This is a genomic window from Clostridium thermopalmarium DSM 5974, assembly GCF_002995795.1.
Lineage (GTDB): Bacteria > Bacillota > Clostridia > Clostridiales > Clostridiaceae > Clostridium_H > Clostridium_H thermopalmarium.
The window spans coordinates 57,672-115,342 of sequence record NZ_PVXN01000065.1; the positions used below are offsets into that span (position 1 = coordinate 57,672).

Genomic DNA, 57,671 nt, shown 5'->3' on the forward strand with positions numbered 1-57,671 from the left:
ATTGCTGCAAAATCTAGTTCTAATTTCCTGCTTTTACGGCGAATTCTGTTTTTCCTGTCTTACTTAGTGCTTTTGCTAGAGCAAATGAAATTATTCCATCTACCAAGTGATGAAGTACTGTTCCAATTCCAACTACAACTAATACCTTGTACATGTTAAACCCAAATGGAATTACTGCTATTGCTTCTAAAATCCCGTGTATAGGTGCTGTAATTAGGATTACAATTTTAAAATCAACTCCCTTTTTAAGTAAATGAGCACCCACAAATCCTACAAATACATGCATAAATGCTCTTGCTGCAACAACTAATGGTGTTGTAATTAAAAATCCTAAAGTTGAACCTATTCCTACAGCTACAGCTGCTGCTGGTCCAAAGAACATAGCTAAAAATACTGGAACGTGAGAAGCTAAAGTTGCTGTAAATGGTCCTGCTTGTACCTTTAGAAATCCAAAATAAAGTGGAATTATAATTGCGAGACCTGTTAATAATCCTGCATAAGTCATTTTCTTTACATTATCTTTCATCTTTACACCCTCCGTATACTAATGTATATACATCAGTATATACTATATTTCCTCCTCTGTAAATACTTTAAAAACAATTTTTAATTATTGTCTGCTATCTACCATATTTTAATTAAAAAATAAAAAAATCGCTAATCACTACTTATGTTTTTAATGATTAGCGATTAAGAACTTTCTTATCCCTCAGTAGGATATCTAAGCCCCCACTGCCTCCTAAGTTCATCCATAACCTTAATAATAGAAAGAGATTCGTCTAATGGCATTATCTCACTCTCTATTTTACCATTTCTTAAACAATTTATTACTTCTTCAGCCTCATAATTATATCCATTGCCTTTTATAGGTATTTCTACAGTCATAGGCTCTTTACCTACAATTGATAAAGTTGCCTTTTTGGCCATATTAAATTCTGGTATATGAATAAATCCTTTATTTCCTATAATCGTAGCTTCTTTAGGTATTGGAGTATTAATTGCACAGGATAAGACCGCCATTTCCCCTTTATCATATCCTAAAAGCATAGAGGATTGTTCATCAACTCCTGTATCCAAAAAACTAGTAATTCCAGTAATATTTTTAGGTGACTTCTTTAGTACCATAGATGCAAAAGATATAGGATATACTCCTACATCTAATAAAGCTCCCCCTCCTCTGCTAGGGCTAACTTTTCTCTCTTCTGGCGGACCTTCTCTTCTAAAACCAAAATCTGCTTTAACCATGCGGATTTCTCCTAAAACGCCTTCATTAATCCACCTGCGAACTTTATCCATAATAGGAGAAAATCTAGACCACATAGCCTCCATTAAAAAAAGTTTTTTCTCTCGTGCAGTCTTTATTATTTCTTCTGCCTCTATTGCATTAATTGTTAGAGGCTTTTCACATAACACAGCTTTATTATTATTTAAGCAAAGAAGAATATGTTCTTTATGCAAGGTATTTGGTGTAGCAATATAAATCACATCTATATCTTTATCCTGAACTAAATTTTCATAACTGTCGTATATTTTTGTAGAATTATATTTTTTTCCAAATTGTTCAGCCTTCTCCTTACTTCGAGAGGCTACAGCATAAAGTTCTCCATCTAATACATTACTCCATCCTTCAGCAAAACTATGAGCAATGGTTCCAGTGCCCATAATTCCCCATCTTATCTTTTTTCTCATTAATCGCTCCATCCTTCATAGTGAACAATCTATAAGCACAATGATTTTATTCTCATTCTTGTTCCAATTTATACATCTTCTTTGCAATATCCATATAAAGAACTCCATCTAAGTGATCTGTTTCATGACATATAGCTCTAGCCATAAGACCTGAAGCATCATATTGAACAATTTTTCCTTTTTCATTCATTCCTGTTACTATAACTCTTCTTGGGCGCACTACTATACCCTCATAACCTGGGTAGCTTAAACATCCTTCTGAATCTTCATATTGTCCTATTTTCTTGACTATCTTAGGATTTAGCAAAATAATAGGTTCTTCTCCATTTCTTAAATCTATTATAAAAGCTCTTTTTAAAACACCTATTTGAGGAGCAGCAAGTCCAATCCCATCTGCATTGTATAAAGTATCCTTTAAATCCTGAATTAATTCTAAAACCTCATCATCTATATTTAAAATTCTTCTGCTCTTTCTTCTTAAAAGCTGGTTATCTGCCTTAATTATTTCTCTAACGGCCACTATAACTCCTCCCTTCTTTTAATTGTGCATTTAATACTATTATATATGGTAATAAGAATGTTTTCCAGCATTAAATTAGCAATCCATGAGCAAGGAAGATTTATAAAAAAAGACAAAGTCTAAAAATAGCTTTTGCTTATTCCTAGACTTTGTCTTTATTTCGCACTAATTGTTAGTAACTATCTATTAGTTAATAAAAATGCTTTGCGTTTTTATTATACTGATCCTGCTGCTACTGAGTTAGAATCATTTTCTTTCTCAAGCATACTCTTAACCTTCATAAGTCTTGTTAGAGCTCCTCTTTCATTTTCCTCTAGCTTCATTTGAATATATCTTATAGTTTCTTCAAGTTGAGGAATTGTCATGTATTCAAGAGCATTAACTCTTCTTCTCGTTTTTTCAATTTCATCAGCCATTAGCTGACAAGACTTTTCAACTTCTGCAAGCTCTAATAATTTTGGAAGAATGCCATAAAGTTTTTCTATAGCTCCATCCAATTCTGAAGAAGTACTAGCATATCCATAAGGATATATACTTCCTTCATCATCATCTAGCTGCCTTTTAAACTCCATTTCTGGAACATTGACGCTCATTATATTTTTAGTCTTAACATCTACAGTTATGTGCTCTTTTGGAAAAGCTATGGCCTCTTCTAGCAGCTCAGAGGACATTAGAGCTCTTGCCATAACAAAATCTTTAAAGGAGCCACTTAGCTGCTCTTCTACGCTTTTTCTAAGTTTATTATTATATTTAACAAGATCTATAAACCTCCTCATAAGCTCGTCTTGCTTATCCTTCAAAAGTTTATGACCTCTTGTAGCAGTAGTAAGCCTTTTTTTAAGTCTTGTAAGTTCCATTCTAGTTGGATTTACATTTAATCTAGGCATGGTTATTCACCTTCTTTTGCATCTAAATATTTCTCCAAGTATTCGTCTCTTATTCTCTTAAGTTCTGTTCTTGGAAGAATCTTAAGAAGTTTCCATCCTAAATCTAAGGTCTCTTCTATACTTCTATTAGTTGTAAATCCTTGTGATACGTATTCTTTTTCAAAGGCATCAGCAAACTTTGCATAAGCTTTATCTGTATCAGATAATGCTGATTCTCCAAGTATAACAGCAAGTTCTTTTGCCTGTTTACCTTGTGCATAGGCTGCAAATAGCTGGTTCATAGTATCAGCATGATCTTCTCTTGTCTTACCTTTACCTATACCCTTATCTTTAAGTCTTGATAGTGATGGTAATACATCTATTGGAGGCATTACGCCTTTTTTGTATAATTCTCTTGATAAAATTATCTGTCCCTCTGTTATATATCCTGTAAGGTCAGGAATTGGGTGAGTTTTATCATCTTCAGGCATTGTAAGTATTGGTATTTGTGTTATTGAACCAGGTTTTCCTTTTACTCTTCCTGCTCTTTCATATAATGTTGAAAGGTCAGTATAAAGATATCCTGGATATCCACGTCTACCTGGAACTTCTTTTCTAGCTGCTGAAACTTCACGCAAAGCTTCACAGTAATTTGTCATATCTGTCATTATTACAAGTACATGCATTCCCTTTTCATAAGCTAAATATTCTGCAGTTGTTAGAGCTATTCTTGGAGTTGCTATTCTTTCTACCGCTGGATCATTAGCAAGGTTCATGAATAATACTGCTCTATCTATAGCTCCAGTTTTTGTAAAGTCCTGTATAAAGAATTGTGCTTCTTCAAAGGTTATACCCATAGCTGCAAATACAACAGCAAATTTAGCATCAGACTTTAAAACTCTTGCCTGTCTTGCTATTTGAGCCGCAAGTTCAGCATGAGGAAGACCAGATCCTGAGAATACAGGCAGCTTTTGTCCTCTAACTAAAGTATTAAGCCCATCAATAGCGGATATTCCTGTTTGAATAAATTCTGAAGGATAGTCTCTTGAAAAAGGATTCAATGGTTCTCCATTAATATCTCTTTTTTCATCTGGAATTATCTTTGGTCCTCCATCTTTTGGTCTTCCAAGTCCATCAAAGACTCTTCCAAGCATATCCTCTGAGAGTCCAACTTCGAGAGGTCTTCCAAGAAATCTAATTTTTGTTTCTTTAAGATTTATTCCAGTAGAACCTTCGAACAACTGTATTAAAGCTTTATCTTGATTTATTTCAAGTACTCTCCCCTGCCTTATTTCACCAGTTTGAAGTTCTATTTCAACAAGTTCATCATAAGTTGCTTTTTCAACCCCATCCACTAACATTAAAGGCCCAACAACTTCTCTTACTGTTTTATATTCCTTAAGCATTTATAATAACACCTTCTTCCGCTATTAACTTATCTATAGCCTTCCTTAATTCCTCTCCTATAGCATCAATCTTATCTAAATCTGTTTCAGGGATATATTTAGCTCTTGCTATTTTATCTCTTATTTCTCCCATACTTATTATCTTATTTAGATAAACCCCTGATTTTAATGCGCGTTCTGCTTCATCTTGGAATGAAAGAACAAGCTTTAACATTCTGTACTGTTTATCTAAAGACGAGTAAGTATCAACATCGTGGAAAGCATTTTGCATTAAATAATCTTCTCTTATAGATTTTGCAACTTCAAGTTTTAATCTGTCACCTTCAGATAATGCATCTATACCAACCAATCTAACTATTTCTTCAAGATTTGCTTCTTCTTGAAGAAGTGCCATAGCTCTTGTTCTTAGCTCCACCCATTCTTCAGATACATTTTGATTCATCCATTCCCCTATGCTTTCCAAGTATAGAGAATATGAATTTAGCCAGTTTATAGCCGGAAAATGCCTTTTATAAGCAAGCTGGGAATCTAGTCCCCAGAAAACTTTAACTATTCTAAGTGTTGATTGTGTTACTGGCTCTGAAAGGTCTCCTCCTGGAGGTGATACAGCACCTATAGCTGTAAGTGCTCCTTGTCTTCCATCATTTCCAAGAGCTATTACTTTACCTGCTCTTTCATAAAAGTCTGCAAGTCTTGATCCTAAGTAAGCAGGGTAACCTTCATCACCAGGCATTTCTTCAAGTCTTCCTGACATCTCTCTTAGAGCTTCTGCCCAACGTGATGTTGAGTCAGCCATAAGAGCTACAGAATATCCCATGTCTCTAAAATATTCTCCTATGGTTATTCCAGTATATATTGATGCTTCACGGGCTGCAACTGGCATATTAGATGTATTAGCTATAAGAACTGTTCTTTTCATCAAAGATTCTCCAGTTCTAGGGTCTTTAAGTTCTGGAAATTCATTAAGAACGTCTGTCATTTCATTTCCACGTTCTCCACATCCTATATACACAACTATTTCAGCATCTCCCCATTTAGCAAGCTGATGTTGTACTACTGTTTTACCACTTCCGAAGGGTCCTGGTACACATGCAGCTCCACCTTTTACCACTGGGAAAAAGGTATCTATAACTCTTTGCCCTGTAACAAGAGGCTCTACTGGGTTTAGTTTTTCAGCATATGGTCTTCCCTTTCTTACAGGCCACTTTTGCATCATTGTAATTTTTTTTATTCCATTTAAAGTTTCAACTTCTGCTACGGTTTCTTCTACTGTGTAGTCTCCTTCTGAAATAGACACTATCTTACCTTCTATTCCATAAGGAACCATTATTTTATGATTTACAACAGAAGTTTCTTGTACACTTCCGATTATATATCCAGATTTAACTTCATCTCCTACTTTTGCAGTAGGCACAAAATGCCACTTTTTATCTCTAGGCAGTGCTGGAACTTCAACTCCCTTTGTTAAATAGCTTCCAGCTATTGCGGCAATGCCTTCAAGAGGTCTTTGAATTCCATCAAACATAGATTCTATAAGTCCTGGTCCAAGTTCTACACTTAATGGTTCTCCTGTAGTTTCAACAGGAGCTCCTGGTCCAAGACCTGTGGTCTCTTCATAAACCTGAATGGAAGCTTTATCCCCTCTCATTTCTATTATTTCACCAATAAGACGTTTTTCACCAACTTTTACAACGTCGTATATGCTAGCTTCTTCCATACCCTCAGCAATAACCAAGGGTCCTGAAACTTTTATAACTCTTCCAGTCTTCAAGTTCTTTCCCTACCTTCCTTATAAAATATTAACTCCTACCGCTTTTTCTACATTGTCTTTGATTCTTTGCATACCGATGTTTAAAGATCCTTGATTGCTTGGAATCAATATAACTGCCGGAAGCGTTTCTTTATTATATCTTTCTATGGTTTCATCAATTTCTTTAGCTACCTGCTCTGTAACAAATATGACTGCATACTTTTCCATAGCCATTCTATCTATAGTTTTTCTTGCCTCATCAGGTTCTATAACAGGATATACATCTATTCCGATTGCTTTAAAGGCAAGCACTGAATCTTTATCTCCAACAACTCCTATCTTATACATATATATCACGCAGCCTTTCTCTTATTACATCAGCGTCAATATTATTAAGTTTACCAACCATAATTATTCTTAAAATTCTAATTTCATTTTCCTTTGCAAATATATATGCAAGTAATGGTTCAATTCCAAAAGCAACATACTTTGCATCTTTTATAAAATCCATAATAAAATTGTCACTTAACTTTTCAAATGTATTTAAACTATTTGATTGAGTATATTCCTCTAGACCTGATTTCACTATATCTACATAGTCAGAGCTTTGTAACTTAACAGCTATATTTTCAATACTTCCATTTATCATCTCAATCAAATCATTCTTATTTATCTTTCCATCTTCTAATAAAACCTCTTCTAAAAACTTTCTTCCCTTATTTTGCTTTTTTACCCTAACAAGAGTTCTTATATTGATTAAATCTATGTTCATTTCTATAAATTTTATTAGATATGGTTCATTTAACTCTAATGCTCTATAATACATATCCTTATACATAAATTTATCAAGGATTATATCTATTTTTTGAGGGTCTTTTTCTTCTTCAAAACTTTCTCTTGCCTTTTCTATTCCCTCTCTCATTATAGAAGTTAATTCTCTATAATTCCTATCTATTATATAACTTTTTAATTTGGTCGGTTTTACAGTACCCACAGGTATTAAAAGTTCACTAAAATCTTTATTTAAGGCTTCTCCCTTTAAAATAACCTTTATATTATGATAATCATATCTAAGACTCATAATGTCTATTAATTTTTTATTTGGTGATATTTCATACATAAAGGAGTATAGCCTTTTTAATTCTTCACTTAATATAATTTCATATTCTTCAGGTCTTTTTATATTGTCCATAAGTGAACCATATGCTGTTTCTTGTAATATCTTAAAGGCCTCATGAGCTGAGGCACTATCAACTAATCTTTCTATCTTAGCCCTATCTAATAACCTATTTTCAATAGATCTTATTCTTGGTACAGCCTGAACATAATCTATGCTACTCATTGAGCTATCCTCCTTTTAGCTAAACAAAACACTTGCTACTTCAGCCTCAAGCTCATCTCTAGAAGATTTAATTAAAGACTCAAAAGTATTGTTTATTCCTATACCATTTTTAGCTATAATATATCCTCCACTTAGATTCTTCTTAAAGCTTAATTTTAATTGTCCTAGCTTACCTTTAGCTTTTAGTGCTTTGTTTACTTCTTCTATAAATTTAGGAGTCACTGCACTATTGTTTTCGTCTACTATAACCTCTTCATCTCCATCTATATCAAGAGACAAAATACTATCCTTCATAAACTTTAAAAATTCTTCCTGTGGGAGAGCATTTAGCTTTGTAAGTGCAGCTTTGAATACATTATCAAGAGTTTCTCCTTTTGCAGATAACTTCATGTTTCTTGCTTGAAGATGAGCATTTGAAACAATTCTTTCTGCTCTTATTTTAGCTTCACTTTCTGCTCTTGATAATATTATTTTCTTTTCTTTTTCAGCTTCAGATACTTTTTTATTTATCGTGTTTTTTTCTTTAATTCTAGCTTCATCTACTATTTGTTTTGCAGTAGCCTCAGCATCCTCTATAATCTTATTAGTTAAATTATTTATATTAGACATGCTTTCCTCACATCCTAACTGCTTATATATTGAATACTAATAATAATGATGTAACGAATGCTAACAATGCATATGTTTCAACCATAACTGCAAGAACAACACCCTTTGTTGAATGCTCTGGTTTTTTTGCTAATATATTCATACCTGCTGCTGCAACTCTACCTTGTAAAACAGCTGACTTCAATCCACCAAATGCTATTGGCAATGAAGCTAATACATAAGCTAAACCTTGAATAGTTGTGATTTCTGGACTTCCACCTAAAATGCCGCTGTTTATCATTATTAAAAGTCCTATAACAAATCCGTATAATCCTTGTGTTCCTGGTAATAATTGTAAAATAAGAGCTTTACCAAACTTATCTGGATCTTCTGTTATAACTCCTGTAGCTGCTTCACCAGCAAGACCAACTCCTTTTGCTGAGCCTATACCTGACATAACTGCTGCTAATACTACTGCTAAAACTGTTAAGCCTAAACCTAAATTATCCATTATCCATTGTGAAAACATAAATCTACTCCTCCTAATATAAATATTTTATTTTTTAATATAATTTTTTAATAATTATTTTTCATTTACTATTTCAAAGTATTTTGACTGAGCTCTAAGAGGTTTAAATGTTTTTCCTCCACCTTCATAGAACTTTCCAAAGAATTCTAGATATTGAAGCCTATTTGCATGTACATAAGCACCTAAAGCATTGATGCCCATATTAAACAAATGACCTATTATGAAAATTATTGGTCCAACAATAAACTTTGCTGCTCCTGGTAGTAAATTGATCATAATATTAAATGCATTTCCAATAAATCCAGTAGCAAGACCTAAAGCTAAAAGCCTTGAATAGGATACAAAGTCACCTATATATGAGGTTATTCCATAAACTCCATAAAGTCCTCCTCCTAGCTTTCCTACTATGGTCTTCGCATCTCTTCCTTGAGTTAAGAACAAAGCAATTAATCCTCCATAGAGCATCCACTTACTTATGGATGGCATAACTCCAACAAGCATTAGTATGCCTCCTATGAGAGTTATATACCAGAATCCAACATCAAACAATGCGTCAATATATTTTTTATCTCTTATTAAAAGATATGCTTTCATACCTAATCCAGCAAAAATATGAATTCCTCCTAAAGCTAGAGATAATACCATAACTTCTATAATACTATTTGCAGGATCCAGTAATTTTGGTATGCTCTTTGCTCCAAATAAGCTTATAGGTGCATCTCCAAACCAGCTTCCATAGATTCCTCCCCAAAATATGGTTGAAATTCCTAGGAATAAGAATAGCTTCATGTTATTGCGCATGGCTTTGTTAAGTTTAAAAAACATTAATGCAATAGCCGTACCTATAACCAATAGAACTCCATAGGCTGCATCAGATAACATCATTCCAAAGAATACTGCATAAAAAACTGACATTATTGGAGTTGGATCTACTTCACCATAGTTTGGTAGAGAGTACATTTCTACTATGTTCTCAAAAGGTTCCACGAAAGAATTATTTTTTAACAATATAGGAACTTCATCATCTTCTTTTGCATCTTCAAATTCTAAATAGTAATAATCTCCTGCCACTTCTTTTATTACCTCTTCAAGCTTATTATTACTATCTACTGTGTTCCAACCTTGTATAACTACAATGGTATGAGAATTTAAAAAATTTAAACTAGCTTTTGCTCTATTTAATTCATTAGAGTAGTATTCATACAATAATTCAATATCATCCATGTATTTATTAAGTTTTTTTGTATTTGATGCTATTTCTTTTATTTCACGTTCTATTTCTTTAATTCTCTTATCATAATCTTGTATTATATTTTGTGGATTACCATTATAGTTAATTAAAGCCTTAGCAAACCCATACTTTTTTAGTATATCTAAAGTTTTATTCTTTTCCTCTTTTAGCATCAATACTAATACGTAAGTTTCATCTCTACCTTCATTGATTATTTCAACATAAGAGTAATTAAGTTCTCTTTCAAATTCTTCAGTAAATTTATCTTTTAAGTCTTTAGGAATTGATCCCAAAAAGCTTGTAGAAAACTTTAATTCTTTTAATTCTTCAAACTTTGCATCAAAGTTTTTCCAAGGAAGTAGATTCTCTATTTCTAATTCTAATTTGCTTTTTTCGTTAATTAGAGAGTTTCGTTTTTCTTCTATAGTCCTTAATTCTCTATAAATACCTTGCCAGTCAATTTTCTTAACTGATTCATCTAATTCTTCAAAGGTTATGGTTTTTTTCCCTTCTTTAAGTGATTGTAAAACACCTTTCTTTTCAATATAAGGACTTAAAAAATCAAAAGCAAATTTAATCTTAGATAATTCATTTTCTATTTCTAGAATCTGCTTATCTGCAGCAGTCTTTTCTAAAAACTTCATTTCTTCATTTTCTAGTTTAGATTCAAGATTTACAAAATGTACGCCTTGGAACTTTTGTAAGTTTTTCAGCAAAGCCTCCTTGTCTTTTTCAAAGGCAAACAATGTAAACTTATTCATTTTAACTATTGCCATTGATATTCACTATCCTCTCAACCACTAAATTGACTGCCCTTTCTAATTTTTCTTTAGAAATATTTTTTATATTTTCTGCTTCAATTTTCCCATTTTCAATTATGGGAAGAGCATCCTTTTCTGCACTAGCTATTGCATCATCTAATATCTTCTTAGCTTCATTTTTAGCTTCGTTTAAGATTCTTTTATACTCGCTAGCTGCTTTTACATCAGAATCTTTTATAATCTGATTGCTATCGCTTTGAGCCTTTTTAATAACCTCCATAGCTTTTTCTTCTGCATCTCTTATTTTCTTTATAGCTTCTAACGCCAAACATATCACCACCTTCTAATTTATTAATAGATTTATTTAATATTTAATTAGCTTTGCAAAGTATAACATGTAGCGCTTAATGTGGTATTAATAACAACTTAGCACAATTATAAATGGTGCATATAAAATTTTCAAAGTCAATATCAACTATATTCAGAAAATTTAGTAAGATTTTTTGATGCTAACATGGTTTTTCTTCAAAATTCGCTATTAATTTATTTTTTATTAATTTATTTTATTTACTTTTTTAAATTAATTCTGTTACATCCGTTACACTTTTTGTTTTATTCGTAATATCCTCACAATATGCTATATATATTTTTCTTTTTAAAATCTCTCCTGTTTTTATAAAATGTAATATGTCTATATTGAATTTTTCCACATGAAGTTTATTTTTATCAATTCCTAAATTTGAATTTAAAACTTTTTCTCTTATCTCCTTGGTCCATCTTTTTCCTTCTCCATCTTCTAAAAATTCTGGTATCCATTTCTTTTTATTAAACATAAGGTAATCGTATTTTATTATATCTTTTAATGCATAGTTACTGTCCTCCTTTAGTTTTTCACTATTAAAGTCTAAAAATACCTTGTAGTATTCGGCATTAGAAATATTTCTACTAAAATATCCTTTTTCATAGAAAAATATTCCCAAGCTGTAATAAAAGTCAAATGGATTGTCAAATTTCAATTCAAAATACTTTAATATGGTTTTGAATTTACCGGAATTATAATATTTATCAACCATGGCTTCTACCTTTTTTAATTCTAGTAGTTCCTCATAGCTTATATCCTTAGTTTTTAATATTTCATAAGGAGGATAAGGTGAATATTTCATTCCCCATATATCTTTTTCTTCTATCATTGGAGAACCTTTTAATATTTTTAAAAATCCTAGTTGTATTTCGTCTGGTCCAATGGAGTAAACCTCATTAAATGAATTTTTAAATGACTCAAAATCTTCTCCTGGAAGGCCAGCTATCAAATCTAAGTGTTGACTTATATTGTTAAGTCTCTTGATTTCTTTTACTTTTTCTGCCACATCTTTAAAGCTTATATATCTATTTATATTTTTTAAAATTTTATTATTTGTAGTCTGGACTCCTATTTCAAACTGAAATCTTCCCTTAGGAGCCTTTGATAAAACTTTAACCTGATTGTTTGTTAAAACACTAGCAGATATTTCAAAATGAAATTTAGTTTCTGTATCTTGATTTATTAAAAAATTCCATATATCAGTGGCAAATTTCTCATCGCAATTAAAGGTTCTATCTACAAATTTTACAAGCTTTACTTTTTTATCTATAAAATATTTTAATTCTTCTTTTATCTTTTCTATATCTCTAAATCTAATATTTCTATCTACAGAAGATAAACAATATTTACATCTAAAAGGACACCCTCTAGAAGCTTCATAATATACTATCCTATTGTCCAAATTATCATCCTCATCATAAGGAAAAATCACTTGATTTATGTCTAAGTTGTTTTTAATTCCTCCATAAAATACTTTTTTTCCTTCTTTATAAAAAAGGCCCCCTATTTTAAGGAATGGATTTTTTTCTTCATCTATAATATTTGTTTGATTATTAACTAACTCTTTTTTATTTGATAAAATTCCTACATTATTATAATGTAGATTTTTTTCATATATTTTATACTCAATTAACTTTCTAAAGGTCCCTTCTCCTTCTCCTTCAACTAAATATTCTCCCGGATTATTTTCTAAAAACTCCTTTCCATCAAAGCTTACCTCTGGTCCCCCATAAATTATTTCTATATTATCATCTACTAATTTTATGAGTTTAGATAATGTCTTTACCATTTCTATATTCCATATATAGCAAGAAAAAGCTATAATATCAGGTTTTTCTCTTATAAGTTCTTCTAATATTCTCTCAGCTCTATCATTTATTGAAAATTCCATTATTACAGGATTATAATCTAAATCTTTGGTATATGCTTTTAAGTACCTAATAGCTAAATTAGAATGTATATATTGTGAATTAATTCCTACTAATAAAACCTTTAGTTTATTCATATTTAACTCTCCTTTTCTTTTGTGCCTTTATATAATAAATATTGTCTAAAGACTTAAATTCCACTATATTAAAAAACTCTTCTATTAATTTAAGGATTGTTTTTGAAGAAGTATCTTTTAATAAATTCATATCTTTAATCTCTATTTTTTTAGAGATTCCTTGAGGCATTATTACATTGATTTTACCAAAGAAAGTCTTTCCATATCCCTTATCTATATCCCATATATAAATGAACCCATCCTCCTTTAAATAATTGTAGATTTTTTCTATTAAAATCTTTCTACTTATTTTAAATATTATACTGCTAAAAGCTAAAAACATTACACAACTGTCATAGAAGTTCTCCTTTATATTCTTAGCTTTATCCCTACCATCTATATACTCTACATCAAACTCTTTATTCTTACTTTTATATATATTATATACTATACCATAATTATCCGAAGATATATCTAAAATTTCACCACTAAAGTACTGTTTCTCCAGGTCTATTACTATCTCATTTTTCATTATTTCTGCTCCTCTCTTCTCTTATGTTTATTACCTTATGTTATATATTTTTCTACATAAAAAAAATATTTCCTCCAATTAATGGAAGAAATATTGTTTCTACACTGATTTATATTTATATATACTTCAATTCTTAACAATCTATTTTACATCTAAGTTTTTCATAGAAGTCCAGCATAAACCCTGCTGTAGTTATCTGGGCTTCCTGTATAATCATAGATGCAACCTTCATGTATCTTTCATCTCTATCTTGTATATTTTTAAATTTAAGATAGGCTGAATTTGCCAGCAAAGCATTATTTTCAATATAATCCTCTAAATTATTATATCTTTTTATATTTTGTTTTGTTTCAAATGAGTGCCCTAATGCTATATTCTTTATTATAAATAATTCAAACTTCCTATGACTTTTTAGAAGTCTATTGTTTACATGATGAGGAACTGTTGCATCCTGTATTAAGTGACATGCTGCTCCAAGATAAAACATACTCATAGCCACATCTCCATGCTCTAAATATCTAAACGATAAAGTATGATAGTATCTGCACTCATCAAGTAAATTAGAAAATCCATACAAACCTCTTTTTTCTGTAAGATGATAGAAGTGATTTGTGCTTTTAAAATCTTGATCTGCCCAAACTACTCCATCATTTATACTATCAATATAAATGCTATAACACTTATATTGTCTTACATATCCCTGGTTTTTCAAAAGTTCTAAAGCTTTATTATTTATATATTTATGTGTCATGCAGTGAGTATTTATTATCATCTTTTTCACAGGATTAACCATCCTCATAAATCTTCTAACGGTTTTTCCATACAATTTTTCAGCTTTTGTTATCATATTCATTACTCCAATCTTTTAAGCTAATGTATATACTATTTTTTATTTTCAGATTTGATTACAGTTATTTTCAATATAGTTATTATCATCATTATACTTACAATGAATAAAAAATACAATATAGGTTTAGTCGATATAGATTCTTTATTAATATTTTTTAAACCTAAAGCATACATATTACCTTCATTATAATCTAATATTAGAATTTGATTTTTTATATATTTAATACTAGAAATTTTACTCTTGTCATTAAATTTCAATTTTTCATTTACTAAACCTGCAGGATTTATACAGTATAGTTTTTGCTCTTTACTTTCATAAAAATAAACAGAATCCGGCTCTCCAATTTCTCCTTTCTTATCTACAACTAAACTGTTTAAAGTTCCTAAATTATTGTGAACATAAATAGGAGCACTTGGATTTGTAGTAGGATGGTTATCCAAAATGAAAGGAACTGTTTTATTATTTCCATCTTTAAATCTAGGAGAGTTAACAGGATCTCCTCCACTATAATCCGGCCATCCATACCAAGTTTTTGACTTTATTACATATATATAATCTGTATCTCCCTTTATAGGTCTTAAACCTCTATTTTCCATACCACCTACAGATGCTATCATTCTTCCTCGACTGTCAAAATCTAAACCTTTTACATTTCTTATACCCCATGCATAAGTGGCACAAGCTCCAGTTTGTAAATTATACATTATTATAGAAGCATTTCCTGGAAAATGACCTGGTATAATCTGACCTTCTATGCTCTTACTTCCACGGCTCAAAAATGCACCAGTAGTTCCATTGTCAAAATTTATTCCTCTTAAAGTAATTCTATAAGGAGATATATCATGGCTAAAAGGATTAGTCTTAAGCCAAATATTATCATCTCCTACTACTCCTGAATTGGTTGCAGCCCCTATGGTTACATATAAATAATCATTATTTATCCTTACTATGCTATCTTTATAATCTCCAAAGTTAGGTAAGTTTCTTATTATTTCTACTACATCTTTACTATGTAAGTCGTAAGTATATACAGAGCTATTGCTTGAGAAATAAAGTTTGTTTTTATAATATTCTATACTATTTATATTCATATTACTGTTGCTAAATATATTCATACTTCTTCCATTTTTATCTATAAGCTGTATTTTGTCTTTGTAGGCTATGTAATAGTTTTTTTCTTCATCTATAGTAAAATCTACTGCACACTTTAGTCCTTTATATTTTAATTCTACACTTAGGTTATTGTCCTTTAAAATTATATTATAATCTTTAAAGCAATACCTTTTTAAAAATATAATAGATGCAGTGAAGATGACGATTATTAATAATGGCTTTAAAAAATTTTTCATATTCCCTCCAAAAAAAATTCCTCTTATCTAAAATATATTTTTTTAGATAAAAGGATATGTATGAATCCATTATGCAGTTTTAAAATTTCAGGTTACTACTATATTTCGAATCTATCTTATTTTATTAATATTAGGCAAAATTGAGAGATTTTAATGTAAATATATCATTAAACTTTTAACAAATTACTAATAAGTATTAAAAAATCAAAATACAACAGCTCTACTCGTACCTTATATTTTTTTAATTATTATTTAACTTTTATACATATTGTTTATTTTTTAACATAAATAGGGTTAAACTCCTTAACCCCACTAATTACTATTTCCTCTTTAGCTATGATAATAACGGACAATGGAACTATTTTGCGACTTAAAATAGTTCCAAATGGAGGCGCCAGAGGCACAGTGGAGAAGTTTAAAGAGTTTAGGCGCTGCGCTGAGTTTAGGAAGTATTGAAAAGATTATCCAAATATACTAAACTTCATAGACTCATAAACTATTTAAAATGCTTTTTTCTCTACTTTCCTTTGACATCATAAAAATTTCGATGAATTGGTGATATATTTAAACATCACACATGGGTTTGCATTGTAAAAAGCGTTGAACAAGCAATTAGAAGCTCTTTTATTTCTGGATTTAAAACACCGTAAGAACCTTCTATTGTTTGAGCAACAGCAAGTTTAGAAGGTTTAGAAGTTTTAAAGCCAGAAATATTAGAGCTTATCTGCGTAGTGAAACTTTCTTAAATGCAAATGCAATGCGTGATGTTACACATAAGAAAATTGCATTACAATTTTCTCATGTTATTTAGCAGCTGCAGAATATTTTTTCAGTTCTTTTGCATTCACAAAATAAAATATCAAATCCAAATACAACAGCTGTTCCTAAAAGTGCTCCTGAACTTGCTGCACTTTCTGCCTCATTTTCATCAACTAAAGTTTCAGCCTCACTTACAGATTCCAATGCAGAACCTAATGCAAAAGCAAAAGCAACTCCATTGCAATTGATATCTTGTCCTATCTCCATTTTTGAGAAGTTTCTTCTTCTAATAGTTCTTTGATTTTGTTGTGGACCCACTATATCATAAAGTTCCTTTTCTAGTTTCATCATTTCAACAGCGTCTGCTTTTATTTCATTTATCATTACTTGTACTTGCTGCACAGTTTCTCTAAGAGTTTTATCATTTTCTATCTCTTCTGATACACGTATATTATTATTATTTTTCAAATTCTCTAATGCATCATAAAAGCCTTCATTAATTTCTTGCACTCCAACCTGTCTGCATCTATCACATTTACATCTAGTTTTAGAAAATCCTGCAACTGTAGCAACAAACCCAGCCGCTATAGCAAAGTAAATCCCGAAATTTGGCCCGTAAAAATCATCTGCAAGCCCCTCGCCTAAAAAAGTAGCAAATTCTGCATTACTCATGCTTCTACAGCTTGCACTACCACCTTCTGAATTACTCCTGTAAGTTATAAGATTTTGCTTATTGTTTTCTTTAGTTTTTATTTTTTTTATTACATTATCTATTAACTTTATTTTATTTTTTATATCCTGCTCAAGCTCTTCTATTTCTTTCATTATAATTTCTTCCGATCTTATTTGACTATTTGCCACGATTTATACACCTCCCATTATAATTTTTTGCGACAGCAAGGAACAGGTTTAACTATAAAACAACGTCTCTTATCATCTTTACTTCTTAGAATACTTAAAGATATAGCAAAGGTTGTTTCCCCTTCAGCTTCGCCTGCAGCTACAGCTACATTTTGTGTGGAAAGAGATAGAGTGTTACTATTTTCTCCTACTGCATCAGCAAAAGCGAAACCCTCACGCTTTACATTGTCATCACACTCCTTACCTATGCCATATCCATTTCTTTCATCTATTTTATTAAGATTGTTTTTTCTTATTTTCATTTCTTGAAATCTTTCTTTCATTTTCTTTTTAAAATCTTCTAAATATTGTTCAGCTTCTTTTGTTGTTATTTTTACTTCTTTAATTGAATCAGCCAAAGGATACATCTCCTTTCAAATTATTGCTTGTCCAATATTATAATATGTAGCTTATTTGTTATTTGTCATAAGAAAGGGATTTCTAAGTAAATTACTCCAAGTAGAAATCCCTGAAAGGTTGATTAAAAAAATTTTATTCATGTCTTTTCTCATAATTTATCTTAAAAAAGTAAGGTACTATCATTATAATGATAAAAAATAGAATTCCATTAAAATTCGTGTCCTCTACAAAGGTTTTTCCTATTATCATCCAATATATTAAAGTTAAAATAACCTGAGCTCCTAGGTATTCTTTAGATTCTTTTACCACTTTTTTATTAAATAAAAAAGTGCTGAGCAAAATATATGAGGATACTATAAAAATTGATATAAGAAAAGAGTAAAGTGAGCTAGTTATGATATAAGAGCAGTATAATAAGACAGAAAAGATGAGTACATACATTAACCTAGTGCCAGTTCTATATTTATGCATAAATTTCCTCCTATGCACTTGTTATAACCTATTAATAATATTATATAACATTTTTTGGAAATTTATTTCATAAATATTATTGTTTATCATATCTATGTATTAATATCTACATATTACCAACAGTGATTTATTTATTAATTTTAGAATATAATTTGCCTTATAAACATAATTATTACTGTTACTAATTGAAATTTAAGGAGTTGCAATAGATGAAAAAGGACAAATTTTTAAGAAATTCTATTTTTCTTACGCTTTCAAATTCTACAACAGGAATATTAAAATTCGTATTTTCTATTATCCTCTCTAGAGAATTAGGAGCTGAAGGTATGGGGCTTTATGCTATTATAATGCCTATATACGATTTATTTTCTTGTCTTGTATGTGGGGGGATGGTTACAGCTTTATCAAAACAGGCCTCATCATTTTATAGCAGAAGAGATTATGAAAACTTACATAAATCTATCCATGTTACCATGATATTTGATCTTATATGGACATTAATAGTAGCTGTGTTAGTTGCCTTAAACTCCAATTACATAAGCACCAATATAATAAAAGACAGCAGAAGCTTACATAGCCTTTTATTAGTTTGTATTGCTTTAGTCTTTGTAGCTCTTTCTTCTATAATAAAAGGATATTTTTATGGAATATCTAACGTAATGACCCCTGCCTTAATAGATGTACTTGAAAAAATCGTTAGAATAATAGTTACAGTATTTGTTATAAGAGCATTGCCTATTAAGGAAATTGAGAATACCGTAACTGCTGTATACGCCGCATTAGCCGCAGGAGAATTTGCAAGCTTTGTACTTCTCTATATCTTCTATAGGATGAGCAAAGCAAAAGATTTTATGCATATTTATAACGCTTATCCCACTGAAGGAAGTGCCCAGCTTTTATTTGATATTTTAGTTATGTCAGTACCTTTATGCATTAATGGATTTTTGACAACAGCAATTTCTACGGTTTCTACACTTATACTTCCAAGGCGTCTTTTAATTTCAGGTTTTAGTCACAGCGATTCTTTAGCAATGATTGGAAAGTTTTCTGGCATGGCTTTAACTATAATATTCTTTCCACTTGTGGTTATAACATCTATGTCCATAGTACTTATACCAGATCTTTCAGAAAGTATAGAAAGAAAGGATTACATAGCACTTGAAGAAAGAATTCATCAAGTTCTTAGAATTTCTTTTTTACTTGGCATTTCTACTCTAATTATTTGTTTTAGTATACCAAATGCCCTTGGAAAACTATTTTTTGCAAGAGATGATCTAGGAGCCTATATAAAATTTGCTGCTCTCTCTGCTCCTTTCGCATATATTTCCGCTACTACATTTAATATATTAAACGGCTTAGGAAAACAGGGAGTTCTTCTTAGAAATTCTATAATCACTGCAGCTTTAGAATTAGTACTTTTATACACCCTTACTGCAATTCCAAGTATAAATATCTTTGGATATGGATTAAGTTTAATTATAACAACAACTACAGGCCTTATCATGAATCTATACGAAATAAAGAAAAAGTACTATATAGAATTTTCTCTTGAGAGCTTATTTATAGATATGCTAATGAGTTTACTTATTTATTTTATATTAAATATAATGAATAATTTAATACCTGATGTTTTTTTTAAAACCAAAACCATGTTCATGGTAATAGCCGGATTTCTCATATTCTTCTTGTCTGTTTCTTTTGTAAATAAAACCTTAAAAATCAACTAAATCTAATTGACAGTAACTCATGTCCAATTATGACTTTTATACTGCAAAACTTCAATATAAAATAAATGCTGAATTAAGCTTAGCTTAATTCAGCATTTATACTTTTTACTAATACATTAACTTTTAACTTGTCCTCTAAATTTCCACATTACATTTAAAGCTTTCTAACTGTTTTCTAAATAATTCTCATTTATTTTCTTTAATACTGATTTAGGTATAAGCCTAGTAAATTTAGACGGAAGTTCTTCCAAGTCTTTTCCCGTTATTCCTCCAGTTAATGCTAGTCCGTATAAGTATGTAGCTACTCCTACGAATATAGAAATAATAGTTGCAATAGCATTATTTTTATATACTGATGAGAAAGATCTTAAAAGTAAAGTATCTATTGCAAGGTATGTTCCATATACTATAATCCCCATTAATGCAGAGGACATAAATGGCTTTGTAAAATGTTTTATTATATTTACTCTAATTTTTAAAGTTCTATTTATCATTCTATAATTAAGCACCATCGGTATTATAAAGAATACCATATTTCCAAAGATAGCTCCTAATATATTGACCTGAGGAATTCCTACCAAGAAATAATTTGTTACAATTTTACCTATAACACCAAACATTGTAAAAAGGGTTGAAGAATACAATTTACCAATGCTTTGAAGTATAGATGTTTGAATTAAAACTATTGAATTAAGTATTAATACTATGGAACCATATAGTAAAAATACCCCTCCCTGCTGTTCCTTGAACAATAGTAAAAATACACCATCATGCAATACTGCAAGTCCTACTGCAGATGGAACTGCTACAAGAAAGCAAAATCTAAATGCATAATTTATTTTATCCTCTACACTGTTTTTATCTTTTAAAGAATATAATCCGGATATAGCCGGAAGTATAGAAGCTGCTAATGCAGAAACTAAGGTTATTGGTACGCTTAATAGTGTTCTGTACATACTGAATAGCGCCCATTTTTCATTACTTGTTACCTCTCCAAGCCCTGAATGTAAAAGTCTTCTCTTAACAATAGCTAAATCTATTACATCTCCTGAATACTGAAGTCCTACACATATAATCAAAGGTAATCCAACTTGAAATATTCTTTTTAATATCTGATTATTAGTGTGCCTGCTTTTGTCCTTTTCTTTATAGCCCTTTGGAACTTTAATAACCTTATTTTTTTCATAGATTACAACTAGATAAACTGCAGCAACCAAGGCTCCTAATGAAGTTCCTAGAGTTCCTCCAGCAGAACCCGCCTCTACACCATATCTAGTCATAAGCATAGATGCAAATACTAAGGTAAATATGGTATTTATTATCTGCTCTAATATTTGAGACTTAGCTGTAGGAGACATATTTCCTCTACCTTGAAAATACCCTCTATAAGAAGAAACTATGCATGTAAAGAAAACAGTAGGTGCCAAAGCCATGATAGACAGCTTAGACTGTTCAAATCCTACAAGTTTCGATAAAGGCCCTGCAAATATAAACATAAATAAACTCATAACAGTACCTAAAGCTAACATTATAAATCTAGCAATTTTGAAACTTTTTATAGCATCTCTATAACGCCCCAAAGCAATATATTCAGATACTAGTTTTGATATAGCTACTGGAATTCCAGAATTTGCAAGAACATATATCCAAACATATATCTTATAGGAAGCCTGATATATACCATATCCATTTAGTGTAATTATTTTTTTTAAAAAAGGTATGTATAAAAGGGACAATAATTTTACAATTATCCCTGCTGCTGACAATATAGCAAAGCCTTTTGTAGTTGATTGCTTTTTCATACTAAAACTCCCTTAAAATTTTAATACGTCATTTTTAATCTTTTTAAATATTGGAGGAAGTGTTTCTGTTATTGTTTTATTTTCCATGTACGAAAGTTCTTCTGGACAATCTCTAAATATTAGTTTATAAGCATATAAAAATTGAAAACTTAAGCCATATTTATTATGAAAAAAACTGTTTAATTTTCTATCCCCATACTTATCATCCCCGACTATTGGATTTCCTAGGTATGCAAGATGAGCCCTGAGCTGATGGCTTCTCCCTGTAATAAGCTCTATTTCTAATAGAGAGTAACTTCCTACTGTATCCATAACCTTAACTTCCATAGATATTTTTTTGCTATTAGGCTTTTTATCCTTGAATATTTGAGATATATTATTTATCTCATCCTTTAATATATATGCTTCATACATACCTTCTTTTATCTTCCCTTTTACAAGAGTAGTATAATATTTTTTTATCTTTCTTTCTCTTATCATCTCATTTAGTGACTTTAAGCTCTGAAAGTTCTTTCCATATATAACAATTCCCGAAGTATTTCTATCTAACCTATTGCATGGTGCCGGAGTAAAAGTAACTTCACTTTCAGGGTTATAATCACCCTTTTCATACAAATAAGAAAGTGCATAATCTGTTAAAGTAGGTTCACCATTTTTTCTATCAGAGTGAACTAAAATTCCAGGCCACTTTTCTAAAATTAATATATTTTCATCTTCATATGTAACTTTCATGGAGCTAAAGTCTACTTGTTGAAACTCTTTAGGCTTTTTCGCTTTATTTGACTCTAAATACCTGACTTCTACTATGTCTCCTTCTTGCAGATAGTAATTTTGCTTTACTTTTTTTTCATTAACTCTTATATCTCCCTTTCTAAACGCTTTAAATATAGCTCCTAAAGGTACATCTTTAAGCCACTTTCTGCAAAACTTATCTACTCTTTGTCCTGACTCATTTGCTCCAATTTCAATTCTCATTTTATACCTCCGTATAATATTGCATCATATTATTTTATTTTCAACACTTTTCGACACAACATAAAAAATTATATATCATCAAATATAAGTTTACAACCAAAATTACTTCTTTTTTTCATTCAAGTATCTTAATGCAGTTTGACAGTGTATTGCTACTCCAACTTTTATACATTCTTCATCCACATCAAATAAATTGCTGTGAAGAGGATGTACTATACCTCTTTCTTCATTTCTTATTCCCAAATAATAAAATGCTGATGGTCTCTCCATGGAAAAATAAGCAAAGCTTTCAACACCCATAACAGGTTTTTGAAGCATAATAACATTTTCCCTAGTAATAACATCCTCTGCTGCAGCTTTAAGAACATCTACTACAGAATCTTCATTATAAAGGCAAGGATAGCTTTCCTCTATTTCTACCTCGCATCTTCCTCTCATAGCCTTTGTTATTCCTTCAACTACCTCTATCATTCTCTTTTTCACATATGCTCTGTGTTCTGTGGTCATGGTTCTTATTATTCCAGATATCTCAACCTCATCTGGTATTATATTTTGAGCTGTCCCACCATGAATAGAACCTATGGTTATAACAGCGGAATCTGTCGGAGGGATTTCTCTGCTTACTATATCTTGAAGCGCAGTGATCACATTAGCACTTATTACTATAGGATCAACTGTACTGTGAGGATAGGCTCCGTGTCCTCCCTTTCCCATTATTCTAATTTTAAAAGGATTAGATGCTGCATTTACCACATCTCTTTTTATTCCTATTTTACCCACTTCTATATTAGGTTCTACGTGAAGTCCTATTATAGCATCTACTTTAGGATTTTCTAATATTCCTTCTTTAATCATGTGTATAGCTCCACCTGTAGTTTCTTCTGCTGGTTCAAAAATAAGTTTCACGTTTCCATTAAGCTTATTTCTCATTTTATTTAAAATTTTACCTGCCCCTAAAAGTATTGTTGTATGAACATCATGACCACAGGCGTGCATTTTTCCCTCTACCTTAGAAGAATAAACGCAGCTCTTTTTATCTTCCATAGGGAGAGCATCCATGTCTGCCCTTATGCCTATAGTTTTCTCTCCATTTCCTCTTATAATACCACAAATTCCGTTTTTTGAAGTTTCAATGTACTCTATACCCTCTTTTTCTAAAAATTCTTTTACTTTGCTTACAGTTCTATTTAAATCAAAATCTGTTTCTGGGTTTTGATGAAAGTCTCTTCTTATACTTACTAACTCTTCGCTTATTTCTTTAGCCTCTTTTAAAAAATCCATATACCTATATCTCCCTTAGTCTTTTTCCCAAAATATTTTTATAATATCTCCATTTTTAAGTTCGTCATAGTATCCAGCTTTATTATCATTTAATGTGAGCATTAAATTTCCTTTAGGCCTACTTAGATCAAATTCTATATGATTAAACACATCTACAAATGCATACTTTTCTTTTCCACTTAACACTACTAGTTTATCATTGACGTAAACTCGAATTTCTTGACTTTTAGGAGAATTATTTGTAACTTTCTTCTCCTCTTCATCTAGTTTTGCATATATACGATCTCCCTCTTTAATTATATATGATCTATCTATCTTCTCATCTTCTAAATAGTAAATATAATTATTATATTCCATATGATAATACTTTATGTAATCCTCTAAAGTTTTAGGGAGGATAATCTGAACTATATCGCCTTCATTAATGTTATCCTCAAGATTCCCTCTATTTCCATTTATAAATACTACTGGTTCTATATTTTGAATAATATCATTCAGGTAAAAGCTTATAGAATTTATACTTTTAATATATTCTAAAACTTTAGGAGAAGCGTCCTTGCCATTCTTCGCAAAAATAACTTCTATATTATCTCCTTCTTTTACTTCTGTATCTATGCTTGCATTTTTTCCATTCACTAAAATCTCTGCTCCTTGCCCTAATGAACCAAAAGCAACTCTTTTAATTCCATTTAGAGTAAATCTTATATTTTTACCATTCTTCCCTATCAACATCTTATGACTTATTCCAGCCTGCAGCATTACATCCATAACAGTATGCTTATGTGAGTTAAATAGACTTATTACTTCATTATTTAAAGTAACATTAATAAAATCGTTTCCTGATTTCTTTATTGCGTTCAGCGCAATCCCAAGCACAGTTACACCAGCACTTCCTAAAGCTTCGTCATATCCTATACACTCTTCAACAGCATCTCTTCCTTTAATTGCAACCCTTTGAATTGGTAAGTTCAACTTTTTGGCTAGAGCTTCTTTTAAATATGGAGTATGTGCCCCTCCTCCAACTAAAAATACCACACTCGTAGCTTTTCCACCATTTAAATCAATGATTTTTTTTGATATCTCATCAGTTATCTTATCTACTACTGGTTCTATAATTTTAATTACATCTTCTGGAGATGCTTCTCCTTCAAGTCCTAAAACATCTACGTACTTTGAAGCTTTGCCATTGGCTGCATCTCTTTTTATGACTTCTCCAGTATTAAAATCTACTAAATAATTTTGTACTATGGCTTCAGTTACCTCATCTCCAGCCATAGGCACCATTTCATAAGCACTTATGCTGTTATTGCTGCTTATAGCAATATCAGAGGTTCCAGCTCCCACATCCACTAGAGCAATATTTAGAAGCCTTAGTTTCTGTGGAACTGCTGCCTCCATAGCAGCTATAGGCTCTAGAGTCAAACTCATCACGTTTAACCCTACTTTATCCATAACAGTATAAAGACTATCTATTACTGATTTAGGGAGAAAAGTAGCTATAACTTCTACAGAAATCCTCTCTCCTTTTTGAGAAAGAAGGTTTGAAATTAAATATCCATTTAAATAATAGTTTTTTACACTGTATCCAACACAATATAGTTTTCCTTCAGTTTCCTCATTTATTTTCTCTTCCGCCCTTTTTACTGCTGTAAGCTCCAAACTCCTTATCACTTCTCTATCTATTTCTTTATCATCATCTATCTCAATTTCTACTTTTGTATCTGTAGTTCTTAAGAATCTGCCTGCTGCTGCAATAGCTGCTTCTTTAAGATTAATATTTATTTCATCTTCAATAGCCTTTTTCACAGCCTTCACTGAATTTGCAACTAAATTTATATCATGAATCTGTCCATCTATCATAGCTCTTTCTTCATGTTCTATATATTTTTCACATATTACATTAAACTTTTTGTCTTTAACCACACCAACAGTTCCTATAATAGAACGAGTTCCAATATCCAAGGCAAATATTATATCCTTAGGATTTATGTTTAAAACGCTCATATATTATATCTCCCTCTTTTGAAAGCAATGTAAAAGCTCATATTCTAAGAATATGAGCTTAATAAAATTATATATTATACTGTTGTTTTATTCAATAAACATACTGCCAACTTTTACATTATTAATCTACCAATTTTAAAATATCAGAGTTTTCTATTACGTAAGGAAGATTTTTTACTATGTCATATATATACATAGCTTTTCTTTCTTTAGCTGCATCATCTTTAGATACTTCTTTATTACATAGCATTTTACACCAAAAATCTACGAAATCTTCCCTATTTATAAATTCCATACCATTTTCTTCTCTTACAACAAACCCACCATTGTATCTTTCAACTATGTTTAGGTTTTCTAGCTCATTTTCTAATATTACAACTTGAGCATCTTCCCACATTTTTTTAAAAGGAACCACTTTTTTCACTCTCCATTTAAATTATTATAGTCTTATTTAAATACTATACTTACAATAATAGTTTAGCATATTCATTATAAATACGTCAACACTTTTACCTTTGCAAACTATATTATTCTATATTGCATAGAATAATATGATATACTATACTATAATATACTATATCATTTTCTTTATTAATCCATTATTATATAAAGTTAAAGCATCAAAACTTCTATTTATACCATTTTCAAATTTTATCTCTATTATCTTGTCATCAATGTATATTATTTCTCCCTTTCCAAAGGTTTTATGAATTACATGTTCTCCCTTATCATAGTCATTTCTCATTAGCATATTAATTTTACATTCCTCAAGAAATCTAGATGGCTTTTTACTTTTTCCTCTTATATCATTTGATATAGAAAGCCAAAGATTATCTATGCTCCTAGTAATGCCTACGTAAAAAAGTCTTCTTTCTTCTTCCAAATTAGTATCTACACTGCTTATATGAGGTATATTATCTTCATTACAGTTTATTATAAACACATTTTTAAACTCCATTCCCTTGACCCCGTGGATAGTGCTTAAAACAACTCCTTTTTTATCCTCTCTTTTTTTGCTTCTGCGAATTTGTTCTTCTACTTCACTTACATGAGCTAAAAAACTAATTATTGTAGCATATTCTTTTGATGACTCTATGAATTCTTCTACTATATCTTCAAGCTCTGAAATATCCAATTTATATTTTGATGCATATTCTCTTAAATACTCATAATATCTCAAATCCTTTAGTACAAAATTTATAGCTCCTGCAAGAGACATTTTGTTAAGGTTTTGTATATCTCTTTTCAATTTATATATAACTTTCATCTGAAAAGGAGGAATACTTTCAATTTCTTTTAACACTTCAAAACAGTCTTCACCAATGCAGTTTTTTCTTAGCTTTTCTAGATTTACTTTGCTTATATATCTAAAAGGTTTATTTATTATCCTAAAAAAGCTTTCTTTATCTTTTTTGTCTATACTAAGTTTAAGATAAGCTATTATATCCTTACATATAAAGTGCTCGAAAAAATTATATTCTTTATCTAGAAGATAAAAAGGGATTTTCTTTCTGATAAAAGCATCTATAAAACTTCTGCTTTCTATATTGGTTCTATAAATAACAGCATTATCCTCATATTCATATTTTCCTAAAGATACTAGTTTTATAATATTAAGTGCTATATCTTCAGCTTGATTTCCTTCTCTTGGATAATTTAATACTTTTATTTTAGGTTCGCTGTTTTTATAAGCATACATACTTTTTTCATTTCTCATCCTGTTATTGCTTATCAAATTATTGGCTATATTTACGACGCTTTTAGGACATCTATAATTTGTTGATAAAAATATTTTTTTACCTTCTTCGAAGTCATGATGAAAATTCACCATACATTCTGGTTTAGAACCCCTAAAACCATATATGCACTGATCTTCATCTCCAACAACGAAAATGGAGTTTTCTTTATTTAAAAGCTTTAATATGTCTATCTGCGTACTGTCACAGTCTTGAAATTCATCTACCAGTATATATTCAAAAAGCCTTCTATACCCTTTTAACACTTCCCTTTCTCTCAAAAACAACTCCTTGCACTTTATTTGTAAATCATCAAAGTCTAGCAAATTGTTTTTCTCTTTATATTCCTCATAAGTTTTATAGCACTCAAAAAAAATATCTTTATCTATATTAGGAGAAAAATCCTGATCTGATATATTACTTGTCTTATAAAAAGATATGGTATTAATTATTTCTTTAATTTTCTCTTCGCTTATCTCGTCTAAATAAGAACTTAATACATTTTTCACTATTCTATAAGCTGTATACGATTCTATTATATTTATCTGTTTATACCTCCTACTTAATATTTTATAGAATAGTCCATGAAATGTACCAAAAAAAGGAGCCTTGTTTGAACCATTTATACTTAAATATCTCTTTTTCATGCTCATAGCTGCTGCCCTTGTAAAAGTTATTACAATTATGTTATCAGGATTTACTCCCTTTCCTCCTAGCAAATATTTTATTCTTTCCTCTTCAATATTATTACTATTATTACCATTTAAGCATTTTTTTAATATATTTATATCATTCTCAACTATATGCTCAGGATAATATTTAGATTTATATATTGGTCCAAATGTAACTAAATAATCTATCCTTCTGATTAGAGTAGTGGTCTTTCCTGCCCCTGGACACGCTATTACAGCCAAATTTCTATCATTACTCAAAACCGCACTCCTTTGCTGTGTATTTAGTTCTTTATATCTATTTTCAATTATCTTATCCCTTAACTCATAAAACTCCTTAATTATTTTTTCTTTCATGCCTACACCCGCCCATATACTATTTTGTAAATAAAATTATATATCATTATAGACCGTTTTTTAAATTTTAATCAGAATATAACTATTTTACGACGTAAAATATTTCTAACTGCTAAACTTTTCAACTCTCCACTTGCGCCTTACTGACTTAAATTTTAGAAGAACCTTCTATTGTCTGAGCTAGCAGCGAGCTTAGAAGGTTTATGAGTTTTAAAGTCAGAAATATTAGAGCTTCTTTGCCAAGTGAATCTTTCCTAAATGCAAATCCCATGAGTGATGTTGTATAAGAAAATTATGCCGCATTTTTCTTGTATTTTTTCTTGATAAACCCTTAAAATAAGTATATCATTATATAAAATACACTTTAATAGTTAGAGGGGAAAACGATGGACAACAACAATTTTTTTAATATTAAAAATGGTAGAAATCTTACCATGTTAGTAGATTTTTATGAGCTAACTATGGCAAATGGCTACTTCGAACATAATGTAGGTGAAAAAATATCATATTTTGATATGTTCTTCAGAAGAGTTCCCGACGGCGGTGGTTACTGCATAATGGCAGGAGTTCAACAGCTTATGGACTATCTTTCTAACCTAAAATTTACAGATGAAGACATTGAATATTTAAGAAGCAAAGGAATTTTCTCTAATAAATTTTTGGAATACCTTAGAAACTTCAAATTTGAATGCGATGTTTGGGCTATTCCAGAAGGTAATCCTGTATTTCCTGGTGAACCTTTAGTGACAGTTAGGGGCCCTATAATTCAAGCTCAATTTGTAGAAACTATGATTCTACTTACAATAAATCATCAAACTTTAATAGCTACAAAAGCAAATAGAATTTGTAGGGCTGCTGAAGGAAGACCTGTTATGGAATTTGGTTCTCGTCGTGCTCAAGGATATGATGGCGCTATTTACGGTGCTAGAGCTGCAATCATAGGAGGATGTAGCGCAACAGCTTGTACTATAGCAGAGCAGATGTTTGAAGTTCCTGCAGCAGGTACTATGGCTCATAGTTGGGTTCAGCTCTTCCCTACAGAATATGAAGCCTTTAAAGCTTGGGCGGAAACTTCTCCTAGTGATTGTGTTCTTTTAATAGATACATATAATGTTTTAAAATCAGGACTTCCTAATGCTATAAAGGTTTTTGATGAAGTTTTAAAGCCAATGGGATATAGACCAAAGGGAGTAAGAATTGATAGTGGAGATATTACATACTTAACTAAGCAATGTAGAAAAATCTTAGATAGTGCTGGATATCCAGATGTTAATATAATAGTTTCAAATTCTCTAGATGAACACATAATTACAGATGTGCTTGCTCAAGGTGCTAAAATAGATAGCTTTGGAGTAGGCGAAAGACTCATAACTGCCAGATCAGAACCTGTATTTGGTGGAGTATATAAATTAGTAGCCATAGAAGATAATGGAGAAATAATTCCTAAAATAAAGATAAGCGAAAATGCAGAAAAAATTACAAATCCAGGTTTTAAGAAAATATATAGATTATTTGATAAGACCAGCGATAAAGCTATAGCTGATTTAATTTGCCTAAGCACAGAAAATATTGATGACAGTAAGCCTATTGAAATATTTAACCCTATTCATACTTGGAAAAAGAAAAAGTTAACCAATTATTATGCTAAAGAGTTAATGGTTAAAATATTTGAAAAAGGTAAACCTTGTTACAAGAATCCAAGTGTGAAGGAAATCCAAGCTTTTGCAAAACAGGAAACTGAGAAGCTTTGGGAAGAAGTTTTAAGATTTGAAAATCCTCATTCTTACTATGTAGATCTTTCTAAAAAACTGTGGACTTTAAAACATGAGCTGCTTGATAAATATTCTAATTTATATCAATAAAAGCAAATGCAGAGATTATTTTATATATTCTCTGCATTTTATTTTTTTTTAAATTATAAAAGATTAAGAAATTCTAAAAAATACTTAAATATTTTTTTTCATGATATAATTCATCTAATATATTAAAACCTTCGTTCCTAAATAAATCATTATATCTCATCTTTTTTTCCAAAAACATTTCTTCATCGATGCATTTAAAAGGACAAACACCGTTAGTATCCTCATAATTATAAAACGCACATTCCTTAAAACAGTTTACTTTACTCTCATAGGTAGATAAGAACGGACATCTAGACATATATAACGTACCCCCCAGTTTGTTATTTAAGTAACTATATTATAAACCATAATTTGTAAAATTTGAATAGGTTTTCATACTTTTTAGTTTTTTAATCCGTCCTTTAAATACTTCCACTCTACCTTATCTTCAGATTTTAATTTATATCTTCCTGAACTTACAGAAGGTCTAGTACCATTTACATAATAACACCAACCGCTTAAAGGTCCATTTGATCTTTCTTTTATTCCATTTATCATAGAAAAATATACAGTATCTCCACTTCCTAAAATAGTATAATCTATTCCTTTATCTTTTAATACTTCCTGTGTAACTTCAGCTACACTCTTATTTTCTAAATTTATTTTTAATTTTAATATATTTTTTTGCTCAACTTCATCATAAATTATAAAATTTTCCCCTTGACTTTTGTTGCTACTTATAGATATATTTTCTCCTATTTTATTTTGATATCTATTATATATCATAATAAGTCCTGAACAAATTATTATAACTAAAGCTATAAGACTTATCTTTCTTTTCATTACCTCCATTATCCTCCCTTGAAAGTTATACAAATACATTATACTTTTATTTATAAAGCAGCCTTATTTAGGCTGCTTTCTCTTATAAATTATTATGCCTGCAATTCCGATTACAACTATAATCCCCAAATAAATAAGATTATTTGTTTTATTTTCAGAAAGTGCAGTATATTTCTTTAAATCTTCTCCATTTTTACCACTATAATAATTGTATTTTCCATTTTCCTTAAATTCTCTTAGTGATATTAAAGCTCTTAATGCTTGTTCTGAAGAAATATAATTCGATTCCTTATCTTCTAAGGCATGCTTAAACCCACCAATATCATTTTTAAAAGAAATTAAAGCTTGAGATAAATTTCCCTCATTCTTAAAAAACTTCTCCTCTTCTGGGCTTACTCCTAAAGAAGTTAGTGCAATGATTGAAGCTGAGACTGTTTCACTAGATATACCGTACATACTAGGAATATATCCTTTTTCATCTTGAAAATATGATAATGTGTTTACAACCTTATCCAAAACTTCTCTTATGTTATTATCTTCTTCATAGTACTTACTTAAAGCTGAAACAGCCATAGCAGTTATATCTGAATCTATGTCACTTCCAGAATAACTCCATCCTACTAATTCTTTGTTTTTCACACTTTTTGTTATCTTTTTATCTAGTAAATATTTTATATAACTATCTTCTATTTTATCGTACCCTTCAATATTACAATAATTTAAAGTGATGAGTCCAAAAATCACATCATTTATTAAAAACTTATCTATATCTCTAGAGAACAACTCCTTAACTAAGTCCACTCCTCCAAAATCATAAGGGCTGTATCCTGCATTGACTAAAGTCATTATAAGCTTTTCCATATCAATGTTATTTATATTACCAGTACCATTTTTCTTTACTTCTTCATAAGTTTTTGATATATAATCATTTCTGCTTTCTATAAATTTATTATTAGGTTGTACATTTAATTTCATCATGCTTATCTCTGCCCAAAGTTCATAATTTGAGCTTTGCTTAATATAACTTATAGCATCACTTATTTCTTTATCCAAATCAATTGTTTTTAAATCAGTATTATCTTTTTTGATAGAATTTCCTATATTAAAAGTTATAACATCATTTACAACCTTTGGAACCCTATTTTTATCAAAGTCCATTAGTTCAAGAGTATGTTCGCCTTCTTTTAGACCTTCTTTTATTAAAATAACATTTTCATTAACCTCAACTTCTTTTTCATCTATCTTAGCTTTAACATTCTTTATAGGCTGAACTACCTCTTTTTTAGTCTGAAAATCAGTATATGTATTGTTCAATGTTATTTTTAGTTCTTCATTTGGAACATTAGTTGAATATTCTATCTTATTTGCAGTTAATGTTCCCATATCTCCATAGAAAACTATAAGCTTGTCCCCATCTTTAAGAACAAATTTATCTATAGACACAGTTATATTCTCATAATTTCCATTTCTATTTACAGCATAAAGCCATCCATCATATCCACCAAAAGTTTTGGCCTTAACATTACCTATAGACTCTATATATTTTCCATACTGTTCATCCTTAGTTTGAATGTCTATGTTATTCTTATCTAAAACATCTTTTAATGCTTCATATCCATTATATTTACTGCTTTTACCTTTAACTATTATTCTATCATTGCTAACTACAGATATTTCCACTCCTTTCTTTGTATCAGCTTTTGCCTCTTTTCCTAGCATAAAAAATATTTGTACCACTAAAAATAATAATGCTAAGCTGCTACTTAGAATCCTTTTTAATCCTATCTTCTTCATGGCTTTACTCCTTTCTGCTTACAATTAATTTATATAAGTAAATCTTAATCTTTTTTTAAATCTCACTAGTATTTTGTAAAATTTATCATAAAATAATATGACGAATATAAAATTTCCTCCTGCATGCATAATATCTATAGGAAAGGAGGTTAGATTTGTACTTAATATAGTTTCAAAATTGATAACCTTAAGGCCAGATAATATAACCCATAGATTGGTTATCCATCCAAATAAAATACCATAAAAGAAACATATAATTCCAAACACTTCACTGGATAATCTTTTATTATTTATTCCTAAAATTCCTGAAATAGCTCCTATAATTCCCCAAGCAAACATCTGCCAAGGTGTCCAAGGTCCTTGCCCTAAGAATATGTTGGATATAAATGCAGCTGTACTTCCTATTAAAAATCCCTCATAGCTTCCAAAAACCAGTCCTGAAAGAGCCACTAAAAATGTAGTAGGCTGTACACTTGGAATAATATAAAACGGAACTCTGCATACTGCACTGAAAGCACTTAAAGTTGCAACCAGAGCTATTTCCTTAGTCCCCATAGAACTTTTTTCAAAATAAAAATAACTTAAAAATAAAATCAATAATACGGATAAAGTTATTATAGCTCCTATATTTTCATTGTTTCCATATTTATATGCCATAATCATTAAGGCTCCTAATATACAAACTGTTAACATCAAAATTAATCTTTTCATATTATATCTCCGTAAAATTCATAATATCTTTTAATGTAAATATATTATTATTTTTATCTCTAATTAATTTGTTTATAGTAGTTGTATAATATATTCCTTCACTTAACACTTCCTCTTTAGAGCCCTGTGCAACTATTTCTCCATTAAACATAAGCAAAAAACTGCTGCCATATTCCGCTGCAAACTCTATATCATGAGTAACCATAAGTATGGTTGTACCTCCTTCATTGAGTTTTCTTAAAGCTTTTCCTAAACTTCCTTTTATTTTATTGTCGATTCCTCTAGTTGGTTCATCCAAAAGAAGTATTTTAGGTTTTAAAACCAGAATAGATGCTATAGCTAGTCTTTGCCTTTCCCCTCCGCTAATGTCTCTTGGATTTTTATCCTTTATTTTATATAAATCAAGAGTTCTTAATGTTTCTTCTATAATCCCTTCATCTATTATTCTATAATTATCCAAGGTAAATTTAACTTCCTCATAAACAGTATCCTTAGATATATAATCATTAGGGTTTTGAGAAACATATCCCACCGTTTTAGCTAAGTCCTTCAACGCCTGTTTTTTTACTTCTTTTTTATCAATTTCTATGCTTCCTTTATATTTTATAAGCCCCATAATACTTTTAAGAAATGTACTCTTCCCAGCTCCATTAGGCCCTAAAATACTTATAAAATCTCCATCTCTTACGCTCAAATTTATTCCCCTTAGTGCTTCTTCCTTTTCATAGCTATAATACAGTTTTTTAATATTTATCTTTATAACTTCATTTAAATTATGTTCTTTTGAAACTTTTCTTTCATATTTAAAGCTTTTAAGTCTTTTTCTGGCTTCTTTAAGATTTTGAGGAACTTCACTTATGTTCAAACTTTTGCACAGCTTTAAGTAGCTTGGGAGAAAGCTAGTTATATATTCATTTTTCTCTCTATACATATCCATTTTGTTTCCATAAAAAACTTTCCTGCCTTGCTTCATTATAAATATCTTATCTGCAGCATTAAACCACTTTTCCACCCTCTGCTCAATAACTATTATAGTAACTCCCATCTCCTCATTTATTTTCTTTACAAGAGAAACTATTTCTTCAGAAGAAGTTGGATCTAGCTGAGATGTAGGTTCATCTAAAATGATGCATTTAGGAAGATAGGAGATTGCAGAAGCTACAGCCACTTTCTGTTTCTGCCCTCCTGATAGGGTATCTATATTTCTATTGGCTAAACTTAATATATTTGAAAACTGCATAGCTTCAAATACTCTTCTTTTTATCTTCTTTTCCTCTACTCCTGTATTTTCAAGACCAAAAGCTACCTCTCTATGAACTTTATTCATCAAAAGCTGTCTTTCTGGATCTTGAAAAACCATGGTTATTTCCCTGCTTCTTTCATTATATTCCATATCATTTAAAGGCTTTCCACCTATGATTATGCTTCCAGATATGTTTCCTCCATAAAAATTAGGTATCGCCCCAGAAATGCACTTTCCTAAAGTGGATTTTCCAGAACCTGATTCACCGAGAACAAGCACTATATCTCCACTTTCTACAGAAATATTTATATTGTCTAAAGCCTTTTCTTTTGTATCGGGATAATAATAATTTAAATCTTTTATTTCAATATACTTCATATCATTCCTCCTTTCTAAAATTCAACACATATGTACATACACCTAGAAGTATTATCAAAATAAATATAAGTATGCTTCCTAATAAAAAGTCACCTTCTTCTTTAGTAAATATTTTATATATAATAAATGCTGCAAAAATAATAATTCCCTTTATAATCAATATGTAATCCGATTTTTGTAATGGTTGTTTATCATAAATACTTCTTTCGCCGCTTAAAAAACCTCTTATATATGCTGCTTCTCCTATATCAAATGCCCCCTCTAATGAACTTTCTAGCAGCACAGAAATAACTGGAACATACCCCTTTACTTTGTCTATTAATCTATTTCCCTCAAAATCAACTCCTCTTATGCTGTATATCTCTTTTAAAGAATATATTCTTCTCTTCATGGCAGGAAAAAACTTTAATGCTATTAGCATAGTAAGAGTTGTTTTAGGAAGCTTTTTAGAAAAGTATGATAAAGCCCTATCAGAATCTATCATAATTTCAAGGTTTATGAATATATGAATTACCAAAAGCAATCTAAAAGAAAATATAAAAGAATAGGACATAGCCTCCAGAGTAAAATTCTTATTTAATATAGTAAAAATTATGGTGCTTCCTTCACTTACAAAAACAGAATTTATTATAACCCCTACAATAAAAAAAGGTATAAAATATATAAAGCCTTTTTTAAATTTATTCATATTTTTACTGCTCTTAAATATGATTATATTAAATATAAAAACCCCAAACAGTATAATAGGACTGCTGGTGCTTAATATAATTAAGATTAAAATCAGATTTAATATAATAGAGGTCATTGTATGCATTTTATTATAACTATTTTCCATATTTCCTCCAAAATAAAAAACCGAACTTAGAAAGTTCGGTTAAGATGCAAAAAAGCTCAAAACCTTCACCTTCCCTCCGAAGATAAATGGCTAAAACTACGATTATATAAGATATCCTGACTTGTGCTTCATCCTCTTAGTACCCTTCCCTAGAAAAACAACATAGTTCTGCTTTTCTAAGTGGTTATGTACTATTTGTCCGCACTTACAGTAGCGGGGGCTGTTATGGATTTACACCATATTCCCTTATATAATCTGCTATTCAATTTGAATTACATTAATATTATCATTTATCTATTTACTTTGCAATAACCACCATATGGTTATTATTTTCCATCAGAAAGCAGCTTTCCTCCAAGTCCTATATTATCCATTTCATTTTCTCTTATTATTGTTACAAAAGCATGTTCTGGTATCCCTAGAATTTCACTAGCACTTTTAGAAAAAGCCTCAACTAATTTAGCTTTCTTTTCTCTGTCCATTTTTGGTCCATCCAAAGTTATAACTGGCATAATCAAATACCTCCTTAAAATTAATATCCTAAATTTTCTCCAACCACTACAACAGTTATATCAGTAATGGAAGGTTTTCTCTTCATAACAGAGTAAACTCTGCATATTCTTTTTTCACTTCTGCAGTCCATACAAGTTCCTATCTCAGTGCAAGGTGTTCCTACATTTAATCTTTTTGTATTCTTTGGTGCAGCTTCTAGTTTTATTCTCTCAAAGGCTGCATTCTCATCTGTACAGATTTTGTTTACTCCAACAACCACTATAACCTTTTTAGGTCCAAAAGTCATAGCTGCTACTCTGTTTCCAACGCCATCTACATTTACTAATTTTCCATCTAATGTAACTGCATTGCTGCTGCATAAAAATAAATCACTTGTAAGCTGTAATCTTCTTATTTCCATCTTTTCATCTGGTGACAAATCCGGAGCTCCATGATCAAGTATCTCTGCTCCAATCTTTCTCATTTCATTTTGTACTCCTAAAGACTTTATAGTTTCTGAACCACCAAATCCTACTTTATCTCCACTCTTTACATATCCTAGAATATATTTTGCAGCTTCTTTAGAACTTTCAAAATACACCGCATCAAAATAATTCTTTTTAAGAGCTTCTACTACTCTCTTTCCTAAAGTTTCATTATGCCACTTGCTTACATTTTCCATACTATCAACCCCTTTAAACTTCATTACACTTATCATTATAAAATAATATTAGACTTTATGCATAGTTTTATCAAGTAAGTATATATAAAATTTCTTTGCGGTATACTAATGATGAAATTTAATTAAGAGGTGTTACTATGTATGTTACTAGCATATCCTTATCATATATATTTCTAGGAATGTTTCTACTAGCCTCAGCACTTTTTCTATATTTCAAATCTTTAGTTATAAAAACCCTAAAAAAAAGTCCTTCTAGAGAGGAAATAATAGAAAATATGCGTAATGTAAAAGAATGTAGACACAGAAATTCTAACATAGCTAACTTATATGGCTTTTGGGGAATACTGTCCTTGATTATATTTATATATTTTAAATTTTTCTATAGTTTTGGATTAATAAGAATGAATTATGTAATTATATACTTAATTATAGAAATTATATCTATAGTATTTTATGAGATAAAAGTGAGAAATCTTCATAAAGAAAAATAATTGCACTAAAAATAGTGCAATTACTTTTTCAACACTTTATAATTTTACTGTTCATTTAAGAAATCTACTGCATATTGAGCGTAAAGAGAAGAGCCTAATGGAAGTGCATCTTCATCAACTGAATAATTAGGATGATGCTGAGGATAGCAAGCTCCTTTTTCAGCATTTCTAACACCTAAAAGTGCTATAACTCCTGGCACTCTATTCATAAACTCTCCGAAATCTTCTCCTCCAGATATTTTTTCTAAGTGTGTGGTTTCAATACCTACTTTTTTTGCAGCTCCAGAGGCGATTTTAGAGCACTTTACATCATTTATTACTACAGGAGTTGCAAAATTGTACTCTAATTCTGCAGTTGCTCTATAGGCTTCGGCTGTGTTTTTTGCTACTCTCTCTAAAATCTTAGGAAAGTTTTCTCTTATTTCTGGATTAAAGCATCTTGTTGTCCCCTCTAATATTCCTTCACTTGCTATAACGTTAAATCTAGAACCAGCCTTAAGACTTCCAACACTAACAACTGCATTCTCAAGAGGACTAATCTCTCTACTTACTATTGACTGTAAATTCATAACTATAGCAGATGAAGCAACTACTGCATCTATTCCTTGATGAGGTGCAGATCCATGTCCACCTTTACCTTTAACTTTTATAGTGAATAAATCTGCAGAAGCCATTCTTGGCCCTTCTTCTACACATACCTTTCCATATTCTATATCACTCCAAACGTGTATGCCGAACACACCGTCCACACCTTCAAGTGCCCCTTCTTTAATCATTCTCTTAGCACCTTCGGCTACTTCTTCTGCTGGTTGAAACATTAACTTAACTGTTCCATTTAATTTATCTTTGATGGCATTTAGTATTTTTGCTGCTCCTAAAAGCATAGCTATATGGCAGTCATGGCCACAAGCATGCATATATCCCTTATTTTGAGATTTATATTCTACATTATTACATTCTTCAACAGATAATCCATCTATATCTGCTCTTAAAGCTACAGTTTTTCCTTCTTTTTTTCCTTTTATAGTAGCTAATACACCTGTGCCTGCAATAGGTACATAGGATATTCCCATATTATCTAATTCTCTTTTTATCTTCTCTGAAGTTTTAAATTCATAAAGACTTGGCTCAGGATAAGCATGAAACTCCCTTCTTAAATCTATTATATATTGTTTATACTTTTCTCCTAATTCTTTAATTACCATAACTAATTACGCCCCCTAATTTTAATACTTCCTTATATGCTACCTCAATTCCCTTTTGAAGATCTTTATAATCAGTCCATTCCTCTGGACAATGACTTCTTCCATCCTTGCTTTTTACAAAAATCAACCCTACCTTTGTTATTTCTGCCATAATCATAGCATCATGTCCTGCCCCACTTAACATAGGTTGGCTCGAAAAGCCTAATTCATTGCATATATCATTAAAATCAGCTACTATATTCTCATCCATTTTTACTGGATTAACATAAATTTTTTCTTCTATTGTATATTTAACATTTTTCTCCTTGCAAATTCCTTGTAATAAACTACATATTTCATCTTTAACCTTTTTTATGCAATCTTTATCTTTTGATCTTATATCCACGCTAAAGATAACCTCTCCAGGTACTATATTTGAGGCTCCTGGCAAAACTTTTAATGTTCCTACTGTTGCTACGGTTCCTCCTCCAACTTTCTTTGCTATGCTGCTTATTTTACTTATAACATTAGAAGCTGCATCTAAAGCATCGCTCCTCATATTCATTGGAGTAGTGCCAGCATGATCAGGTCTTCCTTTTATTACTATTTCTATCTGATTTAAACCTACAATATATTCAACTATACCTATATCTTTATCTTTCTTTTCTAAAATAGGTCCTTGTTCAATATGCAGCTCAATAAAAGCTTTAATATCTTCTGGTCTTCTTTTAGCATCATAAATTTTTTCAGGATCTAATCCAAATTCTTTCATTGCTTCAGCAATTGAAATTCCTGACTCATCTTTTGAATTATACAATTCCTCTCTTGTAACCTTTCCAGCAGCTGCTCTGCTTGCAAACAAGCCTCTTCCAAATCTACCTCCTTCTTCTTCTATCATAGCTACAAATTCAATTGGATGTTTTAATTTAATATTATTCTCTCTTATAACTCTAGCAATCTCTAGTCCCATGACCACACCAGCTGCACCATCAAATTTTCCTCCATTTTTTACAGAGTCAAAGTGAGAACCTACCATTATTACAGGAGCAAACTTATCTTCCCCTTCTAATCTTCCTACCACTGTACCAACAGCATCTTCATATACTTTAAGCCCTGACTTTACCATTTCGCTTTTTATATATTCTCGAGCTCCTCTATCTTCTTTCGTAAAAGTTAGTCTAGTAATGCCCTTTCCAGGAGTTGAGTTGAATTTTGACAATTTTTCTATATATTCTTGTATTCTATCTACATTAGTAACCATATACCCCATTCCCCTCTTTAATTAATGCTTTAAAGCAATTTTACAAAGAATCCTGCAATAATTACAGAAGCTATGGTTACTGTTGTAAATCCTCCAACTAACATTTGCGGAAGCATATTATCTAAAACATATTCATTTTCTTCCTGCGTTTCGCATACGGATTTCACAGCTTCATGAGTTAATATATAGTCTGCTGGAAATCCAAACAAAGCAGTTAATGCAACTGAAAATGCCATTTCTTTTGAATACCCAAATAGCTTTCCTAAAAGCATAGAAACTATTGCCATTCCTATTACTCCTAGAATAATGATTCCTATAAGAGGAACTAAGATCTCAGATAACATTGCTGGAGTAGCCTCAGATAAACTTGCAAAAATATATGCCATAAGCACTGTCATTAACCATCCAAAAGCATTTGCCTTATTTAATGCTTTCTCTTCAAGGAAGCCTAACTCACATCCTATAACTCCGAATACTAAACAAACTACAAACTCATTAATATGAATTATTGGAGCAACTAAAGATGCAAGCCATGCCACAATACCTAACTTTAAAAGAATCATATATGATGTCTGATATCTTTCTGGTAATGGTGGTATTAACTTCTTTCTACTTTTCTTTTGTTCTTCAGTAACTGCAAGTTCCGCTTTAGCTTTATAATCTTCTGCTCCTCCATTTCTAAATTTTGTAACAACTCTTTTAGCTTCCTTTTTTAAACATAGTGCTGTTAATGGATATCCTGCAAAGCCTTGCATTATATACATACAAGTAGATAGAACAGCTAAGCTTACAAGTCCCTTGTCAGTTGCTGCTTTTGACATTAATATAGAAGCCACAACTCCTCCAGTTAAAGGTGGAGTAGCTACTACTACTGTCTCCCATCCAAATAACACCTTTCCAATAGTTAAATCCATTGCTACTATACCTGTAATTCCACCTAATGCTATTACAATAGTTTTCCACTGCCCCATTAATTCTCTAAGACTCATTAAAGTTCCCATATGGGTTAAAAGCAAATACATGGATAGGGTAACTACTGGCTTTACAAAAGAACCCTTATCGATTAAATCCTTAGGGAATATTGTCCAAAAGCCTATTAAGAAGATAATTGCTGACATAAATACTGATGGAACAAAGGCCTTAGACTTAATTGATACCATTTCCCCTACGGTTAAAACTAATAAAATTACACTAAATGCTGCAATAACACTGAAACTCATGTTATACGCACCCCCTTTAAATTTATTTTTAATTTCTAAAATTGAATAGAAATTAGCCCCAAAAAAATGTTAAATCAAACAATTATTTTCCTGATATTTTATCAATATACTACGCTAAAGTCAATCATAAATTTGAATTTTTTTGATAACTATGATATGGTATATTGTTTATGATTTCGTTTTCTTTTGGAATATTTACAAAAAATAAAAAGGAAGGATGCAGATTATAGCATTCTAAACATAATCTACATTCTTCTTCCTTTTACTTCATAGTCATATATAACTCTTCCTAGGTTTGATAAAAATGGCATACCTATCTTATAATATTCATACTTACTATCATTAAAAATTTCATTTTCATTAGTATATATAACAGCTGTTAGCATAAACTCAATTCCTTTATCTATGTCTGTTATATAAGCATTATCAATTAGATACCCATAGGCACACCCTATTTTATTATAAATTTTAATGTTTTTAGGTATTGGACTGCTCTTATCTCCAAAAATAAAATATTTAAAATTACTGTCTTTTAGATTGTACTTTGGACTGTCACATTCTTTAGGCAGCATACTCATATACTTTCTTAAAAATTCATAATCATCTTGTTTCAAATTAAACCTTTGTTCATAAGGAATCTGCTCTGGAAACATAATTGCTTTTAAAATTCCTTGAAGATTCTCTATAGAAAAAAAATTATTCCTAGAAAAATCCTTTGGAGAATGTATAAGAGTTTTTCCCGATACATATGCTTTACCTTTAATTACTCCATCCATGTGATTTGAATAGTCTTTATTATTGTAAGCCATAGGTTGCTCATAAATTATTTTTTCTCCATTGTAAAATGTAATAGGATTGGTATACTTATTTTCTTCATAGCTCATATTATTCCCAAGTCTGTGCAGTATTCTAGTATCCTTATATCCTTTTTTCCACAAAGTCTCATTATAATATTCTTGACCTAAAAATTCATACAGTCTATCAAACCCATCATTATCGCTGACAACCAAAATTTTTTTTATATAGTTTGCAATGGTAGGTTTTTTATCTTTTGCACTATAGTCATAAATTACAGCCTTTTGTGATGCTCTTCCCTTCCCTATCTTCATAGGAGTATCCCTATGTATTCCTAAATTATTTAGTTTTTCTAAAGCTAATACACAGGCTGATAGCTTTACAGAACTGGCTGGATAAAAATACTTACTGTTGTCCACCCTATATTTAAAAGATTTAAAACTAGGTACATTATTTTCATCTCTATTTATCTGAGTATACAATATTTGAACTTCATATTTCTCTGGATTTTTCAACACTGTTCCAAACAAATCTTCTCTACTTTTTAATAAGTTTTCTATTAAATTGTTATCAGAACTAAAAGGATTGCTAACAGCCTCTGCTTTTTCATTAAAAACTGATAAACTTAAACACTCGAATATGATACATAATAGCAGTAGTATACTAATTCTTTTTATGAAACCTTCCCTCATAAACCTGCACTCCCAACACTAAATTTTCTACTACTACTATGTAATTTAACCAAAGCCATTAAAAAAATGTAAAACATCTTTTAACGTAGTCAATTCATTCTTATTACTTCAACAAATCTTTTAATGATTTGTGCAGTAAATCCCCATATGACATAGTCTTTGAAAATATAAAAATACTGATTATACTTTCTTCTTGAAAATTTATAATTTTTCCCTCCCTGAATGAGATGATAAGGAAAATCATCTTTCATATGTGGTCTTATTTCTACTTCATGAACGATAGGATTATTTTCTAAAAAGAATTTTAATGGAACTTTAAAAATATGATCTACTTCATCTTTGTTTGGGTGTATGTTGCCTGTTTTTAATTTAGCTACAAATGGAAATATTATAGAATTATAAGGACTTATAAAATAGTCCATTTCTCCAATAACTTCTATTTCTTTCTTGTTTATATTTAGCTCTTCTTCAGTTTCCCGCACAGCTGCTTCCATTGGACTTTCTCCTTCTTCGATACCTCCTCCTGGTAATGATATGTCTCCTGGCTGCTTTCTTAAATGCAGTGCTCTTTTTTCGAATAAAATATATATTTCATCATCTTCCTCTATAAGTAAAATCATAACTGCACTTTTACGAAAATCTCCTATAGGACCGCCTTTTCTATTTTTAAATATTTTTTGTATATACTCCATTTTCATATTCCTCTCTTTCTTAAAGCTATATTTTTTCTGTTGTTCTAATTATATTAAAATGTTATACTAAAATCATGCTTAACTAAATAAAAATTTTGAATTGGGAGAGATGAATCTTGAAACGAAAATTTTCAACCTTATTATTAACAATATTTTTCGTAATTTCATTTTCTATAACAGCTTTTGCTGCAAATGCGGACTTACCAACAATCAAGGGCAAATCAGCAATAGTAATGGATGCTAAAACTGGAGAAATAATATACGCTAAGGATATAGATGCATCTCCAATGTATCCTGCAAGCACAACAAAACTTTTAACAGCCTTATTACTAGCTGAAAATAAAAAACCTACAGATTTACTTAAATATACGGAAAATGCTGCAAATCAACCTGAGTATACTTTGCGTACTCTTGTAGGTAAAAATAATCTTCGTGTTGGAGATACAATGACTGCAGAGGATGCAATGAAAGCTTTACTTTTATTCTCCGCAAACGATATCGCTTATATGATAGCTGATAATTTAGCTGAAAGTCCTGCTGATTTTGCTAATATGATGAACGATAAAATAAAAAGCTTAGGTTTAAAGCATACTCACTTTGTAACACCTAATGGATTGGATAACGGCATAGATGATCATTATACTTCTGCTTATGATCTAGCAATAATAACAAGGGAAGCTTATAAAAATTCTTGGGTAAGCAAAGTTATGGGAACAAAAAAGGATAAGGTGGAAATTTCCAACGGAGCTATAGCTTATATAGAAAATAGAAATAAGTTATTAGGTCAAAAGATAGATACTGCCTTTGCAGATAAAGTTGGTATCGATCTTGAACAAGTTCCTGCATCAAATGCTGTATCTATAGGCGGTAAAACTGGATACACTGCAAAGTCTGGAAGAACTCTTACAAATGTTTTCGAAAAAGACGGAAGAGTGCTTATAGGTGTAGTTATGAAATCAGTTTATGACGCTAACGATACCTATGTATTTAATGATATGGCAAAAATAATAAACTGGGCTTATGCTGCTAAAAAAACTCCTTTATATAAGGCTAATACTGAATTAAAGACTATATCCATTAAGTATAAACCCTTAAAATTTTTGGGACCTGAAAAAGAGATTAAGGTTCCTGTAATCCTAAAAGAAGATGCTACTTATTATGAAAATGAAGCGAATAAGTCTGAGATTAAAACAGATTTTCAAATTTCTAAAGACATCAAAGTAAGTAAGCTAAGTACAGATAAAAGTATAGGAAAATTAGTTTTAAAAGAAAGAAATTTTACAACAACTTATGATTTATACCCTACTATATCCTCTAAAGCTGTAATTAAAAATAATATTTTATTATACATAGGAGCTGGAGTTGGTGCAGCAGTTGTAATATTATTAATACTAATTTTTATTAGGCTAATATCTACAAGCAGGAGAAGAAGAAAAAATAGAAGAATTTTTTAAAATAAACCTAGGGCAAAGCTCTAGGTTTATTTTTTTATATTATGCACAACCTAATGACAGAAGTAGTAAAAATTTCTTTAGCACATTGACAACTATATTCATATATTGTAATATATGAATATAATAATACACGAGGTGATTAATCTTGGATAATGATTTTGAAAAATATGATTCAATTGCAGAACTGCTAAAAGCTATAGCTCATCCTGTACGTCTATGCATAATTAAAGGGCTAATTAAAAAAGGTAAATGCAATGTAAGCCACATGCAAAATTGCCTTGATATACCACAGCCTACTGTTTCTCGCCACCTTCAGATGTTGAAAAACGCAGGAATAATTAAAGGCGAGAGAAATGGCCTTGAAATAAACTATACTGTTTGCAATAAAAAAGTAATTGAAATTATAAACTTATTATTTGATGAGAAAGAATAACTTAAATTAATTTTATGGAGGGAGTTTAAATGAATAGAAAAGTATTAATAGTTGGAGGAGTTGCTGGTGGAGCATCGGCTGCTGCAAGGCTTAGAAGATTAGATGAAAATATTGAAATCATATTATTTGAAAAAGGAGAACATATATCTTTTGCTAATTGCGGATTACCATACTATATTGGAGATGTAATACAAGAAAGAGATAATCTTTTAGTTACTACTCCAGCGGATATGAAATCTAAATTTAATATAGATGTGAGAATTAAAAGTGAAGTAATTAAAGTGGATACAGATAAAAAAGAAATTACAGTTAAAAGTGCTGATAGAAGAACTTATACAGAAAGTTACGATGCATTAATTTTATCCCCTGGAGCAAAACCAATTCAACCTCCTATTAATGGTATAAACAATGACAAAATATTTACCTTAAGAAATATGAATGATACTGACAAAATTAAGGAATATATAGCTAAAAACAAACCAGAATCTGCTGTAGTTATAGGAGGCGGATTTATCGGTGTAGAAATGTCAGAAAACCTAAATCGCCTTGGAATAAATGTTACCTTAGTTGAGGCTGCTCCTCACATTATTGCACCATTTGACTCAGACATGGTAACAATTGCTGAAAAGGAATTAGAAGATAATGGAGTAGGCTTAGTTCTAAATAATGGAGTTAAAGCTTTTATTCCTAATGGCGGAAAACTAGACGTTGAATTAAATAATGGACAAAAAATAACTTCAGATATAGTTATACTCGCTATAGGGGTAACTCCCGATACTGCCTTTCTTAAGAATACAAAATTAGAGTTTGGTCCAAAAGGTCATATAATAGTAAATAATAACCTAGAGACTAACATTAAAGATGTATACGCTGTTGGTGATGCTATAGAAATTGTTGATTTCGTAAACGGACAAAAGACAGCTATCCCTTTAGCAGGACCAGCTAACAAACAGGGCAGAATAGCAGCCGATAACATCTGTGGAATAAAAACAACCTTTAAGGGTTCACAAGGTTCTTCAATTCTTAAGGTTTTCGATTTAACTTGTGCAGCTACAGGAAATAACGAAAGGACTTTGAAAAGATTAAACATTCCTTATGAAGTTATTTATGTATTGCCACAGAGCCATGCATCTTATTATCCTGGAGCAACGCCAATAACTCTAAAGCTTATATTTAATAAAGAAGGAAAAATCTTTGGTGCTCAGGCAATTGGATATGAAGGTGTAGATAAGAGAATTGATATTATATCAACAGTTATGAGATTAGGCGGAAATGTAAAAGATCTTACAGAGCTTGAACTTTGTTATGCCCCACCTTTCTCTTCCGCTAAAGATCCAGTTAACATAGCCGGCTATGCTGCAGAAAACATTATATCTGGAAAAGTTGATGTGGTTACTCCAAGTGATATAGATACAAGAGATAGAGATAACGTAATAGTTCTAGATGTAAGAACTGATTTAGAAATTGAAACAGGAACAATAGAAGGTTCTATCCATATTCCTCTGCATAATTTAAGAGAAAGAATGAATGAATTAGATAAATCTAAAGAAATTTGGACTTATTGCCAAATAGGACAAAGAGGATATTATGCTGCAAGATTATTAATGCAAAATGGATTTAAAGTTAAAAATATAACTGGAGGATATAAAGTATATCTAGCCTCTAAATTTACTCCTAAAAGCATAGATAATATTCTAAAGTCTAATAACACAATTATTAATGATGTGAAAAATCCAAAAGTCAATACGGGAATAGTTAAGAATTTAGACGCTTGCGGACTTAGCTGCCCAGGTCCACTAATGAGAGTTAAATCTGCAGTAGATGAATTAAATTTCGGAGATTTTTTAAACGTAACAGCTTCTGACCCTGGTTTCTATGCCGATATACAATCTTGGTGCAAAAGTACTGGTACAGAACTAGTAAGCCTAGCCAAGGAAAAAGGAATAATTAAAGCTACTTTAAAAAAGAATTCTGGAGAAGCAGCTATATCACAGGATAGTATTACGATTCCAAGAAAAGATGGTCAAACTATGGTTGTCTTTAGCGGAGATTTAGATAAAGCTATAGCATCTTTTATAATAGCTAACGGTGCCGCTGCTATGGGTAAAAAGGTTACTATGTTCTTCACCTTCTGGGGAATAAATATCCTAAGAAAACAACAAAATACATCCGTTAAAAAGACCTTCGTTGAAAAGATGTTTGGATGGATGATGCCTAGAGGATCACAAAAATTAAAACTATCTCAAATGAACCTGGCTGGAATCGGTCCTAAAATGATAAGAAGTATAATGAAAAATAAAAACGTTGAATCTCTTGAAGCGCTAATGAAATCAGCTATTGAAAGCGGTGTAGAAATAGTAGCCTGCCAAATGTCAATGGATCTATTAGGATTTAAAAAAGAAGAATTAATAGATGGTGTTAAATTAGGAGGAGTTGGGTACTACCTTGGAGAAGCCTATAATTCTAACGTAAACCTGTTTATTTAATATAGTTATAAAGAACTATTGCAAAACAGCAAATATTTTTATACTATCATAAATAAAAACCATGCATACAATGGAATATATTTTTCCTATTTATGCATGGCTTTTGATTTTATACAGGACTTTTATGCATTTTGCAGCAGACTCTCTAAAATTTAATATAGCTTATATATTATTTCATTTTAAGTACTAATTATTCTTCAAGCTTGCTGTCCATGAATTTTCCATTTTCATAGAAAAGTTCTCCATCAGCATAAATCTTTCCGCCGTTTCTCATATCACAAAGCATATCCCAGTGAATTGTAGATCTGTTTTTTCCTCCTGCTTCTGGCATAGAATCTCCTATTGCCATATGAATTGTTCCACCTATCTTTTCATCAAACAGCATATTCTTTGTGAATTTTTTAATTCCGTAGTTTGTTCCTATGGCAACTTCACCAAATCTGGAAGCTCCCTCATCTGTTTCCAAAAGGGCCTTTAGAAGATCTTCTCCTTTTTTAGCAGTTGCTTTTACGACTTTACCATTTTCAACTTCTAATCTTATACCCTCGATCTCTTTTCCCATATAGATTCCTGGAAAGCTAAAAGTAATATATCCATTTATACCGTCTTCTACTGGTGATGTAAACACCTCTCCATCTGGAAAATTTACTTTTCCATCACAATTAATCCATTTTCTTCCTTCAATATTAACTTTTATATCTGTTCCTTCTGAAATAATATGAAGTTCTTTTTTATTATTTAAATACTTTACCCATTTTTCTTGATATGCGCTTATCTTTTTCCATTCACTTACTGGATCTTCACTATCTAAAAGACCTGCTCCATAAACAAAATCTTCATACTCAGAAAGGCTCATGCTTGCTTCTTGAGCATCTGCATAAGTAGGGAATTGTGTTCCGCACCATCTAAGGCTTCCATTTCCCATTCTTTCTGAATAAATCTTTCTCCAGCTTGCTGCTCCCTTAGAACTTAATTGAAGCCTTTTAGCATCTATATTTGAATTGGATTTTGTATTTCTTGTTCCCCAAGCCGTAAGCCATACATCTGCTTTGGATAAAAGAGTTTTAGCCATGAAATTTTCTTCTTGAAGTTGATCATCAGTACTATATTTTAATTTTATTTCACTAACAGCATCAGAAGTCAAGTTAGTTTCTACGTGTGCTCCTGCAAGAATAGCTTCTTTAACTACCTCTGCCATCCAAGGTTCTGCTACACTGTCGCATTGAACATATACAAAGTCCCCTTTTTTTACCCTTGTTGAGTAATTTACTAAAAGTTTTGCAAGCTTATTTAATCTAGGATCTCCCATTTTCATTCCTCCCTAAATTTATATTAAAAACTCTTATCTAATTAGAGCAATATTTCTATTTGCTCATCATTATCTTATTTATTTCCATTATCATTTTTTCTTCATTTAAAGGCTTTATGAGAAATCCTTTAGCTCCAGCCTTAATGGATTCTATAACCATTCCCTGTTGTCCCATAGCAGAACACATTATAATTTTTGCATTAGGATCCATTTTTATTATTTCCTTTACAGCCTCAACACCATTCATATCTGGCATAGTTATATCCATAGTAACTATATCTGGTTTTAATTCTTTATATAATCTAATAGCCTCACTGCCATTGGCTGCTTGCCCTACTACATCAATATTATTTTTTGTTAGATAATTTATAATATTAAGCCTCATAAATTGAGAATCATCCACAACTAAAACTTTCATTTTATCTCTCCTACATAATTATAATTTAAAAATAGAGTGGCTATGTTTTAATGTAAAAATCACCACCCATTAAAAATATTTTTACATTTTTAATAGAAAAAAACCAATACAGCATGTATTTGTATTGGCATAGCATAATTATACATTTTCCATGTTTTTACGTCAATAATTAGTTTCCATACTTATCCCTATACGCCGCATATTTCATTTTTAATTTTGCATATATATCAATTATCTTGAAGATAATCAATTAATTTTTCTTTGCTAATTTTATTAAATTTTCCTTTTTCCAATTTTAAATATGTAACATTTTCACATAGCTCGCCTATATATTCTACCATTCTTGAATGGCAAGTAGTTATAAAAATCTGATTCTGTTTTGCAATATTAGTTAGAAGTTTTAACACACTCTTAGTATGACTTTCATCAAAATTAACAAAAGAATCATCTAAAATTATTGGCAAAGAAGGAGTTATTTCTTTTATTCTACTAAGCCTTACAGATAAAAATAGCTGTTCTTTTGTTGCTCTGCTCAAAATCTTTGAATTTTCGTAGATAGTTCCATCTTTAAGCACAGTTCTAAAATCCATAGATGTCAAATCTTCTACTGGCTGTATATCATAATATTCACCTTTGGTTATTTGGCTCAAATAACTGCTAGCATCCTTTAGAAGAAAATCCTTGGTTCTCTCTACAAAATTATTCTGAACCTTTTTAAGTATAAATTCTGCTGCTCTCAAAGTTCCATAACGCTTTGCTATGGAATACATAGATTTTCTAGCCTCATCAATCTTTTCCTGAGCATATTCAATGTTTTTTGTACTATAAAGATTTTGAAGCTCGTATCTTATGCTTTCCCTTTTTTCTATAGAACTTTGTAGTTTTTCTTCAAATTTCTTAAGCTTTTCCTTTAAATTATTATACTCTTCCTCCACATTTTCAATAGAAATAAATCTACCCAATTCCTCTTTAAAATTTTCTAAACTAATTTTTAAAGGTAAGAATGCACAAGCATTTTCTAAAGTTTTTTCTAATATTTCATATTTACTCTTAAGCTCTTTAAGCTCTCTAAATTTTTTACATCTTTTAATATAGTCATCCAATAATGTCATTATATCTTCTTTGCCATATTCTCCAATGAATTCTTTTATCTTTCTTTCACATAAAACTTTTTTCTGCTCTTCTAAATTTAATTTTTCTGCAACATCTACATAATTATTTAGCTTTTCTATTTGTTCAAAAACAAGGTTAGCGTGCTTAATTATCTCCCTATCTTTATATATATAATTTTCTCCTATTAGTTCACTAAACTCTCCAATGATATCTACCATTGGAATTAAGCTTTCTTTTATAGCTGTTTCTTCTTTATTTAACTTATTAATATAGTTTTGAAGACTCAATATGCTGTTTTTTATTTCTTTTACATTTCTAAAGTATTCTATCAATGCTTCTCCTGATATTTCTTCATCTATATCTAGAAGTTCTCTATAGCTTTTCAACCTTAACCTTGTCCATTCAAACTTCTCACTGATCTTTTCTAAACACTCCTTATTATCTAAAATTTTCTTATCTATGCTTTCTAGCTGGGTAGTATTAGCAAGAAAGGACTTATTAGTTGTTGAAGAATATTTAATAAATCCATAAGTTCCTCCTAGAGCAGCTCCCGATATGGATAACACTATTCCTGCACTGTAATTTACAAAGCATAAAAGAGCTCCAAGAATTATTATGCATATAGAAATATAGAAACATCTTTTTATAAGCTTGTCTATATTAGTTATTTCATTATTTCCATAAGTTTTTTCAAGCATCCCTTTGTTATTCTCTAACCCCTTTATTTCATTAGTTAACTCTCTTTTTTTATAGTATAATTCTTTTTCCTCTCTTACTAATGTGCTTAGTTTATTCTCTTCAATAGCATCTATCTTTATATTCATCAGTTTAGTAAAATCATCTTTCCATTTTTCATTGATGCCAAGAATTCTTCTTAAAATCTCCTCCTTAGCTCTAATACAATTATTTTTTAATTCCTTATAATTATTTATTTTTTCTTTAATTCCTGATAAACCTTGACCAAAAATTAAAAGCTTATTTTTATTACTTAGTAGCTTATATTTCAGTTCTTCTTCACCTACCATTTGCAAGAATCTGCATTTTTCCTCATTGTATTCATTGAGTATATTATTGTATTCTTCTTTTAGAGCTACTGCTTTCTCCATAGAACTAAATTTTTTCTCTTGCTCTAGCAAGCTCATATCTTCCAAAGAGATTTTTACTTTTAATTCTTTCAATTCTCTATAGGTTTCAAAGTTATTTTTTATTAATTCTAGTCGAAATACATCATCTCTTGTTTTGCATATTTCACTTTTAAACTTTTCAATATTATTTTCTATATTCTTTAGCTCAATGCTCTTTTCATAATACTCTTCAACCTGAGCTTTTGCCCTTTCCCTAAGCCTTATACCTTCTTTTATTTCTTTATTATATACCTTGAACTGTTTTGTAGATGGGTTTCCTCTCACTCCACCTATTTTTTGAGCCTCACTTTGAATTTCCTTAATAAATTTAGGAATATGGATTATCTCTTTAAAACCAGCTCCTAGTAATATGCTCTGCATATTGCTTACTTCTTTGGAATCCTCAAGAGAAGTATTTTGAAGCTCGTCTAGAGTTATAGTAAAAAGCTGTTTATATGTAAAATAATCAACATTTCCATACAACTCTTCAATGGATCTGTTCTTTTTTATATTAATTCCTTTTACTGATGGAAGCCTGCTTCCTATTATCTCTATATTAAATAGTTCACCATTATTACATTCAACATCATAATTTACACCATACTCTACACTTGGCTTTGGAAGGTCTTTAGCATTTTGTCCAAATCCAAATCCTAAATGCCTAAATAATTTCATAAAGGTGGTTTTTCCTGCCCTATTATGTCCACCTATAACTATTATGTCCCCATTAAGATCCTCCAATTTTTCATCTCTAAATATACCAAAATCCTTTATATATATTCTCTTTATTCTCAAGCTTACTCACCTTTTTCTAAAAATTTTTCTATAATGAGTTCTTTGGCAGAATTTATTATTTCTTCAACTAAATCATTATTGAGCTGTATTTTTTCCTCATCCATATCTTCTAAACTGCTTTTTTTCTCAAAAACATTTCCAAAGGTATTTATTATTTCTTTTTTTATAAGCTCGTCTTCTAGGCACAATCTGGATATATCATTTACCTCTCTTATTATCCTATTGTTTTTAATTAGATAATCTATATCTGGTATTTCTTTAGATGTATTTATTGATACAGCATTGGTATATAAAAATAGCCTTTCATTTAAAAAATGTTTATTCATCCTTTCCACAAGATATTTTTCTGCATTTTCTTCATCTTCTCTTAAAAGCTCGTCTATTTGTCCTCTTCCCTCTATACTCCAATGAACTATATATCCCTTCAACACCTTTTCTATTGGATAAACACTTTCTAAATTCTCCGGTGCCTCCACATGCGCATTTAATATTTCCTCACCTTTTTCTATTAAAAGCTCCTCCATATCATTTAATCCCATAAGTACTTTATCTGAATCATTTATATTTAATACAGCTCTCTTCCATATTACAGATGATATTGGTATAAATTTAATTTGTTGAGATAGGTCCTCCATAACTTCTACAAGCAGACATCCACCTATTCCTTCTTCTCCTATATCTCTTCCTTGAGGAATCCCTGAATAAACTATAACAGGTTTGCTATTTAAAATTCTGCATTTGTGTATATGACCTAATGCCCAATAATGTATATTTTCTATTTTTTTTAATTCCTCTATACTGCAAGGTACATATTTGCTGCTCACAGGTTCTAAAGCCGTATGAAGTACTCCTATATTATACACAGAAGAATCCTCAACTTCATAAGATAAAGCTATTTTTCTTTTCTCCCACCTACTTTTATAGGATTGTCCAATAACCTTAGCTATAATCTTTCCATTTTTACTTATATTAAAGCTTTGAGCCTTGTCACAATCGAATATATGTACATTACTAGGCAGAGTAAATATCTCCCTTGCCTCTCCTCCTAAAGGATCATGATTCCCTCTAATTAAATATATATGTATATTTTCTTTTTTTAATCTGATGCTTTCATCGTACAGAACTCTGCTTCCTTTAACAGTACTAAACTCTCTGTCATAGATGTCCCCAGATAAAATTATAAAATCTGCATTAAATTCTATAGCCGAAGTGCAAATCCTTCTAAAGCTATTGTATACAGCTTCTTTTAACATCTCATCTATTTTATTATTTTCTTTAACACTTGCATGAATAATACTCCCTAGATGTATATCTGAAGCATGAATAAATCTAAACTTAATCCTTGATTGGCCATCTATCATTTTACATGCCTCCTTAGTTTAAACTATACCCTATCCTTTGGCGCACTAGAAATAAATTACCACAATATTTAATATTATATTTTGATTCTATACTCTCTTCCATTTACTAGCAAGATAATATTTATTATAAAATTTATGCACATATATTAGTATAGGTGCATATCCTATTATGTAGAAATAATTTTGAAAGGTGACTAATAATATGTATTTTGATCCTTACTTTAGAAGGCCAGCCAAGTCTTTTGTACGACTATTTCATGCCTCTCCTGATGCACCAGCTGTAGATGTATACTTAGGCAATCAATTAATAGCTAGGAATTTAAACTTTAAAGACTTTACTCGATACCTTACAGTAGCTCCAGGTTCTTACAACATAAGAGTTTTTCCTGCTGGAAAAACCACTGATCCTATTATAAATACTAATTATACATTTAGGCCAAATACTATATTAACGATAGCTGCTGCAGGAATGCTTAAAGAAATTAAACTACTTCCTTTTGAAGAGCCAAAAATGCCTTCAATTCCTAGAAAATCCTATATTAGATTTATTCATCTATCTCCTAACACTCCTGCTATAGATATAACTCTGCCTAATGGAGAGGTTTTATTTAAAAATATAAGCTTTGAAAAATCCTCCGATTACATTTCAATTTCTCAAGGAACATATACTCTCCAAGCTAGACCTACAGGTACAAGCAAGATAATATTAAATGTCCCTAATGTCAGAATAAGACCTAATAGAATTCTAACCGTTTACGCCGTCGGACTACTAGATAAAAAGCCTCCTCTACAGGTTGTAATACCACTTGATGGAAGCTCCTATATTGATTAATATATAAGAAAATTGCATAGCAATTTTCTTATATATAACATCACCCATGAGATTTGCATTTAGTAAAGATTCACTGCGCCTTTGCAGGCGTCTCCACTTCTCCACTTAATTGAGCCTTGCTGGCAACATTGCATAAAACTTACAAGCTTCCACTAATTGCCCAACTTCTATCTGTTCTCTAGGACCATGAGCAAAAATTTCATTTCCTGGACCAAAGCCAATGGTTGGAATATTGAAAATTCCTGCAGTAACATTACCATTTGTACTTATAGTCCACTTGCCAAGCTTAGGCTCTTTGTTAAATATATCTCTATAAACATTTTTTGCGGCTTTTAAAAATTCATGATCCTCATTTAACGACCAAGCTGGAGTACAAGCTCTGCATGGATAAACTAATCCCGTATAACTTGGCTTATCAAGCATTATTAGTTCAACTTTAGCATTTTGAGCTCCATTTAATTTCCTTACCTCTTCTAAAACACTGCTCATATCTTCCCCTATTCCTATCCTTCTATCTATATGAACAACACATTCATCTGGAATTGAACCAGAAGATGGAGTTTTAAAAAACAATTGAGTCACAGCTATAGAAGCTTGACCCAAAAAACCATTATTCTTATATTTTTTATTTAACTTTCTTAGTTCATCAATTATCGGTAAAGCCTCATATATTGCATTCATTCCCCTTTGAGGAGCACTAGCATCACAAGGCAAGCCTTTTACTGTTACCATAAGCTCAACTTTCCCTCTGCTACCTCTATATATGTTCAAGTTTGTAGGTTCTGTTATGATTACCAAATCTGGTATTATATTATCTTCTTTTATTATGTATTGCCATGCTACTCCTTCCCCTTCTTCCTTCATAACTGTTCCTATGAAATAAATAGTATATTCATTGTAAAGTCCCATCTCTTTTATAATCCTTCCTGCATAAACCATAGAAGCTATGCCGCCTTTTTGGTCTGCTGCTCCTCTTCCATAGATTACATTATCAACCATGATTCCTTCAAAAGGATTTATTCTCCATAACTCCCCATCTCCAACTTGTACAGTATCCATATGAGCATCTATGGCTATAGTTTTGCTTCCATTTCCTATTCTTCCTATTACATTTCCTAGATTGTCTATAGTAACTTCATCGAATTCCAATTTCATCATCTCATTTTTGATTGTTAAAGCTAATTTTTTTTCCTCTCCACTAAAGCTTGGAATTCTTATCATTTCTATTAAGAAATTAATCATATCTTCCTTATATTTTTCTGACAACTCAATTATTTTGTTCTTTATGTCCATTATTTCTGCCCCTTTTTAAAATATTATTCTATATATGTTATTTCTATATTTCTTTATTTATAACTGTTTTAAATAAATTATGAATTATACTTGTCCATTATCTTCAAAATCCCGTATAAACCTAGACAAAGTATTTTTAATTCATAAAACTTTGCTGAGAACTTTACATAAACTAAAAATAATAACAAATTCAAGGGGCATTTATTTTAGTTGCGATTCATTTTTTTTAATCTTAATATGCCAAAAATTGCTCCTGCTCCTCCCCAAATCAAAAGTACAGGTATAAAAGAAGGTATTAACCCATCAATAAAAGAACATATAAAATTAACTGGTATATAAATGAAAGATATTATAGGAAGAAATATATTTTCAATTAGATATGGTGATATTGTGGTGAATATAAAACTTATTAAAATTCCAATAGGAGATTTTATAGTTGTTACTAGAATAAAGCTCAATATTATAAAGCTAATAATCATATACTTGATTAAGTAGTCATTGTTCTGTAATACTGTTGAAAAAGCATATTTAAAATTGTTCCATATATGGTCATAGCTTATACTTGAAAAAGAATATTTTTTTATATAGAACTCTAAAAAATTTAGATTTTCATTAGAAATAATAAATACTGGAAGTATAAAAATTATTCTCAAAATAAGAAATGCAATAGAAAATCTAATTCCCTCAATTATGTAATTTATGGTTTTATATTTATGTTTATTCATGTTTTGTTTTATGCTAGATAAATCATTTATTATTAACAACTTATCAGACATTTAACCCATCCCCTCTTTACCATATTTTTACATAAGTATATATTACCATATTTTCCCTAAATTTGCATTAGCTTAATTCTCAAAAAATAAAAAAGCCCTGCCGTAAATACAGAGCTTTTTCTAACTTATATATTTAGTTATATTTTTCATACTTCTTCTTCTGAATATAGATAAAGCTATAAACACCCATACAGAAGCTAATGCCCAACCTCCAATAACATCACTTATATAGTGAACACCTACATATACTCTACTTAATCCAATTAATGAAGCATATATAAAAATTACAATGCTTATTATATATGCAAGAATTCTGTTATTT

51 protein-coding genes and 1 riboswitch (1 of these 52 only partly in view) are annotated in these 57,671 nt (G+C 30.5%); of the genes, 7 read left to right on the forward strand and 44 right to left on the reverse strand.

The genetic code is table 11. The features are described from left to right. Positions 1–19: 19 nt before the first annotated feature. From CPAL_RS12490 to CPAL_RS12575, 18 genes are all read right to left on the reverse strand, one after another. Positions 20–526 (reverse strand): hypothetical protein, encoded by a 507-nt coding sequence (locus tag CPAL_RS12490; RefSeq protein ID WP_061857181.1) that lies wholly within the window; start codon positions 524–526, stop codon positions 20–22. Between the two features lie 176 nt (positions 527–702). Further along, entirely contained in the window at positions 703–1,689 is a 987-nt protein-coding gene (locus CPAL_RS12495) for a Gfo/Idh/MocA family protein (protein WP_106024755.1), read from the reverse strand. Positions 1,690–1,741: 52 nt separating this feature from the next. Then, complete coding sequence (gene def, locus CPAL_RS12500; RefSeq protein ID WP_061857183.1) at positions 1,742–2,209, reverse strand: peptide deformylase; 468 nt, start codon at positions 2,207–2,209, stop codon at positions 1,742–1,744. 215 nt (positions 2,210–2,424) lie between these two features. Continuing rightward, positions 2,425–3,096, reverse strand: coding sequence for a V-type ATP synthase subunit D (locus tag CPAL_RS12505; protein ID WP_061857184.1), 672 nt, complete (start codon positions 3,094–3,096; stop codon positions 2,425–2,427). 2 nt (positions 3,097–3,098) lie between these two features. Then, positions 3,099–4,481, reverse strand: coding sequence for a V-type ATP synthase subunit B (locus CPAL_RS12510; RefSeq protein WP_061857185.1), 1,383 nt, complete (start codon positions 4,479–4,481; stop codon positions 3,099–3,101). After that, complete coding sequence (locus CPAL_RS12515; RefSeq protein WP_061857186.1) at positions 4,474–6,252, reverse strand: V-type ATP synthase subunit A; 1,779 nt, start codon at positions 6,250–6,252, stop codon at positions 4,474–4,476. The genes CPAL_RS12510 and CPAL_RS12515 overlap by 8 nt, the downstream gene beginning before the upstream one ends. Before the next feature lie 18 nt (positions 6,253–6,270). Continuing rightward, positions 6,271–6,579: a V-type ATP synthase subunit F gene (locus tag CPAL_RS12520; protein WP_061857302.1), complete on the reverse strand. Its 309-nt coding sequence runs from the start codon at positions 6,577–6,579 to the stop codon at positions 6,271–6,273. Then, positions 6,572–7,573, reverse strand: a complete 1,002-nt coding sequence (locus CPAL_RS12525) for a V-type ATP synthase subunit C (protein ID WP_061857187.1) — start codon at positions 7,571–7,573, stop codon at positions 6,572–6,574. Before CPAL_RS12525 ends, CPAL_RS12520 begins: the two co-directional genes overlap by 8 nt. 15 nt (positions 7,574–7,588) lie before the next feature. Then, on the reverse strand, positions 7,589–8,182 hold the full coding sequence (locus CPAL_RS12530) for a V-type ATP synthase subunit E (protein WP_061857188.1): 594 nt from the start codon (positions 8,180–8,182) through the stop codon (positions 7,589–7,591). A gap of 22 nt (positions 8,183–8,204) precedes the next feature. Next, a complete protein-coding gene (locus CPAL_RS12535) occupies positions 8,205–8,690 on the reverse strand; it encodes a V-type ATP synthase subunit K (RefSeq protein WP_061857189.1) in 486 nt (161 codons plus the stop codon). A gap of 54 nt (positions 8,691–8,744) precedes the next feature. Then, positions 8,745–10,697 carry a V-type ATP synthase subunit I gene (locus tag CPAL_RS12540; protein ID WP_061857190.1) on the reverse strand — a complete coding sequence of 651 codons (1,953 nt, stop codon included), beginning with the start codon at positions 10,695–10,697 and terminating at the stop codon, positions 8,745–8,747. Next, complete coding sequence (locus CPAL_RS12545) at positions 10,684–11,019, reverse strand: ATPase (RefSeq protein ID WP_242862593.1); 336 nt, start codon at positions 11,017–11,019, stop codon at positions 10,684–10,686. Before CPAL_RS12545 ends, CPAL_RS12540 begins: the two co-directional genes overlap by 14 nt. A gap of 238 nt (positions 11,020–11,257) precedes the next feature. Next, positions 11,258–13,048, reverse strand: coding sequence for a B12-binding domain-containing radical SAM protein (locus CPAL_RS12550; protein ID WP_106024756.1), 1,791 nt, complete (start codon positions 13,046–13,048; stop codon positions 11,258–11,260). Then, a complete protein-coding gene (locus CPAL_RS12555) occupies positions 13,041–13,559 on the reverse strand; it encodes a hypothetical protein (RefSeq protein WP_061857193.1) in 519 nt (172 codons plus the stop codon). The genes CPAL_RS12550 and CPAL_RS12555 overlap by 8 nt, the downstream gene beginning before the upstream one ends. Before the next feature lie 133 nt (positions 13,560–13,692). Further along, positions 13,693–14,406, reverse strand: a complete 714-nt coding sequence (locus CPAL_RS12560; protein WP_061857194.1) for a zinc dependent phospholipase C family protein — start codon at positions 14,404–14,406, stop codon at positions 13,693–13,695. A gap of 35 nt (positions 14,407–14,441) precedes the next feature. Beyond that, entirely contained in the window at positions 14,442–15,758 is a 1,317-nt protein-coding gene (locus CPAL_RS12565; protein WP_061857195.1) for a PQQ-dependent sugar dehydrogenase family protein, read from the reverse strand. A gap of 807 nt (positions 15,759–16,565) precedes the next feature. Next, positions 16,566–17,378, reverse strand: a complete 813-nt coding sequence (locus CPAL_RS12570; RefSeq protein ID WP_061857196.1) for a hypothetical protein — start codon at positions 17,376–17,378, stop codon at positions 16,566–16,568. Positions 17,379–17,395: 17 nt separating this feature from the next. Continuing rightward, positions 17,396–17,776: a hypothetical protein gene (locus CPAL_RS12575; protein WP_061857197.1), complete on the reverse strand. Its 381-nt coding sequence runs from the start codon at positions 17,774–17,776 to the stop codon at positions 17,396–17,398. A gap of 681 nt (positions 17,777–18,457) precedes the next feature. On the opposite strand from CPAL_RS12575, the gene spoVB reads away from it, so the two are divergent. Next, positions 18,458–19,975, forward strand: a complete 1,518-nt coding sequence (gene spoVB, locus CPAL_RS12585) for a stage V sporulation protein B (protein ID WP_106024757.1) — start codon at positions 18,458–18,460, stop codon at positions 19,973–19,975. A gap of 164 nt (positions 19,976–20,139) precedes the next feature. Here spoVB and CPAL_RS12590 read toward each other — a convergent pair whose 3' ends face one another. The 6 genes from CPAL_RS12590 to CPAL_RS12615 form a co-directional block, all read right to left on the reverse strand. After that, on the reverse strand, positions 20,140–21,777 hold the full coding sequence (locus CPAL_RS12590) for a putative polysaccharide biosynthesis protein (protein ID WP_061857200.1): 1,638 nt from the start codon (positions 21,775–21,777) through the stop codon (positions 20,140–20,142). Between the two features lie 12 nt (positions 21,778–21,789). Beyond that, a complete protein-coding gene (locus CPAL_RS12595; protein ID WP_061857201.1) occupies positions 21,790–22,752 on the reverse strand; it encodes an RluA family pseudouridine synthase in 963 nt (320 codons plus the stop codon). Positions 22,753–22,854: 102 nt separating this feature from the next. Then, positions 22,855–24,033 (reverse strand): M20 metallopeptidase family protein, encoded by a 1,179-nt coding sequence (locus tag CPAL_RS12600; protein ID WP_106024758.1) that lies wholly within the window; start codon positions 24,031–24,033, stop codon positions 22,855–22,857. Between the two features lie 15 nt (positions 24,034–24,048). Beyond that, entirely contained in the window at positions 24,049–26,037 is a 1,989-nt protein-coding gene (locus CPAL_RS12605; protein WP_106024759.1) for a cell division protein FtsA, read from the reverse strand. Between the two features lie 121 nt (positions 26,038–26,158). Then, a complete protein-coding gene (locus CPAL_RS12610) occupies positions 26,159–26,452 on the reverse strand; it encodes a hypothetical protein (RefSeq protein WP_061857204.1) in 294 nt (97 codons plus the stop codon). Positions 26,453–26,611: 159 nt separating this feature from the next. After that, entirely contained in the window at positions 26,612–28,801 is a 2,190-nt protein-coding gene (locus CPAL_RS12615; protein WP_061857205.1) for an ATP-dependent helicase, read from the reverse strand. A gap of 386 nt (positions 28,802–29,187) precedes the next feature. Between CPAL_RS12615 and CPAL_RS12620 the strand changes: the two genes are divergently transcribed. After that, positions 29,188–30,663 carry a nicotinate phosphoribosyltransferase gene (locus tag CPAL_RS12620; protein WP_061857206.1) on the forward strand — a complete coding sequence of 492 codons (1,476 nt, stop codon included), beginning with the start codon at positions 29,188–29,190 and terminating at the stop codon, positions 30,661–30,663. A gap of 73 nt (positions 30,664–30,736) precedes the next feature. On the opposite strand, the gene CPAL_RS12625 is transcribed toward CPAL_RS12620, so the two are convergent. From CPAL_RS12625 to CPAL_RS12660, 8 genes are all read right to left on the reverse strand, one after another. Beyond that, positions 30,737–30,961 (reverse strand): hypothetical protein, encoded by a 225-nt coding sequence (locus CPAL_RS12625; RefSeq protein WP_061857207.1) that lies wholly within the window; start codon positions 30,959–30,961, stop codon positions 30,737–30,739. A gap of 83 nt (positions 30,962–31,044) precedes the next feature. Beyond that, entirely contained in the window at positions 31,045–31,485 is a 441-nt protein-coding gene (locus tag CPAL_RS12630) for a DUF4430 domain-containing protein (protein ID WP_165815349.1), read from the reverse strand. Positions 31,486–31,548: 63 nt separating this feature from the next. Then, positions 31,549–33,279, reverse strand: a complete 1,731-nt coding sequence (locus tag CPAL_RS12635; protein WP_061857209.1) for a DUF4430 domain-containing protein — start codon at positions 33,277–33,279, stop codon at positions 31,549–31,551. 24 nt (positions 33,280–33,303) lie between these two features. After that, the gene (locus CPAL_RS12640; RefSeq protein ID WP_061857210.1) at positions 33,304–33,990 is read right to left on the reverse strand and encodes an ECF transporter S component; all 687 of its coding nucleotides are present in this window, start codon (positions 33,988–33,990) and stop codon (positions 33,304–33,306) included. 1 nt (position 33,991) lies between these two features. After that, positions 33,992–35,611: an ABC transporter ATP-binding protein gene (locus CPAL_RS12645; protein WP_106024760.1), complete on the reverse strand. Its 1,620-nt coding sequence runs from the start codon at positions 35,609–35,611 to the stop codon at positions 33,992–33,994. A 1-nt stretch (position 35,612) separates the two neighbouring features. Next, positions 35,613–36,446 carry an energy-coupling factor transporter transmembrane component T family protein gene (locus CPAL_RS12650; RefSeq protein WP_061857212.1) on the reverse strand — a complete coding sequence of 278 codons (834 nt, stop codon included), beginning with the start codon at positions 36,444–36,446 and terminating at the stop codon, positions 35,613–35,615. A gap of 89 nt (positions 36,447–36,535) precedes the next feature. After that, a riboswitch (cobalamin riboswitch) is annotated at positions 36,536–36,732 on the reverse strand. 40 nt (positions 36,733–36,772) lie between these two features. Beyond that, on the reverse strand, positions 36,773–36,958 hold the full coding sequence (gene dmpI / locus CPAL_RS12655; protein WP_106024761.1) for a 4-oxalocrotonate tautomerase DmpI: 186 nt from the start codon (positions 36,956–36,958) through the stop codon (positions 36,773–36,775). 20 nt (positions 36,959–36,978) lie between these two features. Continuing rightward, the gene (locus CPAL_RS12660) at positions 36,979–37,620 is read right to left on the reverse strand and encodes a lactate utilization protein (RefSeq protein WP_106024762.1); all 642 of its coding nucleotides are present in this window, start codon (positions 37,618–37,620) and stop codon (positions 36,979–36,981) included. A gap of 137 nt (positions 37,621–37,757) precedes the next feature. Here CPAL_RS12660 and CPAL_RS12665 point away from each other — a divergent pair, with 137 nt between their 5' ends. Beyond that, on the forward strand, positions 37,758–38,111 hold the full coding sequence (locus CPAL_RS12665; RefSeq protein WP_106024763.1) for a hypothetical protein: 354 nt from the start codon (positions 37,758–37,760) through the stop codon (positions 38,109–38,111). 44 nt (positions 38,112–38,155) lie between these two features. On the opposite strand, the gene CPAL_RS12670 is transcribed toward CPAL_RS12665, so the two are convergent. The 5 genes from CPAL_RS12670 to CPAL_RS12690 all read right to left on the reverse strand — a co-directional run bounded on the left by CPAL_RS12670 (position 38,156) and on the right by CPAL_RS12690 (position 43,955). Beyond that, positions 38,156–39,316 (reverse strand): M20 family metallopeptidase, encoded by a 1,161-nt coding sequence (locus CPAL_RS12670; RefSeq protein WP_106024764.1) that lies wholly within the window; start codon positions 39,314–39,316, stop codon positions 38,156–38,158. Further along, entirely contained in the window at positions 39,306–40,556 is a 1,251-nt protein-coding gene (locus CPAL_RS12675; RefSeq protein WP_106024765.1) for a Zn-dependent hydrolase, read from the reverse strand. Before CPAL_RS12675 ends, CPAL_RS12670 begins: the two co-directional genes overlap by 11 nt. 29 nt (positions 40,557–40,585) lie before the next feature. After that, positions 40,586–41,776 (reverse strand): hypothetical protein, encoded by a 1,191-nt coding sequence (locus CPAL_RS12680; protein WP_106024766.1) that lies wholly within the window; start codon positions 41,774–41,776, stop codon positions 40,586–40,588. Positions 41,777–42,021: 245 nt separating this feature from the next. Then, positions 42,022–43,263 (reverse strand): serine hydrolase, encoded by a 1,242-nt coding sequence (locus CPAL_RS12685; RefSeq protein WP_106024767.1) that lies wholly within the window; start codon positions 43,261–43,263, stop codon positions 42,022–42,024. An 89-nt stretch (positions 43,264–43,352) separates the two neighbouring features. Further along, positions 43,353–43,955: an NUDIX hydrolase gene (locus CPAL_RS12690; RefSeq protein WP_061857221.1), complete on the reverse strand. Its 603-nt coding sequence runs from the start codon at positions 43,953–43,955 to the stop codon at positions 43,353–43,355. 116 nt (positions 43,956–44,071) lie between these two features. Between CPAL_RS12690 and CPAL_RS12695 the strand changes: the two genes are divergently transcribed. The 3 genes from CPAL_RS12695 (at position 44,072) to CPAL_RS12705 (ending at position 48,328) form a co-directional block, all read left to right on the forward strand. Next, positions 44,072–45,409: a D-alanyl-D-alanine carboxypeptidase family protein gene (locus tag CPAL_RS12695; RefSeq protein ID WP_106024768.1), complete on the forward strand. Its 1,338-nt coding sequence runs from the start codon at positions 44,072–44,074 to the stop codon at positions 45,407–45,409. A 145-nt stretch (positions 45,410–45,554) separates the two neighbouring features. Continuing rightward, positions 45,555–45,842 carry an ArsR/SmtB family transcription factor gene (locus tag CPAL_RS12700; RefSeq protein ID WP_061857223.1) on the forward strand — a complete coding sequence of 96 codons (288 nt, stop codon included), beginning with the start codon at positions 45,555–45,557 and terminating at the stop codon, positions 45,840–45,842. Positions 45,843–45,871: 29 nt separating this feature from the next. Next, a complete protein-coding gene (locus CPAL_RS12705; protein WP_106024769.1) occupies positions 45,872–48,328 on the forward strand; it encodes a DsrE/DsrF/DrsH-like family protein in 2,457 nt (818 codons plus the stop codon). Between the two features lie 190 nt (positions 48,329–48,518). Here the strand turns inward: CPAL_RS12705 and CPAL_RS12710 are convergent, their stop codons facing one another. The 4 genes from CPAL_RS12710 to CPAL_RS12725 form a co-directional block, all read right to left on the reverse strand. Further along, on the reverse strand, positions 48,519–49,637 hold the full coding sequence (locus tag CPAL_RS12710; RefSeq protein ID WP_061857225.1) for an aminopeptidase: 1,119 nt from the start codon (positions 49,635–49,637) through the stop codon (positions 48,519–48,521). 55 nt (positions 49,638–49,692) lie between these two features. Then, on the reverse strand, positions 49,693–50,055 hold the full coding sequence (locus CPAL_RS12715) for a response regulator (protein ID WP_106024770.1): 363 nt from the start codon (positions 50,053–50,055) through the stop codon (positions 49,693–49,695). Between the two features lie 227 nt (positions 50,056–50,282). Further along, a complete protein-coding gene (locus CPAL_RS12720; protein ID WP_106024771.1) occupies positions 50,283–53,087 on the reverse strand; it encodes an ATP-binding protein in 2,805 nt (934 codons plus the stop codon). A gap of 2 nt (positions 53,088–53,089) precedes the next feature. Next, a complete protein-coding gene (locus CPAL_RS12725; protein WP_061857228.1) occupies positions 53,090–54,448 on the reverse strand; it encodes a metallophosphoesterase family protein in 1,359 nt (452 codons plus the stop codon). Positions 54,449–54,650: 202 nt separating this feature from the next. Here CPAL_RS12725 and CPAL_RS12730 point away from each other — a divergent pair, with 202 nt between their 5' ends. Next, on the forward strand, positions 54,651–55,280 hold the full coding sequence (locus tag CPAL_RS12730) for a DUF4397 domain-containing protein (protein ID WP_061857229.1): 630 nt from the start codon (positions 54,651–54,653) through the stop codon (positions 55,278–55,280). 105 nt (positions 55,281–55,385) lie between these two features. On the opposite strand, the gene CPAL_RS12735 is transcribed toward CPAL_RS12730, so the two are convergent. The 3 genes from CPAL_RS12735 to CPAL_RS12745 all read right to left on the reverse strand — a co-directional run. Continuing rightward, a complete protein-coding gene (locus CPAL_RS12735; protein ID WP_061857230.1) occupies positions 55,386–56,573 on the reverse strand; it encodes a YgeY family selenium metabolism-linked hydrolase in 1,188 nt (395 codons plus the stop codon). A gap of 206 nt (positions 56,574–56,779) precedes the next feature. Then, positions 56,780–57,349 (reverse strand): hypothetical protein, encoded by a 570-nt coding sequence (locus CPAL_RS12740; protein ID WP_061857231.1) that lies wholly within the window; start codon positions 57,347–57,349, stop codon positions 56,780–56,782. Between the two features lie 120 nt (positions 57,350–57,469). Next, positions 57,470–57,671 carry the 3' portion of a phosphatase PAP2 family protein gene (locus CPAL_RS12745; RefSeq protein ID WP_242976326.1) on the reverse strand. It continues 485 nt past the right edge of the window, so only the last 202 of its 687 coding nucleotides appear in the window; the start codon falls outside the window, past its right edge; it ends in the stop codon at positions 57,470–57,472.

Coding starts and splice junctions, on each gene's coding strand:
- CPAL_RS12490 (WP_061857181.1), bottom strand. CDS start 526: ATGAAAGATAATGTAAAGAAAATGACTTATGCAGGATTATTAACAGGT.
- CPAL_RS12495 (WP_106024755.1), bottom strand. CDS start 1,689: ATGAGAAAAAAGATAAGATGGGGAATTATGGGCACTGGAACCATTGCT.
- CPAL_RS12505 (WP_061857184.1), bottom strand. CDS start 3,096: ATGCCTAGATTAAATGTAAATCCAACTAGAATGGAACTTACAAGACTT.
- CPAL_RS12510 (WP_061857185.1), bottom strand. CDS start 4,481: ATGCTTAAGGAATATAAAACAGTAAGAGAAGTTGTTGGGCCTTTAATG.
- CPAL_RS12520 (WP_061857302.1), bottom strand. CDS start 6,579: ATGTATAAGATAGGAGTTGTTGGAGATAAAGATTCAGTGCTTGCCTTT.
- CPAL_RS12525 (WP_061857187.1), bottom strand. CDS start 7,573: ATGAGTAGCATAGATTATGTTCAGGCTGTACCAAGAATAAGATCTATT.
- CPAL_RS12530 (WP_061857188.1), bottom strand. CDS start 8,182: ATGTCTAATATAAATAATTTAACTAATAAGATTATAGAGGATGCTGAG.
- CPAL_RS12535 (WP_061857189.1), bottom strand. CDS start 8,690: ATGTTTTCACAATGGATAATGGATAATTTAGGTTTAGGCTTAACAGTT.
- CPAL_RS12540 (WP_061857190.1), bottom strand. CDS start 10,697: ATGGCAATAGTTAAAATGAATAAGTTTACATTGTTTGCCTTTGAAAAA.
- CPAL_RS12550 (WP_106024756.1), bottom strand. CDS start 13,048: ATGAATAAACTAAAGGTTTTATTAGTAGGAATTAATTCACAATATATA.
- CPAL_RS12555 (WP_061857193.1), bottom strand. CDS start 13,559: ATGAAAAATGAGATAGTAATAGACCTGGAGAAACAGTACTTTAGTGGT.
- CPAL_RS12560 (WP_061857194.1), bottom strand. CDS start 14,406: ATGATAACAAAAGCTGAAAAATTGTATGGAAAAACCGTTAGAAGATTT.
- CPAL_RS12565 (WP_061857195.1), bottom strand. CDS start 15,758: ATGAAAAATTTTTTAAAGCCATTATTAATAATCGTCATCTTCACTGCA.
- spoVB (WP_106024757.1), top strand. CDS start 18,458: ATGAAAAAGGACAAATTTTTAAGAAATTCTATTTTTCTTACGCTTTCA.
- CPAL_RS12590 (WP_061857200.1), bottom strand. CDS start 21,777: ATGAAAAAGCAATCAACTACAAAAGGCTTTGCTATATTGTCAGCAGCA.
- CPAL_RS12595 (WP_061857201.1), bottom strand. CDS start 22,752: ATGAGAATTGAAATTGGAGCAAATGAGTCAGGACAAAGAGTAGATAAG.
- CPAL_RS12600 (WP_106024758.1), bottom strand. CDS start 24,033: ATGGATTTTTTAAAAGAGGCTAAAGAAATAAGCGAAGAGTTAGTAAGT.
- CPAL_RS12605 (WP_106024759.1), bottom strand. CDS start 26,037: ATGAGCGTTTTAAACATAAATCCTAAGGATATAATATTTGCCTTGGAT.
- CPAL_RS12615 (WP_061857205.1), bottom strand. CDS start 28,801: ATGAAAGAAAAAATAATTAAGGAGTTTTATGAGTTAAGGGATAAGATA.
- CPAL_RS12620 (WP_061857206.1), top strand. CDS start 29,188: ATGGACAACAACAATTTTTTTAATATTAAAAATGGTAGAAATCTTACC.
- CPAL_RS12625 (WP_061857207.1), bottom strand. CDS start 30,961: ATGTCTAGATGTCCGTTCTTATCTACCTATGAGAGTAAAGTAAACTGT.
- CPAL_RS12630 (WP_165815349.1), bottom strand. CDS start 31,485: ATGAAAAGAAAGATAAGTCTTATAGCTTTAGTTATAATAATTTGTTCA.
- CPAL_RS12635 (WP_061857209.1), bottom strand. CDS start 33,279: ATGAAGAAGATAGGATTAAAAAGGATTCTAAGTAGCAGCTTAGCATTA.
- CPAL_RS12640 (WP_061857210.1), bottom strand. CDS start 33,990: ATGAAAAGATTAATTTTGATGTTAACAGTTTGTATATTAGGAGCCTTA.
- CPAL_RS12645 (WP_106024760.1), bottom strand. CDS start 35,611: ATGAAGTATATTGAAATAAAAGATTTAAATTATTATTATCCCGATACA.
- CPAL_RS12650 (WP_061857212.1), bottom strand. CDS start 36,446: ATGGAAAATAGTTATAATAAAATGCATACAATGACCTCTATTATATTA.
- dmpI (WP_106024761.1), bottom strand. CDS start 36,958: ATGCCAGTTATAACTTTGGATGGACCAAAAATGGACAGAGAAAAGAAA.
- CPAL_RS12660 (WP_106024762.1), bottom strand. CDS start 37,620: ATGGAAAATGTAAGCAAGTGGCATAATGAAACTTTAGGAAAGAGAGTA.
- CPAL_RS12665 (WP_106024763.1), top strand. CDS start 37,758: ATGTATGTTACTAGCATATCCTTATCATATATATTTCTAGGAATGTTT.
- CPAL_RS12670 (WP_106024764.1), bottom strand. CDS start 39,316: ATGGTAATTAAAGAATTAGGAGAAAAGTATAAACAATATATAATAGAT.
- CPAL_RS12675 (WP_106024765.1), bottom strand. CDS start 40,556: ATGGTTACTAATGTAGATAGAATACAAGAATATATAGAAAAATTGTCA.
- CPAL_RS12680 (WP_106024766.1), bottom strand. CDS start 41,776: ATGAGTTTCAGTGTTATTGCAGCATTTAGTGTAATTTTATTAGTTTTA.
- CPAL_RS12685 (WP_106024767.1), bottom strand. CDS start 43,263: ATGAGGGAAGGTTTCATAAAAAGAATTAGTATACTACTGCTATTATGT.
- CPAL_RS12690 (WP_061857221.1), bottom strand. CDS start 43,955: ATGGAGTATATACAAAAAATATTTAAAAATAGAAAAGGCGGTCCTATA.
- CPAL_RS12705 (WP_106024769.1), top strand. CDS start 45,872: ATGAATAGAAAAGTATTAATAGTTGGAGGAGTTGCTGGTGGAGCATCG.
- CPAL_RS12710 (WP_061857225.1), bottom strand. CDS start 49,637: ATGGGAGATCCTAGATTAAATAAGCTTGCAAAACTTTTAGTAAATTAC.
- CPAL_RS12715 (WP_106024770.1), bottom strand. CDS start 50,055: ATGAAAGTTTTAGTTGTGGATGATTCTCAATTTATGAGGCTTAATATT.
- CPAL_RS12725 (WP_061857228.1), bottom strand. CDS start 54,448: ATGATAGATGGCCAATCAAGGATTAAGTTTAGATTTATTCATGCTTCA.
- CPAL_RS12730 (WP_061857229.1), top strand. CDS start 54,651: ATGTATTTTGATCCTTACTTTAGAAGGCCAGCCAAGTCTTTTGTACGA.
- CPAL_RS12735 (WP_061857230.1), bottom strand. CDS start 56,573: ATGGACATAAAGAACAAAATAATTGAGTTGTCAGAAAAATATAAGGAA.
- CPAL_RS12740 (WP_061857231.1), bottom strand. CDS start 57,349: ATGTCTGATAAGTTGTTAATAATAAATGATTTATCTAGCATAAAACAA.